General features: G+C 41.0%; 56 protein-coding genes and 5 pseudogenes (2 of these 61 only partly in view). 37 read left to right on the top strand and 24 right to left on the bottom strand.

Annotation, left to right across the window (positions count from 1 at the left end; translation table 11 throughout):
- On the bottom strand, positions 1-228 hold the beginning of the coding sequence (gene ampD, locus RB215_RS01940; RefSeq protein ID WP_309216754.1) for a 1,6-anhydro-N-acetylmuramyl-L-alanine amidase AmpD. Its footprint begins 327 nt before the window's first position; 228 of the gene's 555 nt are visible here — the first part of the coding sequence; the start codon lies at positions 226-228; its stop codon lies beyond the left edge, outside the window.
- A gap of 319 nt (positions 229-547) precedes the next feature.
- On the opposite strand from ampD, the gene nadC reads away from it, so the two are divergent.
- From nadC to yacG, 7 genes are all read left to right on the top strand, one after another.
- Entirely contained in the window at positions 548-1393 is an 846-nt protein-coding gene (gene nadC, locus RB215_RS01935) for a carboxylating nicotinate-nucleotide diphosphorylase (protein WP_309216753.1), read from the top strand.
- A 537-nt stretch (positions 1394-1930) separates the two neighbouring features.
- The gene (locus RB215_RS01930; protein WP_309216752.1) at positions 1931-2377 is read left to right on the top strand and encodes a pilin; all 447 of its coding nucleotides are present in this window, start codon (positions 1931-1933) and stop codon (positions 2375-2377) included.
- An 83-nt stretch (positions 2378-2460) separates the two neighbouring features.
- A complete protein-coding gene (locus RB215_RS01925; RefSeq protein ID WP_309216750.1) occupies positions 2461-3690 on the top strand; it encodes a type II secretion system F family protein in 1230 nt (409 codons plus the stop codon).
- A gap of 36 nt (positions 3691-3726) precedes the next feature.
- Positions 3727-4611, top strand: a complete 885-nt coding sequence (locus RB215_RS01920) for an A24 family peptidase (RefSeq protein WP_309216749.1) — start codon at positions 3727-3729, stop codon at positions 4609-4611.
- 1 nt (position 4612) lies between these two features.
- Positions 4613-5245: a dephospho-CoA kinase gene (gene coaE / locus RB215_RS01915; RefSeq protein WP_309216748.1), complete on the top strand. Its 633-nt coding sequence runs from the start codon at positions 4613-4615 to the stop codon at positions 5243-5245.
- 120 nt (positions 5246-5365) lie between these two features.
- Complete coding sequence (gene pilB, locus RB215_RS01910; protein WP_309216747.1) at positions 5366-7039, top strand: type IV-A pilus assembly ATPase PilB; 1674 nt, start codon at positions 5366-5368, stop codon at positions 7037-7039.
- 155 nt (positions 7040-7194) lie between these two features.
- Complete coding sequence (gene yacG, locus RB215_RS01905; RefSeq protein ID WP_011327088.1) at positions 7195-7425, top strand: DNA gyrase inhibitor YacG; 231 nt, start codon at positions 7195-7197, stop codon at positions 7423-7425.
- 236 nt (positions 7426-7661) lie between these two features.
- Here the strand turns inward: yacG and RB215_RS01900 are convergent, their stop codons facing one another.
- A complete protein-coding gene (locus RB215_RS01900; protein ID WP_011327087.1) occupies positions 7662-8147 on the bottom strand; it encodes a Spy/CpxP family protein refolding chaperone in 486 nt (161 codons plus the stop codon).
- A gap of 164 nt (positions 8148-8311) precedes the next feature.
- Between RB215_RS01900 and RB215_RS01895 the strand changes: the two genes are divergently transcribed.
- Genes RB215_RS01895 through RB215_RS01885 form a run of 3 tightly spaced genes read left to right on the top strand, consistent with a single transcriptional unit; the run spans position 8312 to position 11330 of the window.
- Entirely contained in the window at positions 8312-9001 is a 690-nt protein-coding gene (locus tag RB215_RS01895; protein WP_179807187.1) for a response regulator transcription factor, read from the top strand.
- Positions 8979-10394, top strand: coding sequence for an ATP-binding protein (locus tag RB215_RS01890; RefSeq protein WP_309216745.1), 1416 nt, complete (start codon positions 8979-8981; stop codon positions 10392-10394). Before RB215_RS01895 ends, RB215_RS01890 begins: the two co-directional genes overlap by 23 nt.
- A 3-nt stretch (positions 10395-10397) precedes the next feature.
- Positions 10398-11330, top strand: coding sequence for an alpha/beta fold hydrolase (locus RB215_RS01885; protein WP_309216744.1), 933 nt, complete (start codon positions 10398-10400; stop codon positions 11328-11330).
- Between the two features lie 230 nt (positions 11331-11560).
- Here the strand turns inward: RB215_RS01885 and RB215_RS01880 are convergent, their stop codons facing one another.
- Positions 11561-12427 carry a cation diffusion facilitator family transporter gene (locus tag RB215_RS01880; RefSeq protein WP_080516823.1) on the bottom strand — a complete coding sequence of 289 codons (867 nt, stop codon included), beginning with the start codon at positions 12425-12427 and terminating at the stop codon, positions 11561-11563.
- Positions 12428-12588: 161 nt separating this feature from the next.
- On the opposite strand from RB215_RS01880, the gene trmL reads away from it, so the two are divergent.
- The gene (gene trmL / locus RB215_RS01875; RefSeq protein WP_011327082.1) at positions 12589-13053 is read left to right on the top strand and encodes a tRNA (uridine(34)/cytosine(34)/5-carboxymethylaminomethyluridine(34)-2'-O)-methyltransferase TrmL; all 465 of its coding nucleotides are present in this window, start codon (positions 12589-12591) and stop codon (positions 13051-13053) included.
- Positions 13054-13242: 189 nt separating this feature from the next.
- Here trmL and gpsA read toward each other — a convergent pair whose 3' ends face one another.
- From gpsA to RB215_RS01855, 4 genes are read right to left on the bottom strand one after another with little or no spacing between them, the layout of a single operon-like run.
- Positions 13243-14250, bottom strand: coding sequence for an NAD(P)H-dependent glycerol-3-phosphate dehydrogenase (gpsA, locus tag RB215_RS01870; RefSeq protein WP_058372461.1), 1008 nt, complete (start codon positions 14248-14250; stop codon positions 13243-13245).
- Between the two features lie 3 nt (positions 14251-14253).
- Positions 14254-14742 carry a protein-export chaperone SecB gene (gene secB, locus RB215_RS01865; RefSeq protein ID WP_011327080.1) on the bottom strand — a complete coding sequence of 163 codons (489 nt, stop codon included), beginning with the start codon at positions 14740-14742 and terminating at the stop codon, positions 14254-14256.
- Positions 14743-14781: 39 nt separating this feature from the next.
- The gene (gene grxC, locus RB215_RS01860) at positions 14782-15051 is read right to left on the bottom strand and encodes a glutaredoxin 3 (protein WP_011327079.1); all 270 of its coding nucleotides are present in this window, start codon (positions 15049-15051) and stop codon (positions 14782-14784) included.
- Between the two features lie 31 nt (positions 15052-15082).
- Positions 15083-15514, bottom strand: a complete 432-nt coding sequence (locus RB215_RS01855) for a rhodanese-like domain-containing protein (RefSeq protein WP_011327078.1) — start codon at positions 15512-15514, stop codon at positions 15083-15085.
- 629 nt (positions 15515-16143) lie between these two features.
- Between RB215_RS01855 and gpmM the strand changes: the two genes are divergently transcribed.
- The 4 genes from gpmM to RB215_RS01835 all read left to right on the top strand — a co-directional run bounded on the left by gpmM (position 16144) and on the right by RB215_RS01835 (position 20981).
- A complete protein-coding gene (gene gpmM / locus RB215_RS01850; RefSeq protein WP_309216741.1) occupies positions 16144-17688 on the top strand; it encodes a 2,3-bisphosphoglycerate-independent phosphoglycerate mutase in 1545 nt (514 codons plus the stop codon).
- Between the two features lie 3 nt (positions 17689-17691).
- Entirely contained in the window at positions 17692-18834 is a 1143-nt protein-coding gene (locus RB215_RS01845) for a peptidoglycan DD-metalloendopeptidase family protein (protein WP_309216740.1), read from the top strand.
- A gap of 68 nt (positions 18835-18902) precedes the next feature.
- Positions 18903-20168: a S41 family peptidase gene (locus tag RB215_RS01840; RefSeq protein WP_309216738.1), complete on the top strand. Its 1266-nt coding sequence runs from the start codon at positions 18903-18905 to the stop codon at positions 20166-20168.
- 72 nt (positions 20169-20240) lie between these two features.
- Complete coding sequence (locus RB215_RS01835) at positions 20241-20981, top strand: divergent polysaccharide deacetylase family protein (RefSeq protein WP_011327074.1); 741 nt, start codon at positions 20241-20243, stop codon at positions 20979-20981.
- A gap of 199 nt (positions 20982-21180) precedes the next feature.
- Here the strand turns inward: RB215_RS01835 and RB215_RS01830 are convergent, their stop codons facing one another.
- Positions 21181-21939 (bottom strand): class I SAM-dependent methyltransferase, encoded by a 759-nt coding sequence (locus tag RB215_RS01830; protein ID WP_197182940.1) that lies wholly within the window; start codon positions 21937-21939, stop codon positions 21181-21183.
- A 208-nt stretch (positions 21940-22147) separates the two neighbouring features.
- Positions 22148-24199, bottom strand: coding sequence for an oligopeptidase A (gene prlC, locus RB215_RS01825; protein ID WP_011327072.1), 2052 nt, complete (start codon positions 24197-24199; stop codon positions 22148-22150).
- A 205-nt stretch (positions 24200-24404) separates the two neighbouring features.
- Between prlC and gorA the strand changes: the two genes are divergently transcribed.
- Together gorA and RB215_RS01815 are read left to right on the top strand one after the other, a co-directional pair.
- Positions 24405-25766, top strand: coding sequence for a glutathione-disulfide reductase (gorA, locus tag RB215_RS01820; protein WP_193039027.1), 1362 nt, complete (start codon positions 24405-24407; stop codon positions 25764-25766).
- 280 nt (positions 25767-26046) lie between these two features.
- Positions 26047-26571 carry a hypothetical protein gene (locus tag RB215_RS01815; RefSeq protein WP_225741007.1) on the top strand — a complete coding sequence of 175 codons (525 nt, stop codon included), beginning with the start codon at positions 26047-26049 and terminating at the stop codon, positions 26569-26571.
- A gap of 36 nt (positions 26572-26607) precedes the next feature.
- On the opposite strand, the gene RB215_RS01810 is transcribed toward RB215_RS01815, so the two are convergent.
- Positions 26608-27822: an RNA-guided endonuclease TnpB family protein gene (locus tag RB215_RS01810; RefSeq protein WP_024605726.1), complete on the bottom strand. Its 1215-nt coding sequence runs from the start codon at positions 27820-27822 to the stop codon at positions 26608-26610.
- 24 nt (positions 27823-27846) lie between these two features.
- Here RB215_RS01810 and tnpA (RB215_RS01805) point away from each other — a divergent pair, with 24 nt between their 5' ends.
- Both tnpA (RB215_RS01805) and RB215_RS01800 read left to right on the top strand, forming a co-directional pair.
- Positions 27847-28260 (top strand): IS200/IS605 family transposase, encoded by a 414-nt coding sequence (tnpA, locus tag RB215_RS01805; RefSeq protein WP_309216735.1) that lies wholly within the window; start codon positions 27847-27849, stop codon positions 28258-28260.
- A 309-nt stretch (positions 28261-28569) separates the two neighbouring features.
- Positions 28570-29397 (top strand): mechanosensitive ion channel family protein, encoded by an 828-nt coding sequence (locus RB215_RS01800; protein ID WP_089367659.1) that lies wholly within the window; start codon positions 28570-28572, stop codon positions 29395-29397.
- Between the two features lie 175 nt (positions 29398-29572).
- Here the strand turns inward: RB215_RS01800 and RB215_RS01795 are convergent.
- The 5 genes and pseudogenes from RB215_RS01795 to ftsY form a co-directional block, all read right to left on the bottom strand.
- Positions 29573-30040, bottom strand: a pseudogene (locus RB215_RS01795) (methyl-accepting chemotaxis protein); the annotation flags it as partial.
- An 84-nt stretch (positions 30041-30124) separates the two neighbouring features.
- A complete protein-coding gene (gene rpoH / locus RB215_RS01790) occupies positions 30125-30988 on the bottom strand; it encodes an RNA polymerase sigma factor RpoH (protein WP_011327068.1) in 864 nt (287 codons plus the stop codon).
- Positions 30989-31212: 224 nt separating this feature from the next.
- The gene (ftsX, locus tag RB215_RS01785) at positions 31213-32199 is read right to left on the bottom strand and encodes a permease-like cell division protein FtsX (protein ID WP_011327067.1); all 987 of its coding nucleotides are present in this window, start codon (positions 32197-32199) and stop codon (positions 31213-31215) included.
- On the bottom strand, positions 32196-32873 hold the full coding sequence (ftsE, locus tag RB215_RS01780; protein WP_058372450.1) for a cell division ATP-binding protein FtsE: 678 nt from the start codon (positions 32871-32873) through the stop codon (positions 32196-32198). Before ftsE ends, ftsX begins: the two co-directional genes overlap by 4 nt.
- A 234-nt stretch (positions 32874-33107) precedes the next feature.
- The gene (ftsY, locus tag RB215_RS01775) at positions 33108-35141 is read right to left on the bottom strand and encodes a signal recognition particle-docking protein FtsY (protein WP_309216733.1); all 2034 of its coding nucleotides are present in this window, start codon (positions 35139-35141) and stop codon (positions 33108-33110) included.
- A gap of 207 nt (positions 35142-35348) precedes the next feature.
- Here ftsY and rsmD point away from each other — a divergent pair, with 207 nt between their 5' ends.
- The 16 genes from rsmD (at position 35349) to RB215_RS01700 (ending at position 50121) form a co-directional block, all read left to right on the top strand.
- Positions 35349-35954, top strand: a complete 606-nt coding sequence (gene rsmD / locus RB215_RS01770) for a 16S rRNA (guanine(966)-N(2))-methyltransferase RsmD (RefSeq protein ID WP_011327064.1) — start codon at positions 35349-35351, stop codon at positions 35952-35954.
- Positions 35955-36099: 145 nt separating this feature from the next.
- Positions 36100-36315, top strand: coding sequence for a 30S ribosomal protein S21 (gene rpsU / locus RB215_RS01765; RefSeq protein WP_002957797.1), 216 nt, complete (start codon positions 36100-36102; stop codon positions 36313-36315).
- A 19-nt stretch (positions 36316-36334) separates the two neighbouring features.
- Positions 36335-36781 (top strand): GatB/YqeY domain-containing protein, encoded by a 447-nt coding sequence (locus tag RB215_RS01760; RefSeq protein ID WP_041454325.1) that lies wholly within the window; start codon positions 36335-36337, stop codon positions 36779-36781.
- A 225-nt stretch (positions 36782-37006) separates the two neighbouring features.
- Positions 37007-38758: a DNA primase gene (gene dnaG / locus RB215_RS01755; RefSeq protein ID WP_011327062.1), complete on the top strand. Its 1752-nt coding sequence runs from the start codon at positions 37007-37009 to the stop codon at positions 38756-38758.
- Positions 38759-38883: 125 nt separating this feature from the next.
- Positions 38884-40731, top strand: coding sequence for an RNA polymerase sigma factor RpoD (gene rpoD, locus RB215_RS01750; protein WP_011327061.1), 1848 nt, complete (start codon positions 38884-38886; stop codon positions 40729-40731).
- An 81-nt stretch (positions 40732-40812) separates the two neighbouring features.
- Positions 40813-41694, top strand: coding sequence for a 50S ribosomal protein L11 methyltransferase (gene prmA, locus RB215_RS01745; RefSeq protein WP_182676975.1), 882 nt, complete (start codon positions 40813-40815; stop codon positions 41692-41694).
- Positions 41695-41974: 280 nt separating this feature from the next.
- A complete protein-coding gene (dusB, locus tag RB215_RS01740; protein ID WP_172459251.1) occupies positions 41975-42946 on the top strand; it encodes a tRNA dihydrouridine synthase DusB in 972 nt (323 codons plus the stop codon).
- A gap of 19 nt (positions 42947-42965) precedes the next feature.
- Positions 42966-43256, top strand: a complete 291-nt coding sequence (gene fis / locus RB215_RS01735) for a DNA-binding transcriptional regulator Fis (RefSeq protein ID WP_011327058.1) — start codon at positions 42966-42968, stop codon at positions 43254-43256.
- A gap of 473 nt (positions 43257-43729) precedes the next feature.
- Positions 43730-45316 carry a bifunctional phosphoribosylaminoimidazolecarboxamide formyltransferase/IMP cyclohydrolase gene (gene purH / locus RB215_RS01730; RefSeq protein WP_086996647.1) on the top strand — a complete coding sequence of 529 codons (1587 nt, stop codon included), beginning with the start codon at positions 43730-43732 and terminating at the stop codon, positions 45314-45316.
- Between the two features lie 103 nt (positions 45317-45419).
- A complete protein-coding gene (locus tag RB215_RS01725; RefSeq protein ID WP_309217150.1) occupies positions 45420-46244 on the top strand; it encodes a methyltransferase in 825 nt (274 codons plus the stop codon).
- A 16-nt stretch (positions 46245-46260) separates the two neighbouring features.
- Entirely contained in the window at positions 46261-47550 is a 1290-nt protein-coding gene (gene purD, locus RB215_RS01720; RefSeq protein WP_011327055.1) for a phosphoribosylamine--glycine ligase, read from the top strand.
- Positions 47551-47833: 283 nt separating this feature from the next.
- Positions 47834-48046 carry a helix-turn-helix domain-containing protein gene (locus tag RB215_RS17815; protein ID WP_375144245.1) on the top strand — a complete coding sequence of 71 codons (213 nt, stop codon included), beginning with the start codon at positions 47834-47836 and terminating at the stop codon, positions 48044-48046.
- Entirely contained in the window at positions 47995-48369 is a 375-nt protein-coding gene (locus RB215_RS01715; RefSeq protein WP_309216730.1) for a transposase, read from the top strand. Before RB215_RS17815 ends, RB215_RS01715 begins: the two co-directional genes overlap by 52 nt.
- Positions 48370-48397: 28 nt before the next feature.
- Positions 48398-49060 (top strand): RNA-guided endonuclease InsQ/TnpB family protein, encoded by a 663-nt coding sequence (locus tag RB215_RS01710; protein WP_375144244.1) that lies wholly within the window; start codon positions 48398-48400, stop codon positions 49058-49060.
- 55 nt (positions 49061-49115) lie between these two features.
- Positions 49116-49289: a hypothetical protein gene (locus RB215_RS01705; protein ID WP_162010629.1), complete on the top strand. Its 174-nt coding sequence runs from the start codon at positions 49116-49118 to the stop codon at positions 49287-49289.
- Positions 49290-49311: 22 nt separating this feature from the next.
- The gene (locus tag RB215_RS01700; RefSeq protein ID WP_179807990.1) at positions 49312-50121 is read left to right on the top strand and encodes a DUF2797 domain-containing protein; all 810 of its coding nucleotides are present in this window, start codon (positions 49312-49314) and stop codon (positions 50119-50121) included.
- Here the strand turns inward: RB215_RS01700 and RB215_RS01695 are convergent.
- Positions 50118-50519: pseudogene (locus RB215_RS01695) on the bottom strand (EAL domain-containing protein); the annotation flags it as partial. The gene RB215_RS01700 and the pseudogene RB215_RS01695 overlap by 4 nt on opposite strands.
- A gap of 122 nt (positions 50520-50641) precedes the next feature.
- Positions 50642-51808, bottom strand: coding sequence for a transposase (locus tag RB215_RS01690; protein WP_309216727.1), 1167 nt, complete (start codon positions 51806-51808; stop codon positions 50642-50644).
- 105 nt (positions 51809-51913) lie between these two features.
- Between RB215_RS01690 and tnpA (RB215_RS17810) the strand changes: the two are divergent.
- Both tnpA (RB215_RS17810) and RB215_RS01685 read left to right on the top strand, forming a co-directional pair.
- Positions 51914-52252: pseudogene (gene tnpA / locus RB215_RS17810) on the top strand (IS200/IS605 family transposase).
- Positions 52253-52363: 111 nt separating this feature from the next.
- Positions 52364-52654 carry a DUF4144 family protein gene (locus tag RB215_RS01685; protein ID WP_011327050.1) on the top strand — a complete coding sequence of 97 codons (291 nt, stop codon included), beginning with the start codon at positions 52364-52366 and terminating at the stop codon, positions 52652-52654.
- On the opposite strand, the gene RB215_RS01680 is transcribed toward RB215_RS01685, so the two are convergent.
- The 7 genes and pseudogenes from RB215_RS01680 to RB215_RS01650 all read right to left on the bottom strand — a co-directional run.
- Positions 52637-53557 (bottom strand): histone deacetylase family protein, encoded by a 921-nt coding sequence (locus RB215_RS01680; RefSeq protein WP_086995899.1) that lies wholly within the window; start codon positions 53555-53557, stop codon positions 52637-52639. The two genes, RB215_RS01685 and RB215_RS01680, sit on opposite strands and share 18 nt — an antisense overlap.
- A 116-nt stretch (positions 53558-53673) precedes the next feature.
- Entirely contained in the window at positions 53674-55215 is a 1542-nt protein-coding gene (locus RB215_RS01675) for a serine hydrolase (protein WP_179807988.1), read from the bottom strand.
- Positions 55216-55236: 21 nt separating this feature from the next.
- The gene (locus tag RB215_RS01670) at positions 55237-55731 is read right to left on the bottom strand and encodes a gamma-glutamylcyclotransferase family protein (protein WP_011327047.1); all 495 of its coding nucleotides are present in this window, start codon (positions 55729-55731) and stop codon (positions 55237-55239) included.
- A gap of 67 nt (positions 55732-55798) precedes the next feature.
- A pseudogene (locus RB215_RS01665) lies at positions 55799-55984 on the bottom strand (LysE family transporter); the annotation flags it as partial.
- 109 nt (positions 55985-56093) lie between these two features.
- On the bottom strand, positions 56094-57197 hold the full coding sequence (locus RB215_RS01660) for an RNA-guided endonuclease TnpB family protein (RefSeq protein ID WP_309216726.1): 1104 nt from the start codon (positions 57195-57197) through the stop codon (positions 56094-56096).
- 109 nt (positions 57198-57306) lie between these two features.
- Positions 57307-57462 (bottom strand): annotated as a pseudogene (locus RB215_RS01655) (LysE family transporter); the annotation flags it as partial.
- A 13-nt stretch (positions 57463-57475) separates the two neighbouring features.
- Positions 57476-57671, bottom strand: the 3' portion of a protein-coding gene (locus tag RB215_RS01650; RefSeq protein ID WP_309216725.1) for a hypothetical protein. 578 nt of this gene lie beyond the right edge of the window; the window shows 196 of its 774 coding nt (coding positions 579-774); its start codon lies off the right edge, out of view; its stop codon occupies positions 57476-57478.

Raw genomic sequence — 57671 nt, 5'->3', positions numbered from 1 at the left:
ATGTGCCGACACCCGCACACCGTGTAAATCGCTAAAGCTGCTATGCGCTTCACAATTAAGCGTACCCATAAATAAATCATCAACATAGGGCGTGCCAAACTGCCCCGCCGGCAAGGATATATTGTGAATTACCAATAAAGAAACATCAGTATCACTCGGGCGCTCATCAAAATGCGAACAAGCACGCTGCACAGCACTATTGACCACCCCATTTAAATCTATGTTCATAATTTAAATCAAAAGATCGACATAACATCGATGCTAAAGGATTTAATTTAAAAATGATAGACGCAGCAATAAAAGCTTACCAACCAGCGAATTTGTAGCCGGGAGTTTACCTCGCGCAGTTTTTTAATTTTAATCAGCGTGGCATAGAGCCACGCCTACATATAACCTAAACACCGAGCTTGGCTAATTTATACCTAAAACCTGATACCTAACACCTAAAGCCTGCTCTTTCCCTAAAACCTGCCTTTCTCACAAAGCTGGTTATTACATTTCAAACATAGTAAAATTTGCTTAATTTATTTACTGTTATGAGCTTTTTATGCCTATTCCACACACTTTAGTTAGTCAACTAGTTACACTTGCACTTGGTGAAGATTTAAATTACCAAAGTGCTGAAAATGGTGACATTACCGCGCAACTTATTCCTGCAAACGAGCAAGCAAGCGCTAAAGTAATTACCCGCGAAGACTGCATATTTTGTGGTAAAGACCTAATTATTGAAGTATTTAAACAAGTAGATCCAAACGTTGTAGTAAATGTACTCGTAAACGATGGCGATGCTGTGACTGCTAACAGCACTTTATTTACAGCAACAGGCTCGGCTCGCGCTATTTTAACTGCCGAGCGTACAGCACTTAACTTTGTACAAACACTTTCGGGCACGGCTACTACCACTGCTCATTATGTAAAAGAACTTGCGGGTACAAAAACCCAACTACTCGATACCCGTAAAACCATACCTGGTTTACGCATTTTACAAAAATACGCCGTTAAATGTGGCGGCGGTGCAAACCATCGTATTGGTTTATACGACGCGTTTTTAATAAAAGAAAATCACATAGCAGCGTGTGGCGGTATAAACAAAGCCGTGGCTCAAGCTAAACAAAACCAACCAAACAAACCAATAGAAGTAGAAGTTGAATCACTTGTTGATCTAAAACAAGCGCTTGATGCGGGTGCCAATATTATAATGCTCGACAACTTTAACGTAGAGCAAATTAAGCAAGCTGTAGTAGTTACTAATAAACGTGCAAAACTTGAAGTTTCTGGCAATATGACCCTACAAACGCTTAAAACCTACTCACAAGCTGGGGTAGACTTTATCTCAAGCGGAGCGTTAACAAAAAACTTACAATCGATCGATTTATCAATGCGATTTGATTAATAATTACGTTAATTTTAAATTAAAGCTGCGCTAATTCATTGACAATAGCTTGTTTAAAGCATTTAATAACCCGAAAGGATTGCTTTTTAACATTTTGTTAAATAAAATGCTTTTTTAAAATATAAGCCATGTACTAAAAAGTAAAAAACAGTGGTAAACTCACGCTGTTGTACTATAAATGAATGTAACATTAATATAAAAGCACTAATTAGCTGCTTTAATACTAATGCGTTCAGTAAGCAGGCATAAAAAGCTAAGTGCGTATTAGCTATCAATATAAGTAACTAAAAATTAATTGCGGCTATAGCTAAATATAAAAGTAATTAAATAACGTATTAAAGTACTAAACGTAAGTAACTTTAATAACTAAATCCACAGCGTACTTTTGTTTATACAAACCAAAATACGCTGTACAGTAAAGTTTATTCTTTAAATAAATAGTTTAAGTAAACAGGTTAAATAAGCAAATTAAGCTAAGCACTAATGCTACTTAAATAACACTTATTTACCACAACATTATCCTTTAGGAGAGGAAACATGAAAACAATGACACAACAGAACCAAAAGGGTTTCACCCTAATTGAATTAATGATCGTAGTAGCAATCATAGGTATTTTGGCAGCAGTAGCACTGCCAGCTTATCAGGACTATACAGCTAGAGCGCAAGCTTCAGAGGCAGTATCATTAACAGCAGCTGCTAAAACAGGTATTGCTGAGTATTATCAATCAGAAGGTGCATACCCTGTTAAAGACGGTACCCCTGATGTAACGGCATTTGGAGTTACTGGGACTTATAGCGTAGTTACTGTAACAACTGCAACGGGTGTTATACTTGCTAAGATGAATAAAACAGGTGTATCTAAAGACTTACAAGAGAAAACATTTACTTTTACACCTTCAGTTGAGAACGGTGCATTTAAGTGGACTTGTACTCACGACTTAACAAACTTAGCAATAGCTCCAAAAGGCTGTGCTAAGGGCTAGTAAACCTTCAATGTGCCTAAATTTATATCTTGTTTAGGCGCTACCATTCCTTATAGAGCTTGATTTTTTAATGAGTGACAACTATGTCTACTAAACAGGAAAAAAAAAGTTTAGACACTTTCCAGTGGATAGGTGTTAGCACTAGGGGAAAGCGCTTAGAAGGTGAACTTACTGGTTCTAGTATCGCACTAGTAAAAGCCCAGTTACGAAAACAAGGCATTACCCCTTCCAAAGTAAAGCGAAAAGCTAAGCCTCTTTTTGGTATAGCTAGCACTCAAAAAATAACCCCGAAAGATATTGCTTTAGTGACTCGGCAAATTGCTACCATGCTGATGGCGGGCGTTCCATTAATTCAATCTATTGAAATGATTGGCACGGGATCATCTAATAAAAGTGTTAGCAAGCTAATGGAAACCATTGCCGATGAAGTTAAAGCCGGGCAACCGCTATCACAAGCTCTGCGTCGCCATCCGCGTTATTTTGATGATTTATATTGCGATTTAGTGGCATCGGGTGAGCAATCTGGTGCTTTAGATAAAATATTCGACCGCGTTGCTATTTATAAAGAGAAGTCTGAAGCGCTTAAATCAAAAATTAAAAAAGCGATGTTTTACCCTATTGCGGTATTAGTTATCGCACTTATTGTTACCTCTATATTACTAATATTTGTAGTGCCGCAATTTCAGGATATTTTTGCCGGTTTTGGCGCTGAGCTCCCAGCCTTTACTTTGTTTGTAATTGCTATATCGGAATTTATGCAGGAATATTGGTGGATGATGCTAATAGTAATTGTTGCATTTGGCTGGGCATTTAAAGAGGCCAAGCTAAAAAGTTTAAAACTCCGTGATGCTACCGACCGAGCAGTATTAAAGCTACCTGTTATAGGCATGATTTTAAATAAAGCCGCCGTTGCCCGTTATGCTCGTACGCTCTCGACCACCTTTGCGGCTGGTGTGCCGCTAGTTGATGCGCTGGACTCTGCTGCAGGCGCCTCGGGTAATGCGGTTTATCGTTATGCTATTTTAGATATTAAAGCCGAGGTTAGCTCGGGCAACCAAATGAACTGGGCTATGCGTAACTCCAAAATATTCCCCGATATGGTAATACAAATGGTGGCTATTGGTGAGGAGTCGGGTTCGCTCGATGGCATGCTAGGTAAAGTAGCAACTATTTATGAGCAAGAAGTTGATGATGCGGTAGATGGGCTCTCAAGCTTGCTAGAACCGATGATTATGGCAGTACTTGGCGTATTGGTTGGTGGTTTAATTGTTGCCATGTACTTGCCTATATTCCAACTTGGCTCTGTTATTTAGTTTTTTAAACTTGTTATTTAATTATTTGGTCGTTATATGCAAAGTATTATAGAAGTAATGCAAAGCCAACTGTGGTTTTACTTAACCACAGTTGGCTTAATTAGTTTATGCATTGGTAGCTTTCTAAATGTAGTTATTTACCGCTTACCACTAATGATGCAACGCGAATGGCAAGGCGAATGTCGGCTACTTTTAGAAAGCGAACTTAAAAATAATAAAGCAAACACCAACGATCCTTTTAATTTAGTAAAGCCCAACTCTACCTGCCCCAAATGTAAAACTGCAATAAAAGCGTGGCAAAACATTCCTGTTATTAGCTGGTTATTTTTAAAAGGTAAATGCGCAAGTTGTAGTAACCCCATATCGGCTCGCTACCCTATTGTAGAGGCAATAACTGCACTATTAAGCTTAGTTGTTGCGTATAAGCTGGGCGCTACCGAGCAGGCTTTACTTTATATAGTAATTACTTGGGCTTTAGTGGCACTTACCTTTGTTGATATTGACCATATGTTACTGCCCGACCAAATTACCCTACCGCTTGTATGGCTGGCACTTATTGCTGCAGTGCTTGGCTATACCGTTACCCCAACTGATGCCATTATTGGTGCTGCTTGCGGCTATTTAAGCTTGTGGAGCGTATTCTGGTTATTTAAATTACTTACCGGTAAAGAAGGCATGGGCTATGGCGATTTTAAATTACTTGCCGTGTTTGGTGCTTTGCTTGGCTGGCAATCGTTATTAACCATTATTTTGCTTTCGAGCGTAGTGGGCGCAATTATTGGTATTGCGCTATTAACTATTCAGGGTAAAGACAAAGCCACCCCCATTCCGTTTGGCCCCTACCTTGCTATTGCAGGCTGGATCACCATGTTATGGGGCGAGCAATTGCAAACTAGTTACTTTAATGTAATTGGTTACTAATATGAGCGAACATACTGTTAAAGTAACGAACATAAATAATTGGGTACTGGGTTTAACTGGTGGTATAGGCTGTGGTAAAACGGCTGTAAGCAACATGCTTGAAGCGCTGGATATTTGCGTTGTTGATGCCGACATTATTGCTCGCCAAGTGGTTGAGCCTGGCAGCGAAGGGCTAAAGGCAATTATTGCACACTTTGGTGCTGATATACTCTTAGCCGACGGAAACTTAAACCGCAGTGCTTTACGCGAGCTTGTATTTAGCAATAATGAGCATAAAAACTGGTTAAATGCGCTGTTACATCCACTTATTCGCCAGCAAATTATTACTGATTTAAATAATGCCACCAGCCCTTATGTGGTACTTGTTGCCCCGCTACTTTTTGAAAACGGCTTAGATAAATACTGTAACCACACTTTACTTATAGACGTGCCAAAAAACGTGCAAATAGAGCGCACGGTTAAGCGTGATAACATAAGCTTAGAGCAAGTTAATAGTATTATTGCCGCGCAAATGTCGCGTGAACAAAAACAACAACAAGCAGATGATATTTTAAATAACGATCGCAGCTTAGCTTTGGTTAAACACGACTTAATGGCTTTACATAAAGGCTATTTAAAACTGGCGTTAAAATAGCCATACATTATAAAAACAGCTATTTTAATTGCTAAAATCAGCCTAGATTGTGATGGGCAATGTAATCCCTGCTTTTTTCTGATAAATTGCTAACTATTGAAGGATTTAACCAGGTGCGCAATGAATATTAACTCACCGTTATTAAGAAAATTTATTACCCTTGGCCGTGTTGATGCCGATATAGTAAAAACTAAACAGCAAGAGTTTGCCTCTACTGCTGAGCTTATTGCTAAATGCGGAAAAATTGACAGTAAAGATTTAGCGGCACAATGCATTGATTTATTTAGGGTGCCTTTTTTTGATTTAAAAGACTTTAATACTGCACTTATTTCTCCTGAGTTAGTAAAAGAAAAACTGATCCGTAAGCATCATATTTTGCCTTTAGTACAAAAAGGCAGAAAAGTGTATATTGCCGCCTCTGATCCTACCGATTACGGCGCATTTGAAAACTTTGAATTTAGTACTGGTTTGTCTTGCGAAGTGGTAGTTGTTGACTACATTCAACTCGATAAAAAAATAGAACAATTGCTTGATGCCACTGGCAGCTTAAATTTAAGTGATGACGAGTTTAAAGAATTTGCCGAACTAGACGCCGATATACAAAAAGACACCTCTAAAGACGATGATAAAGACGATGCACCAATCATTGTTTACATTAATAAAATATTAATGGATGCGATTAAAAAAGGTGCGTCTGATTTACACTTTGAACCCTACGAGCACAAGTACCGAATTCGCTTTAGAATTGACGGCATTTTGCACGAAGTAGCCAGCCCGCCAAACACTTTAGCAACTAAGCTTTCGGCGCGAATTAAAGTAATGTCGCGCCTTGATATTGCCGAAAAACGTAAACCACAAGATGGCCGCATAAAGCTAAAAATAACCGAACGTAAAAGTATCGATTTCCGGGTAAGCACCATGCCTACCTTATGGGGCGAAAAAATTGTAATGCGTATTCTTGATTCATCTAGCGCCATGCTTGGCATTGATGTATTAGGTTACGAACCTGAGCAAAAAAAGCTGTATATGGATGCGCTTGAGCAACCACAAGGGATGATATTAGTAACTGGGCCTACTGGCTCGGGTAAAACGGTATCGCTATATACGGGTTTAAATATATTAAACCAGCCAGAGCGTAATATTAGTACCGCCGAAGATCCGGTAGAAATTAACCTCGAAGGGGTTAACCAAGTACAAATTAATATTAAAGCCGATATGACCTTTGCCAACGCACTACGCGCATTTTTACGCCAAGATCCCGATGTAGTAATGGTAGGTGAAATACGTGACTTAGAAACCGCCGAAATATCAATTAAAGCGGCGCAAACAGGTCACTTAGTGCTTTCGACTCTGCATACTAACTCAGCGCCCGAAACCATTACCCGCTTATTAAACATGGGCGTACCTGCATATAACGTAGCAAGTTCAATTAGTTTAATTATAGCTCAGCGGCTAGCGCGCCGCTTATGCCCTAAATGTAAAACACCTGAAAATTTACCTAGCGAAGAACTACTGCGCCAAGGTTTTAGCCAGCAGCAAATTAGTGAAATGACCTTGTATGCTCCTAAAGGTTGCGAAAACTGTACCGATGGCTATAAAGGCCGTGTAGGTATTTACGAAGTAATGAAAATTACCCCAGAAATAGCACAAATTATAATGCGCGGTGGTAACTCACTAGAAATAGCTGAAGTGTCCCTTAAAGCCGGATTTAATAACCTGCGTTTATCGGGTATTCGTAAAGCCGCCGACGGCATGACCTCCTTAGCTGAGATTAATCGGGTAACGAGTTTTTAATATCAGGTATCAGGTATCAGGTATCAGGTATCAGGTATCAGGTATCAGAAAAATGATACGACTCTATAAAAGCCAATACAATACTAAAAGCATTTAAACTGACTTAGAGTTTGGCTATTAGACAGCACCATTTAAAACAAGATTGAGAGATTACTATGCCAACTATTGTTAACTGCCCAACCTGTAAAAGTAAGGTTGAATGGTCAGAGCAAAGCCCACACCGCCCGTTTTGTTCAAAACGTTGTCAGCTTATTGATTTAGGCGAATGGTCGTTTGAAAATAATAGAATTTCAGCTCCTATCACTTCAGCTGAAGATTTTAGCCAAGACATGATTGAAGACATAGAAGCCATGATGGCAAAAAATGAAGATGACTTTTTTAAGTAGTAAGTAGGTTTTGCCTAGAGTTTGTAGGCGAGAGTTTACCTCGCGCAATCGTTTTTAAATTTTAACCAGCGCGGCATAAAGCCCCGCCTACGGGTAATTTAAACACCGTGCTTGGCTTTGTCTCTATCTAAAACCTGACACCTTGTTTTACTTAAACAACATACAAAGCAAAACACCGAGCTCAAATTGAACTCGGTGTTTTATTTTATCTAGCCAAAAACTTATCCAACTAAAAGCTATTTTGAATGTTTTTTCTTACCCATGCGCTTTTGCATTTTTGCAAACTTTTCTTGCTGCTCTGCATTTAGAACTTGCCACACTTGGTGCTGAGTTTTTAATTTAATTAAACCCATTTCCTCACCTTTTTCGTGGCGTTGAGCTAGTAGCTCTTTTGCTGCATTTTCGTCAAACGTTGCTGCCGATAATAAGCTTTCCATTTTAGCTTTGTGAGCGGTGCGCTGTGCTTTGCGCGATTCTTTGTCGGTGCCTTTAAGTGCTTGCATTTGCGTTTTTTGTGCTGCAAATATAGCTTCTAATTTAGTTTGCTGCTCTTGTGTTAAATCAAGTTTATCAGCGCCGCGTTCCGATAGTAAAAAGTGCGCTTGTGAGTGGCGACCTTGCTTATGCATATCGCCTTTGGCCATAACACTGGTTGCACCGAAAGTAGCGGTTGCTAAGCCACAAATAAGTACTAGTTTTGAAAGTGTATTTACTTTAGTCATAATCATTACCTTTACTATTGGATTGGTTGTTTTAATCTGTTGAGGTAACTATACCCGCTGCAATGCAAAGTAACGCAAAGCAGTGTAAAGGTTATGTAAAGATTCACTTTTGTACTATTAAGCAGGTAAAATCAGCACATACGGCACAACCCAAGGGTTTGAAAATGAAACTATTAATGATTGATGACGACACAGGTTTGTGTGAGCTATTAAGCGAGTATTTAACCGCGCAAGGATTTAACGTGCAAAGCGTACACGACGGCGAGCAGGGCTTAAAACTAGCGCAAGCGAACGACTACGCACTAATACTACTTGATGTAATGCTGCCTACCCTTGATGGTTTTGAAGTACTTAAACAACTTAGGCAAACCAAGCTTACGCCGGTAATTATGCTTACCGCCAAAGGCGAAGATTTTGATCGTATTTTTGGCCTTGAACTTGGCGCAGACGATTACATACCTAAACCTTTTAATCACCGTGAGTTACTTGCCCGAGTTAAAGCAATTACGCGTCGTATTGAACATATAACCACCATGAATGCCACTAGCAATAATAAATTAGTGGTTAACGGTATTACTATTAATTTGGCTGCTCGTGAAGCCTTAATTAAACAAACAACCTTAACCCTTACTGGCACCGAATACGAAATACTCGCATTACTTGCCAAACGCGCTGGTGAAGTAGTTAGTAAAGAGCAAATAAGTGAAGATGTACTTGGCAGGCGCTTAGCCTCGTTTGATCGCTCTATTGACATGCACGTTAGCAACATTCGTAAAAAAATAGCTGAGCACTTACCTAACGAGCTAATTAAAACCATTAGAGGGACGGGCTATGTCTTTATTCAAGGCGAATAAATTGGCAAGTTTTAGCTGGCTTAAACATCCTCGGCACTATTTGTTTTTTAAAATCTTTACTTGGTTTTGGTTAACTATTATTGGCACAGGTGCGGCACTTATATTTTTAAGTAGTGTTACAACTATTAACTCTGTTAGTTATAACCCTTTGCATGGCCCAATGGAAAAAAACTTAGCTTATACCGCTAAAAACATTGAGCGTTCTACCATAAAGCACAAGCGTTCGCTTAACGATACGCTAAAGCACCCTCGACGTACTAATGGTAAGCTTTTGTATTTAAATGCAGAGCAGCTAGAAGATTCGCTAACAAATAAAAGCATACCCGCCGATGTTGATTTAAGCTTGCTTAACTTTACTAAGAGCATGCCGCCGCAAGTTATTTATACCGAAAAATACCAAGCAATTGGGCCAATAAAAATTAGAGTACCTGAAGGTGATTTTTATTTATATGAAATAGATATTTACAACCATACGCCGCTATATTTGCGGTTAAAGTTAATGCCGGGTTGGATAAAAATATCAATTGCTATAATTGCCTCACTTATTTTAAGTTTTTTATTTAGCCGTAACTTAATTGCCCCTATTAATAGCTTAAAAAAAGCCGCTATAAAACTCTCTGCCGGCGATTTAACAGCCCGGGCTGCTATATCCGTTAATCGTAAAGATGAGCTGGGTATATTAGGTCGCGACTTTAACCGTATGGCTGACCAATTAGCGCAATTAATTAGCGCGCAAAAACGCTTACTGGCCGATATATCGCACGAGCTACGTTCGCCACTTACTCGCTTAAAAATGGCGACAGGCCTTGCGCAAATGCAGGCAAGCGAAGCCAGCCAATCGTATTTACTACGCATAGAAAAAGAAGCCAACCAGCTTGATAAAATGATTGCCGATGTATTGCAAGTGTCGCGCTTAGAGGCAAATAGCCAAGCGTTATCGCTACACAAACAGTCACTGCAAGATATTGTTGATCATGTACTTAACGATGCCACCTTTGAAGCAAAACAGCACAACAAGCAACTGCAAGTAAGCGGCTCGGCGGCGGTAACACTAAATTGCGATGAAGCGCTAATTGCCAGCGCACTGGAAAACTTACTGCGCAACGCGATTAAATATGCACAGCACACTATTAGCCTTACCCTAAAGCACGGTGATGCCATTTATATTGAAATATGTGATGATGGCCCAGGTGTACCAAATAACCAGCTTAGTAAGCTATGTGAGCCGTTTTTTAGGCAGTCAGATGCGCGTGACCGAGTGAGTGGTGGCACGGGGTTAGGCTTAGCGATTGCCAAAAATGCGATTATTGCTCATGGCGGCAGCTTGGTTTTATCAAATAAACCACAAGGTGGCCTGTGCGCCATGGTAACTTTGCCAATAATAAAAGAGTAGAGAATGTTTTACAGTAGTGAAAACGAGCTTGTTGATAATCAACCCAGTATTAATGATTTTTATAACAACACCCTAGTTAAAGCCTATTTAAATACCCCTGCCGGGCAGTTATTTTACGCCTATGCAAAACCTGAGAATGCGCATACCGCGATTGTTATTAGCTCAGGGCGTATTGAAGGGCTTGATAAATACAAAGAGCTATTGTGGGAGCTGTACACTAATAATTTTGCCGTGTTTATTGTTGATCATCAAGGGCAAGGCCGCTCTTACCGACAGTTAGCTAATAAGCATAAAGGCTATGTAAAATGTTTTACTGATTATCGCCACGACCTGCATTTATTTAATCAACAAATTGTTGATAACCACTGGCAAGGCAAAAAAATACTGCTTGGCCACTCAATGGGCGGCGCAATTGCCTTTGACTATTTAGCTCATTTTGAAAATAGTTTTAGTGGGTTGTTTTTATCGGCACCTATGTTTGACATTCACACTAAAAACACTCCAAAACCGTTGGCAAAACTAATTGCTAACGCAGCTGTTTTTTTCGGTTTTTCACAAAGTTATGCCCTAGGGCAAAACGATTACAGCCCAGAAGAGTTTGCTTTAAACTCATTAACTAGCAGCCAAGTGCGTTATAAAAACTTTAGGCAAACTTATCAAGACCCACTACTGCAACTTGGTGGCGTAACCTATGGTTGGCTACAAGCCGCATTTACCTTTATTGCATCGGTTGATAAGTTAAGCATTAATATTCCGCTGTTTATTGCCAGCGCAGAGCGCGACGAAGTAGTAGATAACGCCGCGCAATATAAATTAGCAAACCGACATAACCAGGCAATAATAAAGAGCTTTGCCGGTGCTAAGCACGAACTATTATTTGAACGTGATGAAATACGCCAGCCACTGCTAACAAGTTTGTACCAGTTTTGCGAATAGATGTGGAAGAGCAGGTTTGAGGTATTAGGTTTCAGATTATAGGTAGAAAAAACCAAGCTCGGTGTTTGGGTTAAACCGTAGGCGGGGCTTTATGCCGCGCTTGTTAAGTTTTAAACCTTGCGCGAGGTAAACTCACGCCTACGGTAAAGGTTTAGATTTTATGTTTAAGGTATTAGGTATCAGGTTAAATCCGGTGTTTGCTTGGTTTTAACCTGAGATACCAGCTTTGCTTACGCTTCAGTTACTGCGGCTCCCTCAGTGTCACTCAGTTCCACGGAAGACAAAGGGTCTAGGTGAATTAGAATATCAACTTCTGACTCAAATTCTTTAGTGATCATTGCCTCTACTTCATCGGCTACGTTGTGCGCGCGAATTAAGCTTAGGTGATCATCTAGCTCTAAATGTAATTGAATAAACTTAACTTTCCCACCTTGTCGAGTACGCACACCGTGTACACCGCGCACATCGATATGGCTTTTCGATACATCTAAAATACGTTGTTTTTCTTCGTCTGGCAGCTCTTTGTCCATTAAGTGATCTGCGCTATCTCGGGCTATATCCCAACTGTTATAAAGTAGGTAACCGGCAACGCCAACTGCAAAAATAGGGTCCGCGTACAACACACCATAATACGAGAGTAAAATAGCCAGTAGTACCGCAGCATTTAAAATCAAGTCACCTTTGTAATGTACTGAGTCGGCCTTTATTGCAATAGATTCGGTATGTTTAACTACTTTATTTTGTACAAATACAATCACTAATGTACAGGCAATGGCAAAAATACTTACCCATACACCTAACAATGAATGAGTGAGCTCTAAAGGATTAAACAAGCGCTCTATACTATGAAACGCTAATAAACAGCCAGAACCTGCAATAAATGCGGCCTGCCCTAGCCCAGCGAGCGCTTCGGCTTTACCGTGACCAAAACGGTGGTCGTCATCGGCGGGGCGCAGCGCATAACCTAATACTAAAAAACTCATAGCTGTGGCGGTAATATCCATGAGTGAATCGGTTAATGAGCCCAGCATTGACGCTGAACCCGAGGCAAGCCATGCCCAGGTTTTAGCTGCAATCATTAAGCTCACCATGACCATAGTGACTAAACTAGAGGTTTTTACCCAAAATTCGTAACTGCGATTATGCACGTATTTATCCGTTAATAAGTGTATTGAATAAAGTGAGTATATCAGTTTTTTACACGCTTTCTGTGTATACTGCAAATCGTTAAATTACTGACTATTTTATAAGGCTCGTTATGCTGGATATTGTTTTATACCAACCTGAAATCCCACCGAATACGGGTAATATTATTCGCTTATGTGCAAATACGGGCTATTCGCTACATTTAATTGAGCCACTTGGCTTTGCATGGGATGACAAACGAATAAAACGTGCCGGCCTTGATTATCATGAATTTAGCCATGTACAGCGCCATGCTTCGTTTGAAGCTTACCTAGAAGCATGCAAGCCTAAAAAAATATACGCTTGCACCACTAAAGGTAGCCAATTTCATCATCAGGCACAATACGAGGCCGGCGACTGTTTAGTATTTGGCCCTGAAACGCGCGGCCTTCCGGATGAGCTAATTCAATCGCTTCCAAACGAGCAACGGGTACGCATTCCGATGCAAGCCAATAGCCGCAGTATGAACTTATCTAACGCGGTTTCGGTGTTTGTGTATGAATCATGGCGCCAGCTTGGGTTTCCGGGCGCGAAGTAAGAAGTAAATAGTTTTAGGCGCAAGGTTTTAGGTAAGTGAATAAACCAAGCGCCTAACTTGTAGGGGGGAGCTTACCTCGCGCAGGTTTAAAGATTAACCTGCGCGACATAAAGCCCGCCTGCGGTTTAACCAAAACACTGAGCTTGGCTAATGTCTACCTAAAACCTAGCTTTAATGAAAGCTGCCCTTTTATTCTGAGCGCTGCTCTCGGCCTAATAAAGCCATAGCCGCTTCTTTCATGTCTTTATTTTCGTACAGTACTTTATAGATTTGCTCGGTGATTGGCATTTCTACACCGCTGCGCTGCGCTAATAAATACACTTCTTTAGTGTTTCTAAAGCCTTCGACCACTTGGCCTATAGACTCTATTGCAGCCTCTACGCTTTCGCCTTTACCTAACGCCAAACCAAAACGACGATTACGTGACTGGTTATCTGTGCAGGTTAAAATTAAATCGCCAAGGCCTGCCATCCCCATAAAGGTTTCGGGTTTTGCGCCCAAAGCACAGCCTAAGCGTGTTAGTTCAGCAAGGCCGCGAGTAATTAGTGCCGTGCGTGCATTAGCGCCAAAACCTACGCCGTCGGAAATGCCTGCACCAATAGCAATCACGTTTTTAACCGCACCACCTAGCTGTATGCCAATAAAATCATCATTGTTGTACACTCTAAATGAGCGACCGCAATGCAGTAAATCAGCTAACTGCTTGGCAAATTCTGTAGAGGTGGATGAAACCGAAATAGCAGTAGGCGATCCCATGGCCATTTCTTTAGCAAATGTTGGCCCCGAAAGCACCGCTAATGGAATTGCATCACCAAGCTCTTGCACTGCAACTTCTTGTAATAAGCGCCCGGTATTTGGCTCTAGCCCTTTCGTTGCCCACGCAACTTTTGCGCCTTGCTGTAAAGCTGGTTTAATTTGCTTTAAAGTGTCGCCAAATGCATGGCTAGGCACAACCACTAACACTATTTCATTACTTGCAGCAGCACGTTGCAAGTCGGCTTCAAGAGTTAAAGTGTCGGGAAAAGGAATATCAGGTAAGTAACGTTGATTTTTTCGCTCAGCTGCAAGCGTGGCAACGTCGTCGCTATTGCGACCCCAAAGTGTCACTTGGTGACCATTTCGGGCTAAGCAAATAGCAAGGGCGGTGCCATAAGACCCCGCCCCCAATACAGTAACAGCTGAAGTTGCTGTACTCATAATTTATGCGTCTACTGATGCCTGCTCAGCTTGCGCTGTGCGTTGTTGCATGTATTGTGCAAATAATGCGTCAAAGTTAACTGGCGCAAGGTTAAGCTGTGGAAAAGTACCACGGTTAACAAGGTTAGAAACTGCTTCACGCGCATATGGAAACAATACGTTAGGGCAAAATGCACCAAGCATATGAGCAAGTTGTGTTTCTTCAACGTCAGCAATAGTAAAAATACCTGCTTGTTGAATTTCACATAAAAAGGCCGTTTCTTCGCCAATAGATGCAGTCACTGTTAGTGCTAAAACCACTTCAAATACACCTTCGTCTAACTTATTAGAGCGAGTGTCTAGGTCTAACTTAACTTCTGGTGTCCATTCTTTTTGAAAAATAGCTGGAGAGTTTGGCGTTTCAAACGACACGTCTTTTGTGTAAATACGTTGAATAGTAAATTGTGCACCAGTTTCTTGTTGTGCTGCTGCGTTTTGCGTTTCTTCGTTCATTGTAATCCTTAACCTGTTCGTTATTATAATTAGTTAAATTTAAGCGTTTAGTGTGGCATTTAGCTTTTTATCAAGCTGGCCTTGTGCTTCTATTGCCATCATGTCGTCGCAGCCACCTATATGCTCATCATTAATAAAGATTTGCGGTACCGTGCTTGCGCCGCCTGCTTTGGCGATCATTTCATCGCGCAGCTCAGGCTGTACACCAATATCAAAGTTTGTGTATTGCACACCTTTACTGTCTAAAAGTGCACGAGCACGTTGACAAAAAGGGCAATACGCTTTGGTGTATAAAACAACATTACTCATAATATATCCTCTATCGGACTGCTAATATTTATTAGCGACCGGTTGTAGTTGGTAAGCTCGCAGATTGCCACGCGCCCATACCACCAGATAACACACTTACCTGCTCAAAACCCGCTTTATGCATAGCGGTTGCAGTTCCTGAAGCGGTCATACCTGTAGTACATACCAATATAATGGGTTTACTCTTATACTTTTCAAGGTTTGAAAAGTCAGATTTTTTCGCATTTTCAGGGCTTAAATGCTGAGCACCGGCAATATGTCCGGTGTTAAACTCTTTTTGCGCACGCATATCAATAACTTGACCGTCTTCACGGTTGATAAGCAGCGTTAACTGCTGAGGGTTTATTTGACGCACTGCTGAGAGTTTACTTTTGATCCAACCACTAACAATAAGAAACACAATACCCACCCAAGCTGCACTTAAAATTGGGTGATTGGTGATAAATTCAATATATTGATCCATTCGACATCCACTATAAAATTACATCCTAAAACGTGATGTTTTAGCTATTTTTTTCGTTCAATACCAATTGCATTAACCCTATAAGCAAGTATAACAAGAGGTAAGCTACTCACAAACAACATAAAATTTAAACAGGAGTACTCTACTTCTGTAAAAATTTTAAACACAATATATACCTAATTTACCTTACTCACATACACAGCGCTTTAATAAAGTTGGTATTATACCAATTGCATTAAATTAATGAGCTATTATAGCGTCAATAAATGATTCAATAACAAGTAAAAAATGATGATATATAGTTGTTCTATATAAATTATTTTTAACGTAGTTAGTGAGCTATTTAACCAGCTAGAATGTGCATGTTTTTAATAAAATTGGTATTAGCTGCGCAAGTATACCCAAATCAGCTAAAAATGCGAGTTAAGGCAAAGCATAATACGCTTTTACGAGGTGTTTTTAGTAAGAACAAAGTAACAGCTTGTTGTTAATTTTTAGCAAGATATTAAAAAGTTTTAATATCTTATTTTGATTGCTGATCCTAGCTATAAAACACGGTATGCTTAGCATCAGCATGTTAGCGGTAATGTTAGCGTGTTTTATCGCAACGTTAACCTTGAGGAGTGACTATGTCAGAGCATAAAAAACCACTGGTATTAATGATTTTAGATGGCTGGGGATACCGCGAAGATGAGCAAAGTAATGCGATTCTGGCTGCAAACACCCCTGTATTAGATGAATTATGGGCCACCCGCCCGCGCACATTAATTTCAGCTTCGGGTTTTGATGTAGGCCTTCCTGATGGTCAAATGGGTAACTCTGAAGTTGGCCACGTTAATTTAGGCGCAGGACGCGTTGTTTATCAAGACTTTACTCGTATAACAAAAGCGATAAACGATGGCGAGTTTGACTCCACTCCTGCACTAGTTGATAACATAGATAAAGCCGTAAGTGCAGATAAAGCCGTGCACATTATGGGGTTATTAAGCCCAGGCGGCGTACACAGCCACGAAGATCATATTGTGGCAAGTATTGAACTTGCTGCAAAACGCGGTGCAAAAGAGGTGTACTTTCATGGCTTTTTAGATGGCCGCGACACACCTCCACGCAGTGCTAAAGCTTCTATTGAGCGCATTGAAGCGGTATTTGCAAAGCTACAATGTGGCCGCTTAGCATCGCTAATTGGCCGTTATTACGCAATGGACAGAGACAACCGCTGGAACCGCGTAGAAAAAGCCTATAACTTACTTACGTTAGCACAAGGCGACTTTAGCTACCCGACTGGCGTAAGCGCACTTGAAGCTGCTTATGAGCGCGACGAAAACGATGAGTTTGTAGCCGCAAGCACCATTACTCCTGCAGGCGCAGAGCCTGTACAAATTAACGATGGCGACACGGTTATATTTGCTAACTTTAGAGCCGATCGCGCCCGTGAAATTACACGTGCATTTGTTGAGCCTAACTTTGACGGTTTTGCCAAACAAAAATCGCCTGCACTTAGCGCATTTGTAATGATGACCGAATACGCTGCAGATATAGACGCCCCAGTTGCATTTGGCCCTACGCCACTGGTAAACGTACTTGGCGAATGGTTTGAAAAACACGGTAAAACTCAACTACGTATTTCAGAAACCGAAAAATATGCTCACGTTACGTTTTTCTTTAGTGGTGGCCGCGAAGACGAATTTAACGGTGAAACCCGCGAACTTATTCCTTCACCACAAGTTGCAACCTACGATTTGCAGCCCGAAATGAACTCAGAAATGCTTACCGACAAACTCGTTGCGGCAATTAAAAGCGGCAAATACGACGCTATTATTTGTAACTACCCTAACGGCGATATGGTGGGTCACTCTGGTGTATTTGCAGCGGCAGTTAAAGCCTGCGAAGCAGTTGATCACTGTATTGGCCGCGTAGTAGCAGCACTTAACAAATATGGCGGTGAAGCGCTTATTACTGCCGACCATGGTAATGCTGAGCAAATGGCCAACCTTAAAACAGGCCAAGCCCATACTGCACATACTAGCGAGCCGGTGCCATTTATTTATGTGGGCCGCGACGCAACACCATCTGAGGGTAAGGCGCTTAGTGATGTAGCGCCTACTATGCTGCACTTAATGGGCATGGAGCAGCCAACTGAAATGACAGGCAAACCTATCATGACGTTGAAATAATCTATGCAAAAATGTATTAATAGCGTTACTAAGCTAATTTTAATACTGACTTTTTTAGCGACTGCAACTGCAGTCGCTAATGAAGATCGTACCAAAAAAGATCTCAGCGAAGTACAAACGGCACTTAAACAAAGCCAATCTGAATACAACGCGCAACGCAAAAAAGTTGCCACGCTACAAAAAAACCTACAACAGCACGAACTCGAAATAGCTAAAAACGCCAAAGCCCTAAATATGGCTGAGCAGTCGGTTAAAAAAACCGAACAACAGCAACAGCTGCAACAGCAAAAAGCCGATCAACTCGAACAACAACATGCACAGTTTCAACACGCATTAGCTGCGCAACTTAAAAGTGCTTATATGGCCGGTGGCGACGATGATTATGCAAAAATGCTGCTCAACCAAGAAGACACGGCTAAATTTGAGCGCACCCTAAGCTATTATAATTATTTAAATAAAGCCCGTATTGAACAACTCGAAGAGCTAAAAGCGCTGCAGTTACAAATAGCGAAAAACCAGGCTGAACTGGCTAAAACAAAGCAAAAACTAGTAAACCTGCATGATGAACAAAAAAGACGCCAAACTGCATTAGTTAACGCCCAAAGTGAACGCCAAGCCAATTTAAAAAATTTACAGGCACAGCTAAATAACACTAAAAGCTCAATTAACTATTTAAAAGAAAACCAACAAACGCTGATCACAACTATTGAAGAGCTAGAGAAAGAAAAAAATAAAAAAGTTGAATTACTCGGCCTCAATAATAGCAAAGGCAAACTTAACTGGCCAAGCCGAGGTAAGTTAGAGCACACTTTTGGACAACGAAAACACGGTGGTATTGACTGGAAAGGCGTATTAATTGGCGCAAAAGAAGGCAGCAATATTAACAGTGTTCATAATGGCCAAGTGGTATTTGCCGATTGGTTAAAAGGCTACGGCTGGGTAATTGTAGTTGACCATGGTGAGGGCTTTATGAGCCTTTACGGCCATGCACAAACCTTATTGAAAGATGTTGGCGACATGGTAAGAGAAGGCGAAACGGTAGCGCTAGTTGGCCAAAGCGGCGGGCAAGCAAGTTCTGGTCTATACTTTGAAATGCGCCATAAAGGGCGTGCAGTAAATCCTGAAAAATGGTGCAAACGCATTTAGCAAATACCAATCTTATTTAAAACATACCATTGGTATAAATTAACCGCTGCGCCGCATTGGAGCAGCCGATGGACAAAAAAAGCACCGTAGCAAAATGGTTTAAAAATACAGGCTTTACGCTTAGCTTAAGCCTGTATTTACTTGCCCTATTTGTTTTTATTAGCTTTTCAGCTAATGTGTTTTCTAGTTCGATTAAAGAATTAAAAAACCAACAAATAACCGAAATCCTATTTAATATTCATACCTACTACGTTGAAGATCTTGCACTCCAAAACACCACACATACTAGCTATAACAACCAACAATTTGCGCATTTATATGCCCAGCTCGATCCCTATTCTAAATACCTTGATGAACACGAATTAAATACTTTATTTGATAACACTAATGGCCGCTATACCGGTTTAGGTATTGAGGTTAAACAAATAAATAACAGTGTAACCATTGTAAATGTAGTGAATAACTCACCTGCTAAAAGTGCTGGGGTTATGGCCGGTGACATTATCATTAGCGTTAATAATCAAACAACACAAAACAGCTCCGTAGAGCATGTTGCTCAACTAATAACAGCAAGCAAACTTAGTAATATTAGCTTAACCATAAAGCGTGATAACCAACCGCAACCACTTAATTTTAATGTGAGTCGCCGTAAAATAAAGCTTGAAAGCGTTACTAGCCAGCGCTTAGATTTAGGCAGCGGTTATTTAGCTATAAATAGTTTTTCTAACCACACTTTACATGAAGTGGCTTTGCAAATAGCAGCCATGCAAAATCACTTTGGGGACCCACTTAAAGGCCTAGTTATTGATTTACGTGATAACCCCGGCGGTACACTTAGAAGCGCTGTTGCGGTATCGGATCTGTTTTTACAAAACGGTACTATTGTTACAACCAAAGGGCGCTATAACGAGGCAAATAAAGCTTTTTATGCCAAACACGGAGACATTTTAAAAGGCGCCCCTATTGTCGTGCTAATTAACGAAAACTCGGCATCAGCAGCCGAAATTTTAGCGGCTGCATTAAAAGATAATAACCGCGCCAAGGTTGTTGGCAGCCAATCTTTTGGTAAAGGCTCAGTGCAATCGCTTATTCCACTTGGTGATGGCAGCACTGCATTAAAGCTCACTACAGCTAAGTACTTTACCCCTTTGGGGAAATCAATCGAAGGTGTTGGTATTACGCCCGACGTGGCGATTAATCAAACAAGCCTTTCACAAAGTGATAAAGCCGTTATAATCGAAAACCAGCAAGCTAAAAGCAAACAAATACAACTAGCCAGCAAGGTAACTGATTTACAATTAGCTAAAGCTAAACAATTACTTAACCTGCAATAATTTTAGCCTTACTGATGTTGAATTAATAAGCTCTAAAAATAATAAAAACTATAAATTTAAAAAGCGATAATGATGAAAGTAATTATAGGGCTGATATTGATGCTTGGTTTTGCGTCACTCAATGCTAAAGCCAAGCAAATAGCGATAGTAATAGACGACATAGGCTATCACCAGAGAGATTTAGAACTGTTAACTTTGCCTGGCCAAGTGTCGTATTCAATTTTGCCTCACACGCCTTATGCACAAGCTTTTGCCACTTTAGCCAGTAAAACAAATAAAGAGTTATTACTGCATATTCCCATGCAAGCACTTAACGGCAAGGAGCTTGGCCCTGGCGCACTTACGTTAAATATGAATAAAGAGCAGATACAGCAAATACTTGGCACTGCTTTGGCCAGTTTACCGCAAGTTAAAGGGGTTAATAATCACATGGGATCGGCGCTCACCCAGCAAAGCCAAGCTATGAGGTGGATAATGGAAGTGCTTAAAAAGCGACATTTATACTTTTTAGATAGCCGCACCACTGAATTAAGCCAGGCACAAAATGCCGCTAACTTTTTAGGCGTTGAAAATATTGGCCGTCATATTTTTTTAGATAACATAACCACACCAGAACAATTACAACTGCGCCTAGATGAGCTAAAACAACACGCTACTGAGCATAAGTTTGCCATTGCAATTGCCCACCCCTACCCTGAAACAATCGCATTTTTACGCCACGTTTTACCACAGCTCAGCAAACAAGGTTTTGAATTAGTACCCGTATCTAAGCTGGTAGAGCGTAAATATATACAACTGGCAGAGAAGTACTAAAGAGTAAATTGCAGCGGTTAGTAAAAGCCAGCTCTTTAATAAGCGCGGCATAAAGCCCTGCCTACGCACAACTTAAACACTGACCGTGGCTAATTTCGACCTAGTCCTAATGTAGCTAATCCCAGGATATATCCACATTATGTCAAACTATGGTTTCAGCTAAAAAAAGTACATACTTAACAATGAATTAGAATGAAATTCACTTGTTCATCGCAGCTTTTACATATACGTCGAAGCGGTTTTTTTTCGTTTTAATTTGCATGCTTGGGGTTTTGTCGTTTAAAAACGGGGCATAGTCGGGGCGCTTTACTACCACGCGTTTACTGGCAAGTGGGTAGGCAAATTCGAGTAAATCGTCGGCGTCGGTGTCGGCGCCTACTAAGTCTTGAAATACGCGCATTTCTTTTTTAACTAAGGCTGATTTTTCGCGATGCGGAAACATAGGATCTAAGTAAACTACATCTGGCATGCTTTCGCATTGAGCAAGTAAGGTATGGCTTGAGCCAAATATGAGGCTCATGTTTTGCTGCATCCACGGACCAATTTCAATGTCGTTGTATGCGCGCTGTAGGCCATCGTATAAAAGTGCTGCAACTACGGGGTGGCGTTCGTGCAATATAACTTTACAACCAAGCGACGCTAATACAAAACCATCACGCCCTAGCCCTGCTGTAGCGTCGAGGACTATAGGAGTCGCTCCTTTATTTAAGCCTACTGCTTTAGCAATTGCTTGGCCTTTACCGCCGCCAAACTTTCGTCTGTGCGCTGCAGCGCCCGTAACAAAGTCAACGCTTATTGCGCCTAGTTTAGGCTCATCGGTTTTATATAAGCTCAGGCCTGTATCGTCGTAATGCAGGCTAAAACCACTGCTTTGATCTGCCCAATGGGCTAAGCCAAAACGTGTTTCTAACTCATTTAAATAAGGACGGCATTCTTTAAAGGCACACTTAATAACCACTCTACACTCCGACGATAAAATACTTTTTCAGTATATCAAGCGCCTTAGTTTAAAGCATTAAATTAGCAATGAAAGGAAAACAATAGTCTTGAATTTGAGAGTAATTAAAGTTCAGATACTGTAAAAAATAAAGCGGTCAGTTTCATAATGAAAACTGACCGCTATATATTGGTGAGTAACTCAAAGTATATAGAGTTAACTTTATACTTTAGGCAGCAATACCGCTGTGGCGAAGAAGTGCGTCAACATTTGGCTCGCGGCCACGGAAGTTTTTAAATAATTCCATTGGCTCTTCGCTGCCGCCTTTTTCTAGGATGTGCTGCATAAATGCTCGCCCTGTTTCTGGGTTAAAAATGCCCTCTTCTTCAAATTTAGAATAAGCATCGGCAGAGAGTACTTCTGCCCATTTATACGAGTAATAACCTGCGCTATAACCACCGGCAAAAATATGGCTAAAGCCATGCTGAAAGCGGTTAAATTCTGGCGCTTTAATCACCGAGGTGCGGCTACGTACGTCGTTAAGCACAGCTTGAATATTACATGGCTCACCGGCTACGTAGTCGTTATGTATTTTAAAGTCGAATAACGAAAACTCTAACTGACGCAGCATTTGCATGCCCGAGTTATAGTTTTTAGCCGCTAGTAACTTATCTAGTAGCTCTTTTGGTAGTGGCTCGCCGGTTTCGTAATGCCCTGAAATAAAGCTAAGTGCTTGCTCTTCGTAGCACCAGTTTTCTAAAAACTGACTTGGTAGCTCTACCGCATCCCATGCAACGCCGTTAATGCCTGCAACAGGCGCTGCATCTACCTGAGTTAGCATATGATGAATACCATGGCCAAATTCATGGAATAATGTAGTTACTTCGTTATGAGTAAACAAGGCCGGTTTATCGCCTATTGCCTTGTTAAAGTTACAAACTAAATACGCCACTGGTGTTTGCAATTCGCCGCTAGCGCGTACTTTGCGCCCCATACAGTCGTCCATCCATGCGCCACCACGTTTATGATCGCGAGCATATAAGTCGAGATAAAAACGGCCACGTAACGTATTACTGCTGTCGTATATTTCAAAAAAGCGTACATCTTTGTGGTAGCTGTCAAAATCACTGACTTCTTTTACGCTAATGCCAAATAAACGGTTAACTGTTTCAAACAAACCACTTAATACTTTATTAGCTGGAAAATACGGGCGGAGTACTTCGTCTGAAATGGCGTATTTGTCTTGCTTAAGCTTTTCGCCGTAATAACCAAAATCCCACGCTGCTAGTTCGGTAATACCGTGTTTTTGCTCCGCGTAGGCTTGTAGCTCTGCAAGTTCTTGCTCTGCTTGTGGTTTTGATTTAGCCGCTAGGTCTTCTAAAAATGAGAATACTTGTGCAGGCGTCTCAGCCATTTTAGTGGCAAGTGACTTTTCAGCGTAGCTATTAAAGCCAAGCAGCTGTGCTAGTTCATGACGTAGCGCTAGCTCTTCGCTCATAATTGCTGAGTTATCAAATTCACCCGCATTAGGACCTTGATCAGACGCACGTGTAGAAAACGCTGTGTATGTTTCTTCGCGTAATTCGCGATTATCGGCGTAGGTCATAATAGGTAAGTACGATGGAAAATCGAGCGTAAATACCCAGCCGTCTAATTCTTTACTTTTTGCGGTATCGGCAGCTAAAGCCAACGCCGACTCTGGTAAACCAGCCAGTTCACTTTCATCGGTAATGTGTTTATGCCAAGCCAATGTGGCATCCATAACATTGTTGCCAAATTTAGAGGCCAGCTCTGATAAACGCGCGCTAATTTCGCCATAACGTTTTTGCTGCGCGGGCTCTAGTGCAATACCCGATAATTTAAAATCGCGTAGTGCATTAGTAATCGACTTTTGCTGAGCGGTAGTGAGGGTTTTAAATTCATCACTGTTATATAACGCGTTGTAAGCTGCAAACAAACCTTGATGCTGCCCTACAAAAGTTGAGTACTCAGAAATAAGTGGTAAACATTGCTCGTATTGCTCACGTAGTTCGTCGTTATTCATTACCGAATTTAAATGCGATACCGGCGAAAACATCCGTGATAATTTATCATCAGCTTCTTCTAGTGGCAGTACTAAATCGTTCCAAGTGTATGATTTTTTAGCAAGCACATCTTCAATGGCTTGGCGGCACTGCTCAATCCCGTGCTTTAGTGCTGGCACTACGTGCTCTGGCTTTATTTTTGAAAATGGCGGTAGGCCTTCAAGCCCAATTAATGGGTTAGTGTTTGCATTGGTCATATTTTTCTCAAATTTGTGCATTATAAGCATTAAAGTTGGGGCAAAGTGACTAAATACAAGAGCATTTAAGCTTATGCTGATCGCAATAAGATCTTTTTCGTTTATACAGGGTGTATGGTAATTTTACCTATGCTGATTAAGTGATTTGCCTTGAGCATATGCTATCATCGGCACAATACAGTTAAATAAACTTTGAGGATTAAACATGGCTCAGCATTTTGATTATATTGCAATTGGCGGTGGTAGCGGCGGTATTGCGTCGGCGAACCGTGCGGCAATGCGTGGCGCTAAAGTAGCACTTATTGAAGCAAAACATATGGGTGGCACATGTGTAAACGTAGGGTGTGTGCCTAAAAAAGTAATGTGGCATGGTGCTCAAGTTGCTGAAGCAATTAATTTATATGCGCCTGATTACGGCTTTAATGTTGAAGTAAAAGGTTTTGATTGGGGCAAATTAGTAGAAAGCCGCGAAGCCTACATTGGCCGAATCCATAAAGGTTACGATAATGGCCTTGCAAACAACGGCGTTACCGTAATTAAAGGTTTTGCTAAATTTGTAGATAATAAAACAGTTGAAGTAGATGGTGAGTATTATACTGCTGATCATATTTTAATTGCTGTTGGCGGTCGTCCAAGCATTCCAAACATTGAAGGTGCTGAGCACGGCATTGACTCTAATGGCTTTTTTGAGCTTAAAGAGCAACCTAAACGCGTTGCTGTTATTGGCGCAGGTTACATTGCTGTAGAGCTTGCAGGCGTACTACATAGCTTGGGCACTGACACGCATTTATTTGTGCGTAAACACGCACCACTGCGTAACTTTGACCCATATATAATCGATACGCTAGTTGAAGTAATGGCAAAAGAAGGCCCTACGCTGCATACCGAATCTGTACCACATAAATTGGTTAAAGAAGACGACGGCTCAGTAACCTTGCATTTAGATAATGGTAAAAGCCATAACGTAGACCAAGTAATTTGGGCTATTGGCCGCGAGCCAACCACAAATGCAATTAATATTGCTGCAGCAGGCGTAGAAGTTAACAGCAAAGGTTTTGTTAAAGTAGACGAGTACCAAAATACCACAGCTGAAAACGTATACGCTGTGGGCGACATTATCGAAAACGGCATTGAGCTTACCCCAGTAGCAGTTAAAGCTGGGCGTACTTTATCTGAGCGCTTATTTAATAAAGAACTGCCAGATGATTTAAAAATGGATTACAGCTTAGTTCCTACAGTAGTATTTAGTCACCCACCCATTGGTACTATTGGCTTAACAGAGCAAGAAGCTATATCGCAATACGGTGCAGAAAACGTAAAAGTATACCAATCAGCTTTTGCCGCTATGTATACCGCGGTTACGCAACATCGCCAGCCTTGTAAAATGAAGCTAGTGTGCGCAGGTCCAGATGAAAAAGTGGTCGGCTTGCATGGTATAGGTTTTGCTGTAGACGAAATGATTCAAGGTTTTGCTGTCGCCATGAAAATGGGCGCAACTAAAGCTGACTTTGATGCTGTGGTTGCTATACACCCGACTGGCTCAGAAGAGTTTGTAACGATGCGCTAAGTATCGACTTTAAACTGCAAAAGGCCTTTACTATTTATTTAGTAAGGGCTTTTTTTATGCTCAATATATTTACACTTGCAACACACAACAAACCAACCAAACCATTACAAGAAAAACATCAAGAACAGGGCTAGTTATTCCGATTCATCCCACCGACGCCGCTTCGCGTCGATCAATGGGTTTTCTCGGAAGGATTCGATAAAAAGTTTCCATAATATTTTGGCTTTCTGTCCTTTTTGTAATTAAAATCTCGCGCATGGTCTCCTATGTGGATTTTTTCATGTTTTTACTACGATCTTTTATTTACTTATTATGCTTAGCTGGTGTTGCCTCATTAATTCAGCTTGAAGGCTTTGAATTACAGCAAAATGCACTTTATAGTGAAGAAACACTCACTGAGCACATGCAAGATATTTTAACTTTTTTAAGTGCTATTTTGTTTTTTTATGCCTCGCGTATTAGCTCGAAACTTAAGGTAGCTTCGGTATTACTTGCAGCTCTAACAGCAATGATGTTTGTAAGAGAATTTGATACATACCTTGATATGTATGTTTTTGATGGCGCCTGGCAAACTATCGTTTATTCAATACTTGCTTGTATATTTGTTTACCTAATAAGAAAAAGAGGGACTATTTTTAGCTCCATCCAAGCCTATACTCAAACACCAAGTTATGGCATTTGCTTATCTGGCTTGGTTACGTTGTTAGCTTTTTCTCGCATTATGGGCAGAGGTGAATTTTGGCACTCTATAATGGGTGAGAGCTACGTGCGTATAGTTAAAAACATTATGAACAACTCCCACTAAACGCTGCGCGTTTTGAAGGAGTTTCAAAAAGAAAGCCTAAGCTACCTTTTTAGGCTGGTTCCCAGCCTGAATACCTAACGCCCAGTTTAAGTTAACTTGCGCACTGGCTACATCGCGGGGCTTCTCACAACCACATTCGCATGAGTGCCAGCGGTCTGCTAAGGATTTCTTCTTCTTAGCTCCGCAGTCTGGGCAGGTTTGACTTGGCTTAACTTGCTTTGTTGGTACTTCAACAAATTCGCTACTAGCTTCTTCCGCTTTGTATCGCAGTAAATTAAGAGTCATGGCTGGCGCGGTGTTCAGAATTTCCCGATTCAGACCAGCCTTTTGTTTCACCATTTTTCCGTTTTTCTCGACAGTACCTTTGGCACTACGAGTCATGTTCTTAACGGTGAGTTTTTCGGTGGCGATCAATGCCGCCACTTCAACTAATTTTGCAGTTTCTTTATGAGTAAAATCGAGTCTTTGACGGGCGATTTTCTGGTGGAGTTTGGCAATTTGATGCTTTAATTTTCGCTGGGTGCGAGTGCCTTTTTTCGCTAACGCGAGGTCACGTTGTAAAGAGGTTAATCGCTCTTTGCTGTTTCTGAGGTAACGGGGGTTTTCGACTTGCTCAAAATTACCATCCTGATCGATAGTCGAAAAGTAATGAGAAACACCCCAATCCAAGCCAACAGCTTTAGTGCCACAGTTTCTCTCAATGGTGTCATACTCCATTGAAACTGAAATGAACCACTCACCATTCTTTCGGATGATTTCGGCAGTTTTCGGCTTGCCTCCTGTGTTTCTAGCTTTACCTCGGATCTTAACGATACCAACATCAGCCAAATAAACAGCACCATGCTTTTTTTCTTTCAGGTTGAGCTTCCAACCATCACCATGAGCCTTGTAGCCCCAACCTTTAAAGCGTTGAAATGGTTTAAAACGTGGGAATCCAGCTTTCTTATCACCTTTTTTGAGCCGTCTAAAAAAACCGTCAAAAGCCAGTGCAACACGTTTTAATGTGACTTGCTCACTCTGAGCATTAGCATTGAAAATGCCATGCGCTTTACGATTATTACGCCACAGAGTGTTGATTTTGCACTGTTCGTGAAAGTTAAGACTGTAATTAGAATCACGATATGTTTCGATGCGATCACGTAAAGCCCAGTTGTACAACTGGTGATGGTGGACAAACAAATCCATCAGCGATTCTTCTTGAGAAACTGATGATTTCATTTTATATGTAACTTTACGGATTGCTTTTTTCATAACAACTAATTATATTTAGTTATTATGAAAAAACAAGCCCTAAATACGCTGTATCACAGCGTTTATAATATTCACTATCATTTAGTTCTTGTAACTAAATATCGTCATCGCTGTATCACGCCAGAGGTTGCCGCGTACTTAGAATCTCAGTACAAAAGGTTGTTAAAATCTTGGGATTGTGAGCTTTTGGAGTGCAATGGTGAGCCAGATCACCTTCACCTTTTAATTTCTGCTAATCCCAAGATGCAACCAAGTAAAATGGTGAACAGTTTAAAAACTGCTACATCAAGACTTGTGCGAAAGGAGTTTTCCGAACACTTGGGTGAGTTTTACTGGAAGCCAGTTTTTTACAGCAGAAGTTATTGTCTGGTTAGTTGCGGAGGTTCACCACTTGAAATCGTGAAGCAATATTTAGCTCAGCAGGAAGGATTTGATTAAAGCCACCACTTCGTGGTGGTGCGCCTTTCACCACCACCTAAATTAACTCGCTTTGGCTCATTAGATTTAGATGGAGCACTTGGCGCTATTGGGTAGAAGAAGGGATAGAAACACTTGGTTATACTTTAATTTTAATTTCAGCTATTGAGCTTGTACTTTTGTGTCGTAAACAGCTTAATAAACAGCATCACCATGTTGGCAATGGAGTAACTGACTAACCCAACTTAATTTTTTTGAGGTTAAGTTTGCTAATTGGTTTCATAAATCAATATACTAAGCTTGTTTGCAATTACTCGTATTTTGGAATTTATGATCAAAGATATACTACTACACCCAGTTCTTATCTCAGTGGTGGTGCTCACTATCGCATTTAGTTTAAAAGTACTTGTTGATAAGTTGGCGCGATATAGAGCAGAAAAAAAAGAAAAAGATACTCGCTACATTGCACACAATATTAAGCACTTTATTAACTTTACTATGGTTTTGTTACTGCTGTTTATATGGTCGACTGAGATTCAAAACTTTGCACTGTCTATAGCCGCTTTTGCCGTTGCTATTGTGCTTGCCACTAGAGAGTTTATTCAATGTGTAATTGGCTTTTTTTACTTAGTAACAACCCGCCCATTTAGAATTGGCGACTGGGTACAAGTTGGTGAATATTATGGCGAAGTAGCAGAGACCAACTGGATTAAAACCACCTTACATGAAATTGATATGCGAACTTATCAATTCTCTAGAAAAACAATATTTATTCCTAATAACAAATTAATTACCAGCCCAATAAAAAACTTAAACTTTGTTAAACGCTTTGCTACTCATCATTTTAATATTGTGCGTAAAGACAGCTTTAATCCGTACCCTATTTACGAAACTCTTCGCAATAAAGCCAAGCATTACTGCGAAGAGTTTGAAGAAGTGGCGAGCCGGTATAACTCTATTATCGAAAGAAAATTAGATGCAAAAATTTCAGGCCCAGAACCCGAAATTCACTTTGGTACTACTGAGTTAGGAGAATTTAGAGCAAGCTTCACCCTATTTTGCCCAACCGATAAAGCACTTGAAATAGAACATAAGTTAACTGAATGCTTTATGGAGCTGTGGTATAGCGAAGCAACTAAAAATAATATTAAGGGTTAAAGGTCTACTACTAAATTAATAGAAGTCGAACTTATTAAAGTGACTTTTTATCGAGGAAAACCCAGAGTTCAGAGCGAAGCTATGTCGCTGGGTAGCTCACTTAGGCGAAAGAGAAGAAATATGACTATCACTCTACTGCCTACTAATAAGGCTGCAGTAGAGTAATTATTCACGCTTATAAAATAAAAGTAGCCACCTTATCACTCAAATCAGCAGCGCGATCTTTAAGTACTTTTGCTTGGCTTAAATGGGTCAAAGCCGACTCAGTGATCTCATCAGTAACATCTTTTATAGCAACCGTATTTTGCGTTATTTCATTTGTTACTTGTGTTTGTTCTTCGGCTGCTATGGCTATTTGTCCTGCCATATCAGAAATTATATTAACCGCTTGAGTAATTTCTTCGAGGGCTTTCGCTGCAGCATTAACGTCATCAACACTATTATTAGCTAACCTTTTACTACTATCCATTAAACTAACAGCCTGCTTAGTCGTGTTTTGTAAAGTTTCGATAGTAGTATAAATTTCAGCAGTAGACTCTTGAGTGCGGCGAGATAGAACGCGTACTTCATCGGCAACAACGGCAAAGCCGCGACCGTGCTCACCGGCACGAGCAGCTTCAATAGCCGCATTGAGTGCTAATAAAATTTTAAGTAAATATCGTGAAACAAACAAAAAAACCCCGCATTTTATATGCGGGGCTTTTTTTTGTTAGCTAAATGGTTAGGTTTACACCATTGCAGCTTGTAGCTTTTTCATCGCTGTTTTTTCTAACTGGCGAACACGCTCAGCCGATACACTGTATTTTTCAGCAAGTTCTTGTAGCGTTGCTTTATCGTCGGTTAACCAACGTGCGCTTACAATGTCTTGCGAGCGTTCATCTAGCGTTTTAAGAGCGCTAAACAAACGAGTATGTGATTGTTCTTGCCATTGTTGCTGCTCAATATCGTCAGCTAAGTCAGCAGTGCCATCAGTTAAATACTGTACTGGTGAATAGGTGCTGCTTGGTGCGCTGTCGTCGTCATCACCTGTAAGGTCAAAGCCCATGTCTTGGCCGCTCATGCGCGATTCCATTTCACGTACTTCTTTTTCACTCACACCTAGCTCGCTAGCTACTGTGCTAACTTCTGCTTGGTTAAACCAACCTAAACGTTTTTTATTTTTACGAAGGTTAAAAAACAATTTACGCTGTGCTTTAGTGGTAGCAACTTTTACGATGCGCCAGTTTTTAAGTACAAACTCATGAATTTCTGCTTTAATCCAATGCACTGCAAACGATACTAAACGCACACCCACTTCTGGGTTGAAACGCTTTACCGCTTTCATCAGGCCAATATTACCTTCTTGGATTAAATCTGCTTGTGGCAAGCCATAACCCGAGTAGCCTTTTGCAATATGCGCTACAAAGCGTAAGTGCGACATAATGAGTTGCTTTGCAGCACTAAGATCACCTTCTTCCTGAAGACGTGTTGCCAGCTCTTGTTCTTGCTCTACTTTAAGCATAGGAATAGTGCTTACCGCTTGAAGGTAACCGTCCATGCTTGCGCTTTGCTGTCCAACTGTAAGTGCCATTGCGTATAAATCTTTACTCATTTTTCACCTCGGTGATAAACATTTGAAACCATCTTAGCACTCTTTGCCTAAGAGTGCTAACCCCAATTTAAAACTTTTCTTAAGTATAAATCAAGTGGTTTTTTGTATTTTTTAAGTCTACGCTAAGCGACTGAATAAGTGATGAATTAAGCCTGCTATAGCTTTAAAGCACTTTTATAAAAACTGCTTTAAAAAGAATAATATAAAAATGTGACCATTTTATGTCAGACTTTATCTGGCTCAATTTCTTTTATATAACGATTAACCGATAAGTACGAACCAATAAACCCTAAGCTAGTAGCAAGCAGTACCAGCGAGCCAAATTCTTTTAAGGTTAAACCAATTAAAGAAAAACTAGTTTGGTAAACGCTTGCCACACTACTAACGGCAGTTGATAGCCACCACATCATTAGCGCCACACATATAAATGCAAATAACCCGCCTATAACGCCATACCATATTCCGGTCCATAAAAAGGGGGCGTGAATAAAAGTATTAGTAGCGCCTACCAGCTTCATTACTTGTATTTCTTCTTTTTTATCCATAATAGACAAACGAATAGTGTTACCTATTATTAGCGTTACCGAGGTAAGCAATAGCAGCGCAATGGTAATAACACTTTCTTTTAATAGGCTTAGCAATGCATTTAGGCGCTCAAGCCAAGCTATGTCGAGCTTGCCAAAATCAACTTCTCGCTCACTTTCAAGCTTAGTTAAAAGTACTTTTGCGGCATTAGGTTGTCTGTGTCGCGATGTTGGTATAACGAGCACAACATCGGGTAACGGATTGCTATTTAAATAGCTTAACGCCTGACCAAATCCAGATACTTGCTTAAACTCTTGTAGAGCTTGCTGCTTAGAAATAAAGGTCACGCTTTCCACTTCTGGGTAGAGTGCTAAGCGCTTTACTAAGGTTTGGGTTTCTTGCTCGTTCATGCTTTCTTTTACGAACAAAGAAATTTCGCTGGCCTCTTCAAAGCCACTGCTTACCTGTTGCACATTTTTAACCACTAAGTATAAGCTAGCTGGCAAGGTTAAGCTCAAACCCAGTACTGCAATAGTCATTAACGACGCTAGAGGTGTACGCCACATTTCACCTAAGCTATGTACGCCTTGGCGAAAAATATTAATAATAAAAAAATAACCGCCAGCAAATACTGATTTTTTTTGTTTATCGTTACTATTTTGACGACTTTTAAAAAGTAAACTCATAATGCGCCCTCGGCTAACGGATCTTGAATCATACGACCATCTTTTAGGGTTAAGCTGCGATACTTCATCCGGGCCACTAATCCTAGATCGTGGGTAGCAATAAGTACGGTTGTCCCATGGTTATTAAACTCTTCAAAAAGACGTAATATTTCCATTGAAAGCTCAGGATCTAGGTTACCCGTAGGTTCATCTGCTAATAATATTGGCGGGGAGTTAACAATTGCGCGGGCAATACCCACACGCTGCTGCTCGCCACCAGAGAGCATAGATGGGTGGCATTTAATTTTATCAATCAAGCCAACCTTATCAAGCGCGCCATGCACACGCTTTGCAATTTGCTTATGGTGTGTGCCTTCAATGATCAAGGGCAGTGCTACGTTATCAAATATAGTGTAGCGCTCTAATAAGCGGTGGTTTTGAAATATAATGCCGATGTCGCGACGGGCATAAGGAATTTGCCGTGAGTTTACTTTGTTTAAATCGATACCGTTAATAAACACACTTCCAGCAGAAGGGCGTTCCATTAAGCTAATTAGCTTTAACAGCGTACTTTTACCCGCGCCACTGTGGCCGGTTAAAAACGCGAGTTCACCAGGTTTAATATGAAAATTAACTTTTTCAAGAGCGCGATGCCCGCCTGGATAGGTTTTACTTACTTGCTGAAAATTTATCATTTTTTATTATGCCAACACTATTAAATATCAATAAAGCTGGTATTCCTCGCAATTAAAAAGGGAGCAAGCTCCCTCTTTTGGTAAATAAAAGTTCCACCTTTTAAAGGTGTGTTATAAACCACACCTACAGAACCGGAAAATCAAAGTACAAACATGACCATTTGGGTGAAGCTTTCACTTTATGAACGTCGCGCTGATCACTTTTCAACGCTTGTACTAATAGCTTGCTAAGCTTTAAGCGTCGTCTTCATCTTGGCTAAATAGCGCATCAATAAAGTCATCGCTTTTAAAGGCACGTAAATCATCAATACTTTCACCCACACCAATATAGCGAATTGGAATGTTAAACTTATCTGCTACCGCAAAAATAACACCGCCTTTTGCCGTGCCATCTAGTTTTGAAAGAGTAATACCGGTTAAACCAACGCATTGATTAAACAAGTTTACCTGGCTAATCGCATTTTGCCCTGTGCCTGCATCAATAGTTAACATTACTTCGTGCGGCGCATCAGGATCAATTTTTTTCATTACTCGCGCTATTTTTTCAAGCTCTTGCATTAAGTTGTCTTTATTTTGCAAGCGCCCTGCTGTATCTGCGATTAATACGTCAACGTTACGCGCTTTTGCCGCTTGAAAAGCATCAAAAATAACAGACGCACTGTCAGCACCAGTATGCTGTGCAATAACAGGAATACTATTACGTTCGCCCCATACTTGTAGTTGCTCAACCGCTGCGGCTCTAAATGTATCACCCGCAGCAAGCATGACCGACTTGCCTTCGCTTTGAAATTGCTTAGCCAATTTACCAATGGTCGTCGTTTTACCTACACCGTTAACACCTACCATTAATATAACAAATGGTTTTTTATCGGCTGGAATAACCAACGGCTGCTCTGCAGTTTTAAGCATTACGGCCATTTCTTGTTTCATTAGCTCATAAAGTGCGTCACCGTCTTTTAATTGCTTACGGTTTGCCGCATCAGTTAGGCGGTCTATTAACTTCATTGTGGTATCAACGCCTAAATCGGCGGTGAGTAATTGCGTTTCTAGTTCTTCAAATAAATCATCGTCTATTTTTTTACCGCTAAATATGGAAGCAAAACCAGAACCAATATTAACGCGAGTTTTTAATAAACCTTTTTTAAGGCGAGAGAAAAAACCTTCTTTTTTAGGTTTCTCTACTTTTTGAGCTGCTTCGCTTGCAAGTTCATCTGCAATACGCTGCTGCTCTAAGCGCTCAGCCTCTACTTGTTCAGCTGCAACACGCGCTTGTTCTAAACGCTCAGCTTCTGCTTGCTCTGCTGCAATACGTACTTGCTCTAAACGTTCAGCTTCTGCTTGCTCTGCTGCAATTCGTGCTTGCTCTAAACGCTCAGCTTCTGCTTGCTCTGCTGCAATTCGTGCTTGCTCTAAACGCTCAGCTTCTGCTTGTTCAGCTGCAATACGCTGTTGTTCTAATCGCTCAGCTTCTGCTTGCTCTGCTGCAATGCGTGCTTGCTCTAAACGCTCAGCTTCTGCTTGCTCTGCTGCAATACGTGTTTGCTCTAAACGCTCAGCTTCAGCTTTTTCCGCTGCTGCTTTTTCTTGCTCAAGGCGCATCTGCGCTTCTTGCTCTGCTAAACGCTGCTGTTGCTCTAACTGTAATGCATGAGCATCTGCTTGCTGTTTTGCGAGTAACTCAGCATTGGCTTTTTCAATCGCTAGCTTTTCAGCTTGCTCGACTGCAAGCTTTTGCTGCTCTAAATTCTCAGCTTCAGCTTGCTCTGCTACAATACGTGCTTGCTCTAAACGCTCAGCCTCTGCTTGTTCTGCTGCTTTTTCTTGCTCAAGGCGCATCTGCGCTTCTTGCTCTGCTAAACGCTGCTGTTGCTCTAACTGTAATGCATGAGCATCTGCTTGCTGTTTTACGATTAACTCAGCATTGGCTTTTTCAATCGCTAGCTTTTCAGCTTGCTCTCTCTGTGCTTGCTCGGCTGCAAGTTTTTGCTGCTCTAATCGCTCAGCTTCTGCTTGCTCTGCTGCAATACGTGTTTGCTCTAAACGCTCAGCCTCGGCTTGTTCAGCTGCTGCTTTTTCTTGATCAAGGCGCATCTGCGCTTCTTGCTCTGCTAAACGCTGCTGTTGCTCTAAATGCTCTGCTTCAGCTTTTTCTGCTGCTAAGCGCGCTTGCTGTTGGTTATCGGCCTCTTGGGCACTTTGTTCCGCTTGTTGTTTTTTATCTGACTTACCAAAACCTAACCAAGACAGTAATTTACTTTTTTTTGCCATACTTGCTAATAACCACTTATAAAATTCTGATAAACTAACGATAATAATAGTATGTGCGTTAACTGCTATTTTAAACTGTTTAAAGGCACAATCTATTGTCTAGGATGCTTATACTACCACTTTTAATGCAGTTGAAAAATAATACGCTATGATATGATTGCAATATTATCTGAGCTAGATAGCAGATACCAATTTTTAGTGAGCTAAATGAGAAAAAAAACAACGCAAAATAAAGTAACTAGCAAATCCAGCGATGGCTTTATTAGAGTGATCAGTGGCCAATTTAGAGGCCGAAAGCTGCCCGTCAAAGACGTACAAGGGCTGCGCCCAACAACTGATCGTATAAAAGAAACTGTGTTTAATTGGTTAATGCAAGATACCCGAGAGGCAAATGTGCTCGACTGTTTTGCCGGTTCTGGCGGTTTAGGTTTTGAGGCACTATCGCGATTTGCTAAAAGCGCTACTTTTGTTGAACTTGACGCTGCCGCAGCAAAGCAAATTGAGCTAAACATTAGTACTTTAAAGCTGCAAAACGCACACGTAAAACATACCAATACACTGGCATTTTTAGAGCAAATTAATAGTAATGAGCCATTTAATCTAGTTTTTGTTGACCCGCCATTTCGTAAAAACTTGGCACAATCGAGCGCTGATTTACTAGAAAACAACCAATGGCTAAGCAGTGACGCTTTAATTTACATTGAGGTGGAAAGCGAGTTAAGCACCTTTACTGCACCAATCAACTGGTTGTTAATTAAAGAAAAAAAGGCTGGGCAAGTTTTTTGTCGTTTGTATCAACGCCAAGTAAATTAACACTGTTTTAGATGCCAGCTTTCTGTTAATATTATCCTTTACATGTGGTGTTGCTTCGGATTACAATACCGCACCATTTTTGAACCACTTGATCAATGTTTGATCAACTTGAGCAACGCTCATAATTTAGGTAGGTGAATTTTTAATGCCAGTAATTAAAGTAAGAGAGAACGAACCGTTTGACGTAGCACTTCGTCGCTTCAAGCGTTCATGTGAAAAAGCAGGAATCCTTTCAGAAGTTCGTCGTCGCGAGCACTATGAAAAACCAACAGCTGAGCGTAAGCGTAAAAAAGCTGCTGCAGTAAAACGTCACATGAAAAAACTTTCTCGTGATAACGCACGTCGCGTTAAATTATACTAATATATTAGGTCTTGTATAAATGAGCCTTTTAATAACGCTAAAAGATGCGCAAAAAGATGCGATGAGAGCCAAAGACAAATTACGTCTTAACCCTATTCGCATGGTACTTGCTGAAGTCATGAAACGTGAAAAAGACGAGCAAATAACACTAGACGACGCAGGTATTACCTCCGTTATAGTGAAGCTTGTTAAACAACGTCGTGACTCTTACACTCAGTACAAAGATGCTGGGCGTGATGATTTAGCTGATATTGAAGCCAATGAAATAGTAGCACTTGAAACTTTCTTACCTCAAAAATTGAGTGAAGAAGAAATAATTGCTCTCATTGATGCGGCTATTGCTGACACTAACGCAGCAGGTATGCAAGACATGGGTAAAGTAATGGGTATAATCAAAAGCAAAGCTGAAGGTCGCGCCGATATGGGCAAAATCTCTGGTTTAATTAAGCAACGATTAACAGCCTAGTACTCCCACATACATTAAGTATGATTGAAGTAAACCGAGCCTAGAGCTCGGTTTCTTTGTTTTTGTATCCGATTTGTGTTCAAATCTACAAACGTGCTATTTGCACCCGCCCTATTTAATAGCAATTAATATATGCGTATAAAATCGCTTGGTTTTATTTGTAGGGTTATAAATTTAATCTCGCTTTCATTGTTATTCTAATTATCTCAGGACGTTATTTTACTAATGGCTGGAAAGATCCCACGTAATTTTATTGATGACTTGCTTGCCAGAACCGATATTGTCGACCTGATAGACTCAAAAGTCGGTCTTAAAAAAGCCGGTAAAGACTACCAAGCTTGCTGCCCTTTTCATAACGAAAAATCGCCTTCGTTCACCGTCTCCCAAGATAAACAGTTTTATCACTGCTTTGGCTGTGGCGTTAACGGTAATGCTATTTCGTTTGTTATGGAATACGAAAAACTTGAGTTTGTTGATGCTATTGAAGAGCTTGCAAGTTTACTTAATTTAGAAGTTCCCCGTGAGCAAGGTAGCGGCTCGGCACCTGAGCGTACTGCAGCGCAAAAACGCTCTGATTACGATTTAATGCTCCATACTGCAAGGTTTTATCAACACCAGTTAAAGCACCATAGTAATTCTGCCGCTGTTATTGAATACGTTAAAGGCCGGGGCTTAAGCGGCGAAATAGTTAAAAAGTTCATGATAGGTTATGCACCAAGTGAATGGGATGGTTTGTGCCTACAACTTGGCCGTAACAAAGAACAAAAAGAGCAATTGGTAGAGCTAAAACTCGCCTCAGAAAAAACACCTGGCAGACAGTTTGACTTTTTTCGCGATCGATTAATGTTCCCTATTCGCGATAAACGTGGCCGCGTAGTTGCCTTTGGTGGGCGCGTAATGCAAGCCGATCAAGGCCCTAAATATTTAAACTCGCCAGAGACACGTATTTTTCATAAAGGCTTTGAACTCTATGGTTTATATGAAGCTAAACAAGCACACAAAAAGCTCGACCATGTACTGATTGTTGAAGGCTATATGGATGTGGTGGCGCTGGCAGAGCAAGGTATTGAATATGCCGTTGCAGCACTTGGGACAGCAACAACCAGTGAGCATATGCACACTCTATTTAGAACAACAGATAAAGTAATTTGTTGTTACGATGGTGACCGTGCAGGGCGTGATGCAGCTTGGCGTGCGCTCGAAAACGCACTGCCTTATTTAAATGATGGTAAAGCATTAAACTTTGTATTTTTACCCGACGGCGAAGACCCCGACTCCTTAGTACAAGCCGAGGGTAAAGATAAGTTTGAACAACGCTTAAATGCAGCCGATGATTTCACTAAAGTGTTATTCAATAAGCTCAGCCTAGAAATAGATTTAACGCTTGATTCGGGTAAAGCCAAGTTACTTAGTGCCGCATTACCATTAATTGAAAAAATTCCTAGTGAGTTTTATCAAGAAAATATTCTTGAGCAGCTCGGGCGATTAATTGGCCGTACTCGTGAGCAACTCAATAATCGCTTAAAAACACCTAAGCAACAGCATTCAATTGAGCGAAAATTTAAAATAACCCCCATGCGCCAAGCAATCGGTATTTTAATTCAACATCCGCAAATGGCTAAAAGCGTGCCCTATTTGCCCGATTTAGCACAAATGAATATTGCCGGCATTGGTTTGCTACTGCGCTTACAACATCAAGCGTTGCAAAAAGAAGATGTTACCACAGCGCAGTTGCTCGAATTCTTTAGAGGCACTGACGATTATGACCCGCTAACTAAGCTGGCAACGTGGCAACATCAAATAAATGAAGAGCGTTTAGAGACTGTTTTTCAAAATACTTTTAAATTTATTGAAGATCAGTGTTTAAATTATCGACTAGAGACCCTATTAATAAAGGATAAGACGCAAGGTCTAAATAGCGATGAAAGACTTGAATGTCATTTGTTAATGACAGCGTTAAAAGCGACTAACAGCTAGTCAAATTTGATTTAAACTGTTATACTACGCTATTCACTGCGTCACATTATTCTAGTTTAGCTTTAAGGCAAACTACATGATGGCGCCTGTTGTATCAACTTATCAGAGTGGAAGAAAAAATCTCTATGGATCCAACTCCTCAGTCACAATTAAAACTTCTGATTCTAAAAGGTAAAGAGCAAGGCTACTTAACTTTTGCAGAAGTAAATGATCACCTTCCACAAGATATTATAGACTCAGATCAAGTAGAAGATATCATTAGCATGATTAATGACATGGGTATCAAGGTTAGCGAAAACGCGCCAGATGCCGATGAACTAATGATGCAAGAAACAACGACAGACGAAGACGCAGCTGAAGCTGCCGCTGCAGCCCTTGCGACCGTAGAAAAAGAGATCGGCCGCACAACGGATCCGGTACGCATGTACATGCGTGAAATGGGTACTGTTGAACTTCTGACCCGTGAAGGCGAAATTGTAATCGCTAAGCGTATTGAAGAAGGCATTAACCAAGTACAAATTTCGGTTGCTGAATACCCTGAAGCAATTACTTACCTACTCGAGCAGTGGGATAAGTTTGAAGCAGAAGAAATGCGCCTTAGCGATATTATCGTTGGCTTTATTGATCCTAATGAAGACACAGCGCCAATTTCGGCAACTAATATTGGTTCAGAATTAAGTGCAAAACAACTTAATGACGACGATAAAGACGATGACGACAGCGACGAAGATGATGAAGACGAAGAAGAAGTAGACACAGGACCAGATCCTGAAGAAGCACGTGTTCATTTTGAAAATTTACGTGATTTATATAATAAAGCACGTGAAACGTTTGAAGCTAAAGGTCGCTCGCACCCAGATTCTCTTGCCGCTATATTTGAAATTGGTGAGTTATTCAAAACCTTTAAATTAATACCTAAGCAATTTGATCGCATGGTTAATAACATGCGTGAAATGATGGACAGAGTTCGCGTTCAAGAACGTCTTATCATGAAACAAGCAGTACAAATTGCTAAGTTACCAAAGAAAACGTTTGTTAAGCACTTTGCTAATAACGAAACGGATGCTACTTGGGTTGATTTAGAAATTGCAGCTAACGAAAAGTACTCGGCAAAACTTGAAGAAGTTAAGCCTGAGATCATTCGTAGTCTGAATAAATTACGTGTTATTGAAAGTAGCACTGGCTTAAATATTGAGCGTATAAAAGACATAAACCGTCGTATGAGTATTGGTGAAGCTAAAGCTCGCCGTGCGAAAAAAGAGATGGTTGAAGCTAACTTACGTTTGGTAATTTCAATTGCTAAAAAATATACAAACCGTGGTTTACAGTTCTTGGATTTAATTCAAGAAGGTAATATTGGTTTGATGAAAGCCGTTGATAAGTTTGAATATCGCCGTGGTTATAAGTTTTCGACTTATGCTACGTGGTGGATACGCCAAGCAATTACGCGCTCTATTGCTGACCAAGCAAGAACGATCCGTATTCCGGTACATATGATTGAAACGATTAATAAACTTAACCGTATTTCACGTCAAATGTTACAAGAAATGGGCCGTGAGCCAAATCCAGAAGAATTAGCTGAACGCATGATGATGCCTGAAGACAAAGTTCGTAAGGTACTTAAAATTGCTAAAGAACCAATTTCGATGGAAACACCGATTGGTGATGATGAAGATTCGCATTTAGGTGACTTTATCGAAGATACAACCATTGATTCGCCAATTGATTCGGCAACTATGGAGTCGCTTCGTGGCGCAACTAACGACGTACTTGCTGGCCTAACAGCCCGTGAAGCTAAAGTACTGCGTATGCGTTTTGGTATTGATATGAATACCGACCACACCTTAGAAGAAGTAGGTAAGCAGTTTGACGTAACACGTGAACGTATTCGTCAAATAGAAGCAAAGGCGCTGCGTAAATTACGTCACCCTTCTCGCTCTGATTTACTGAAAAGCTTTTTAGACGCTAAATAATAAGCGGCTAATACATATTAAAACTAAAAAGGCCGCTCTTGCGGCCTTTTTTCTATTTACCCCCTTTATCTGGAAATAAACATGGCTTGGATCCAAATTCGTATTAACGCCAACGCTGATAACGCTGATTTAATTAGTGATCTACTAGTTGAAGCTGGTAGTTCATCGGTTACTTTTATTGACGCCAAAGACACGCCTATCTATGAGCCTAAAATAGGCACTGTGCAATTTTGGGCCGATACTACGGTAATAGGCTTATTTGATGCTAATCACGATATGGATAGCGTTGTAGCGCTGTTAAACGCAGATAAATCAGTTGCGCAAAATCTAACATATAAAATAGAACAACTTGAAGACAAAGATTGGGAACGTGAGTGGATGGATAACTTTCACCCAATCCAATTTGGCGAAAGACTTTGGATTTGCCCAAGCTGGCGCGATATTCCTGACCCAGATGCAGTAAACGTATTACTCGACCCAGGCCTTGCATTTGGTACCGGCACTCACGCGACTACCGCATTATGTTTAAAATGGCTAGAAAGCCAAGATTTAACCGGTAAAACCGTGGTTGATTTTGGTTGTGGCTCGGGCATTTTGGGCATTGCTGCTATTAAACTTGGCGCAGAGCGCATGATTGGTATAGATATAGATCCGCAAGCACTAGAAGCAAGCTTAGATAATGCTAACCGTAATGGTGTTGCCGACAAATTAGAAGTATACCTGCCAGAAAACCAACCTGAATTTAGTGCCGATATAGTCGTTGCTAATATTTTAGCGCAACCGTTACGTGAACTACATAGTGTTATTTTAGGGTTATTAAAACCCGGTGGCAAAATAGCTATGTCGGGAATTTTAACCGAGCAAGCGCAATCGGTTGCCGATGTTTATGCCCCCTTTATTGAGCTGGACGACATTGCTATTGAAGGTGATTGGACCCGTGTAAGTGGCACTAAAAAAGCATAAGCACTGCCCAACGCTATTTAGAGCTTTTACTTAAAACAAGTATCTGAAGCCTGTATTTAACAGGCTTTACCATTTATTTACAAAATAAAATTTATCTCTATTTTATACTAAAAATAAAAGCTGCTTAAATTTCAAACAAATAAACCGCTTTGTCATACGGTTATCAAATGTCAATACGAAAAGGGCAAAAAAAAGTTACTTTTGTTCAATTTATAGCCTTTGATTTTTGCTAAAAAAACCGTAAACTTAGCGCCCCTTGAAAAGAGGCCTATTGAATATAGTGCGTATCGGTAAATACCAACTTGAGAATAACGTAATTGTCGCGCCTATGGCCGGTATTACAGATAGACCATTTAGACAACTTTGTCGCCGCTTAGGTGCGGGGCTTGCTGTGTCTGAAATGTTATCATCGAATCCTGATGTTTGGAAAACCGAAAAATCGATGAACCGTATGGATCACAGCGGTGAGTCGGGAATACGCGCGGTGCAAATTGCAGGAGCTGATCCTGAACTTATGGCACAGGCCGCACAATTCAATGTTGCTAATGGTGCACAAATCATAGATATCAATATGGGGTGCCCAGCAAAAAAAGTGAACAAGAAACTCGCTGGCTCTGCTTTATTACAGTTTCCTGAACTTGTGGAAGAGATTATTGATGCAGTCGTTAATGCTGTTGATATACCTGTAACACTTAAAATCCGTACTGGATGGGATCTGGATAACCGTAATGGTGTAGAGATTGCGAGAATAGCTGAACGTTATGGCATAGCGTCACTTGCCGTACATGGGCGCACACGCGCATGTATGTACAAGGGTGAAGCTGAGTACGCCACGATTAGGGACATTAAACGTTCGGTGTCGATTCCTGTGGTTGCAAACGGTGATATTACATCACCAGAAAAAGCAAAGCAGGTATTAGATTATACGGGTGCAGATGCCATTATGATTGGCCGAGCCGCCCAAGGTCGCCCTTGGATATTTAGGGAGATAGACCACTATTTGCGAACCGGAGAGCATTTACAGCCACCTGCTATTGCAGAGGTGCGCAGTATTTTAATGGAGCATTTAACTAATCTCCATACGTTTTACGGTGAGCCAATGGGAGCGCGAATTGCTCGTAAGCATGTATCTTGGTATTTGCAAACCCATGACCGTGATGGTCAGTTTAGGCGAGTATTTAATACGATCGACAACCCACTTACACAAGTTGACGTATTAGAGCAATACTTTAAAACACTAGCAGCTAACTAAGAAAGAAAGAGATTAAATAATGTTCGAACAAAACGTGACTTCTCCATTTATCACTAACCCTCATGTTCAGGCACACGAGAAACCGCAGCCATTACGTGACGCAGTAAAGAAAGCTGTTCACCACTATTTAAAGCAGCTTAACGGTCAAGATGTGCAAGACGTTTACGACCTTGTTCTTTCAGAGCTAGAAGCGCCATTACTGGAAGAAGTAATGACGTATACACGTGGTAACCAAACACGTGCAGCAATTTTACTAGGTATCAACCGTGGTACTTTACGTAAAAAGCTTAAAAAATACGGCATGAACTAATACTTTTTGTATTGACTGGTAAGCATGCTTACTAAGCCAATACATAGGGTATAAATTAATAGCTATTTATGGCCGTTAATTTATATAAAAGCACCTTAGGGTGCTTTTTTTATGCCTGCTATTTAACCTGATTTCCAGCTAGTAAACCTATCTTTAGCAGCTATTTTCAACGCACTGAGTTAGTTATTTAATAAGCTAAAATGCTCATGTTTTAGTTGGTTGGTGTCACTAAGCGTTAGTATTATTCATGTAGATTGGCGTTACCTTTTAAGCATAATTTAGGTTAAGTACTCAATTATGCTAGTAATAAATGCATAACATAAGGTTTAACCTTAGTTAATCCATAAGGAGCTGCATTATTGCTACAAGTGCTAATTGCAAAATGCTCACCCTTAATAAGTCGTTTTTTGAGTTGTTATCAGTTAAAATGCCCGCTTCTAAGCTAGCTCATAAACTGAGGAAATCAAACTACAATGGATACACATCGTCCCATTCGTCGCGCACTATTAAGTGTGTCTGATAAAACCGGTATAGTTGAATTTGCCCGCGCATTAGAAGCGCAAGGTGTTGATATTTTATCAACTGGCGGTACCTGTAAACTACTTGCTGATAACGGCATAAAAGTCACTGAAGTATCAGATCACACAGGTCACCCAGAAATCATGGATGGCCGCGTAAAAACACTTCATCCAAAAATTCACGGCGGCATTTTAGCGCGTCGCGGACAAGATGAAAGCGTAATGGCAGAAAACAATATTTCTGCTATCGACATTGTTGTAGTTAACTTATACCCCTTTGCGAATACTGTCGCTCAAGAAAACTGCAGCCTTGAAGATGCTATTGAAAACATAGATATTGGCGGCCCGACTATGGTTCGCGCAGCGGCTAAAAATCATAAAGACGTTACTATTGTGGTAAACGCCAGCGACTACGACCGCGTGATCAGCGAAATGCAAAGCAATAAGGGTTCTACTACCTATAAAACCCGTTTTGACCTTGCTATAGCAGCCTACGAGCACACCGCTCAGTACGATGGCATGATTGCTAATTACTTCGGTAAAATGGTTCCTGATTACACAGAGGAAGCCGCCGAAGATACTAAGTTCCCACGCACTATCAATATGCAGTTCACTAAAAAGCAAGATATGCGCTACGGCGAAAACTCGCATCAAGACGCGGCTTTCTATGTTGAAAACGATATTGTTGAAGCTTCAGTAGCAACAGCAACTCAGCTGCAAGGTAAAGCGTTATCTTTCAACAACATTGCTGATACCGATGCTGCGCTTGAGTGTGTTAAAGAATTTGACGTACCAGCCTGTGTAATCGTAAAACATGCAAACCCATGTGGCGTGTCTATCGGTAGCAATATTCTTGAAGCATATGAACGTGCTTTTAAAACCGACCCTACGTCGGCATTTGGTGGCATTATTGCCTTTAACCAAGAGTTAGATGCAGCAACCGCGGAAGCAATTGTTGAGCGTCAATTTGTGGAAGTAATTATTGCTCCTAGCGTATCTGACGCTGCAGCCAAAATTGTTTCGGCTAAACAAAACGTACGTTTATTAGTATGTGGACAGTGGACAGGTAAAGCCGCAGGCCAAGATATTAAACGCGTTAATGGCGGTATTTTAGTGCAAGACCGCGACTTAGGCATGGTAACGCAAGGCGATTTAAAAGTTGTATCTAAGCGTCAACCTACTGAGCAAGAGCTTAAAGACTTATTATTTTGCTGGAAAGTAGCTAAATTTGTTAAATCTAACGCCATTGTATATGCCCGTGACGGTATGACAATCGGTGTAGGCGCGGGCCAAATGAGCCGCGTTTACTCGGCTAAAATTGCCGGTATTAAAGCAGCAGATGAAAACCTTGAAGTTAAAGGTTCAGTTATGGCATCGGATGCATTCTTCCCATTTCGTGATGGTATTGACGCAGCTGCAGCCGCTGGCATAACGGCAGTAATTCAGCCAGGTGGCTCAATGCGTGATGCAGAAGTGATTGCCGCAGCAGACGAAGCTGGCATGGCAATGGTACTTACTGGTATGCGCCACTTCCGCCACTAATCACTTATAGAGCTAAACACTGAAGTTTGAGTTTAGCTCTGTTTGTTTGCAATCAATTAACGTATTCTGATTGTTCATTAAACTAACAGTGAAGAATAAAATGATGAAATTTGCTTTAAAATCTATACTTGTCGCCACTATTGCGCTTAGCTCTGCAGCAAGCTTGGCTCATAACCACAGTGAAAACTCATTAGTTGCTAATGCACTTAATTATGAGCAGCGCGCTGCTAAAAACAGTGAGCGTGACAAGTTTCGTCATCCAGCACAAACGCTGGCATTTTTTGGCTTAAAGCCGAATATGAGCGTGGTAGAAATATCGCCCGGTGGTGGTTGGTACAGCGAAATTTTAGCGCCTGTACTCAAAGATAATGGCAAATTTTACGCCGCGCATTTTCCAAAAGATGCGACTGGCTTTTATCAGCGTTCTCGCTCTGAGTTTGAACAAAAAGTAACGCAAGACCCACGTTTTAGTAAAGTAATAGTAACTGAGTTTGCTCCTGTTACTCACACCGAACTTGCCCCTGCAAATAGCGCCGATATGATACTTACCTTTAGAAATGTGCATAACTGGTATATGGGTAAAAATAAAGACGGCGCACTTAGTGCGTTTAAATCTTTTTATACCGCACTCAAACCAGGTGGCACTTTAGGTGTAGTAGAGCATAGATTGCCTGAAGCACGCGCCGATGACGATCAAAAAAGCAGTGGTTACATGAAGCAAAGCTACGTAATTGAAATAGCTAAACAAGCTGGGTTTGAATTAGTTGCTAGTAGTGAAATAAATGCTAACCCAAAAGATACAGCCGATCACCCTAAAGGGGTATGGACGCTACCACCAAGCTTACGTTTAGGCGATCAAGATGCCGATAAATATAAAGCCATTGGTGAAAGTGACCGCATGACGCTGAAATTTAAAAAACCGCTTTAAATAGGAATTTTTCGCCATGAATGTTTTAGTCATTGGCAGCGGCGGCCGCGAACACGCTCTTGCGTTTAAAGCCGCTCAAAACACCAAAGTAAACACAGTATTTGTAGCCCCTGGTAATGCGGGCACAGCACTTGAGCCAAAACTTGAGAACGTTGCAATAAATGTTGACGACTTAGACGGTTTACTTCAGTTTGCACAACAAAATAATGTTGAGCTTACTATTGTAGGCCCTGAGATCCCGTTAGTATTAGGTGTGGTTGATAAGTTTCGTGAACACGGCCTAGCTATATTTGGCCCAACAGCGGGCGCAGCTCAGCTTGAAGGCTCAAAGTCGTTTACTAAAGACTTTTTAGCGCGTCACAATATCCCTAGTGGCGATTACCAAACCTTTGAACAGGTTGCCCCTGCCCTTGCTTATTTAAAAGAAAAAGGCGCGCCAATTGTAATCAAAGCAGATGGTTTAGCCGCAGGTAAAGGCGTTATTGTTGCGATGACTGAAGCCGAGGCTGAAGATGCTATTCGTGACATGCTTGCGGGTAATGCTTTTGGTGATGCTGGTAGCCGCGTAGTTATCGAAGAGTTTTTAGAAGGTGAAGAAGCGTCTTTCATTGTGATGGTAGATGGCAAAAACGTATTACCATTTGCCACTAGCCAAGATCATAAACGCGCTTACAATGGCGATGCTGGCCCTAACACTGGCGGTATGGGTGCTTATTCACCTGCGCCAGTAGTTACCGATGAAATTCATCAGCGTATTATGAACGAAGTGATTTACCCAACGGTAGAGGGCATGGCGAGCGAGGGTCATCCGTACACAGGCTTTTTATACGCTGGCTTAATGATAGATACCGATGGCACGCCAAAAGTAATTGAGTATAACTGTCGTTTTGGCGACCCGGAAACTCAACCTATGATGCTACGTTTGCAATCAGACTTAGTCGAGTTAATTGAAGCGGCTAATCGTGTTGAACTGGATAAAACCACCATTGAGTTTGATCCACGTGCAGCCGTTGGTGTAGTACTGGCCGCTAAAGGCTATCCTGGTGATTATCCTAAAGGCGATGTTATATCGGGTTTACAGGTTGACTACCCTGCTGGCGAAAAAGTATTTCATGCTGGTACTAAACAAAACGGTAATGACGTAGTAACTGCGGGCGGACGTGTATTATGTGCCACCGCACTGGGTAATACCGTAACCGAAGCGCAGCAACGCGCTTACGAGCTAATAAAGCAACTCAGCTGGGATGGCATGGAATATCGTACTGATATTGCATATCGTGCTATTGCGAGAGAGCAAAATAGTTAAATATAACCTATTGGTTAATATTACTATTAAATGTAAACATCAAAAGCGCAGCTTGTCTGCGCTTTTTTAGTGCTACACTATTTGAAAGGATCAAAAAAAGCACAGCATAATTTGGAATTTAAAACGTTACGTTATCATGCGCTAGCCGCAGCAATACTTATATTAATATTTTTTATCAACTTTTGCCGTAAAACACCGCTCCTTTAGGTCGGTGATATAAGGTAGTAGTCGCGAAGCGACTAAGTGGGTTGTTCCTTTTTGATTGACTGTATATAATAACAGTATGGTTATTCGCAAAGCTTATAAATTTCGTTTAAAAACAACACCCGATATTAACGCTAAAATGGTGCAATATGCGGGAAATTGTCGATTCTTGTGGAATAAAGCCTTAGCGATTAACTTATTAAGTTACAGAATAAACAAAAAATTTGCTACTACCAAGAGTTGGATTTCTTTTCCAAACTTTGGAAAAAAAGCGAGGAGTATGGCTTTTTAACACTATCGCCCGCACAAACTATCCAACAAACATTAAAACAGCTTGAACGCGCCTTTAAAGACGCATTCGATAAAAACCAACCACTCAAACGGATGCCTACTTTTAAGAAAAAAGGAGAGGTGAATAGCTTTAATTTTCCTCAAGGCTTTAAAATCGACAAGAATGGGAAACGTATTTTTTTACCTAAAATCGGTTGGGTTAATGTTAGAAAAAGCCAAGCTATTTTAGGAAAAGCTAAAAACGTCACTGTTTCACAAAAAGGAAAGCACTGGTTTGTTTCAATCCAAGTTGAACAAGAAGTAGCACCACCTAAGCCCCCATAAAACGCCATGATTGGGGGGAGATTTAGGCGTGAAACGCCTAATTACCCTTTCTGATGGCAGTTTTGTGGAGCCGATAGATACCAGTAAACAGACAATCAGGATCAAACGATTACAGAAGCAACTTGCTAGAAAAGTGAAATTTTCAAGTAACTGGAAAAAATTAAAAGCAAAGATCACAACATTTCATACGAAAGTTGCCAATATTCGTCATGACAAATTACATAAGATCTCAACACAGTTGAGCAAAAGCCACGCAATCATCGTGCTAGAAGATCTTAAAATTAGAAATATGACGAAAAACAGCAAAGGCAGCAGTGAGCAGCATGGAAAAATGGTGAAACAAAAATCTGGCTTAAACCGCGTCATTCTCAATCAAGGATGGGGAATGTTTAAAGAAATGCTGAAATATAAGCAGGATTGGCTCGGCGGTCAGGTTATTTTTGTTGATCCGAAACATACCAGTCAAACGTGTCCGGCGTGTGGTCATCAATCAAAAGATAACCGATTAACGCAGTCTAAGTTTGAATGTGCGAAGTGCGGTTATCAAGATAATGCGGATCATGTTGGCGCATTAAATATTTTAGCGCGAGGTCATCGCGTTCTAGCCTGTGGAGAGATTGACATTAGTCAGCTTGTTGAAGCAGGAACTTGCCTTATGAGTGATCACAAAGCCCCGATGGTTTTAAACTAATCGGAATCCCCCTCCTTTCCTGAACTTGTTCAGGCGCTTGGCGAGGTGGTGGAGGATGTCAACAATTACTATTGAAGGGGTAGAAACGCAAGAGGTTCACGACTTACTTAAAGGTATGAACGCCGATCACGCACAAGGATACCTTTACGCCAAACCACTCGCGTATGACGATTATTTACAGTACTTAAACAGCCAATATAATTTAAAAATGTTAGACTCCCCTTTTTAACATCTTTAGGGGCCAAGTAAAGATGCAAGGCACATTGCGTAAATTAAAATCGAGCTTAACCGAGCCGGTACAATATCACTTACCTGTGGGTGAGCACTTAGTCGACTTAAATGCATTTATAGGTAAAGAGCTAACGCTTACTTTTAGCGGCACAATTTTATGCTCTAGCTGTGGTAAAAAAACCAAAAAAAGCTATTCTCAAGGCCATTGCTTTGTATGCATGCGCAAACTTGCTAGTTGCGATATGTGTATTATGAAGCCAGAAACCTGCCATTACGATCAAGGTACTTGCCGCGAGCCAGAGTGGGGAGAAGAAAATTGCATGATCCCGCATTACGTCTACCTCGCTAATACCTCAGGACTAAAAGTGGGTATTACTCGCCACACGCAAATACCAACTCGCTGGGTTGATCAAGGCGCTACCCAAGCATTGCCTATTTTTAAAGTGCAAACACGGTTGCAATCAGGCTTAGTAGAAGTGGCATTGGCTGAATTTATTGCTGATAAAACTAATTGGCGCAATATGCTAAAAGGCCAAAACGAAGCGCTAGATTTAAAAGCTGCAGCCGCTGAGCTTATTCCACAAATTAGTGCAAAGCTAAATGAGCTAAGCGAGCTATTTGGCGCAACAGCTATTGAACAGCTAGATGAAGACGTAGTTGATTTAAACTTTCCGGTAAGCGAATACCCAACCAAAATCAGCTCGTTTAACTTTGATAAAGACCCGGTAGTAAGCGGTATTTTACAAGGCATTAAAGGTCAGTATTTAATTTTTGAAAAAGGCGTTATTAACATTCGAAAATTCACCTCTTACGAAGTAACCGTAGGCTAAGTGCCGGTTGGTTGAGTGCTCGCAGATAAGCAGTTCAACCGATAAAAATCAAACCATTGCCGCTGCGTTAACGGGTGGCAATAGTAATACCCCTGTATAACATTACACCCTAAGCTAATAAGGTAGTTTTTTTGAGCTAGCTGCTCAACTCCCTCTGCCACTACCATTAAGTTTAAATTGCTTGCCAGTGCAATAAGCGCTGCAACTATTTGGCTATTGCCGTATTCATCAGGGACTTTAGCAATAAAGCTCGCGTCTATTTTTAATGTATCAAAAGGCAGTTTCGTTAAATAACTCAATGCCGAGTACCCGGTACCAAAGTCGTCTAATGCTATATGCACGCCCAGCTTTTTTAGTTGCTGCAACTGCGTTTTAGCCTGTGTAAATGAGCTAGTGAACTACCCATCGACGCCGCCACTCCGTGTCGATCAATGGGCTTCTACAGCCTTGACTTAGAGACTAGGCTGCTTCTTTTTTCTCAGTTCCAACAGCAAACTTCGATAGCTCGAAGACTTTCGTTTTAATGGCTGATTTCTGCTGAGATGTGGGGGGGAACCCTTGCGACGATCCCAGCCGCAATCAAATCTAATTCACCTGTTTTTGCTATGCTTTTAGCCGCTGACAAGTCTCGGCTTTGGTAAGTTTCACAAGCCGTACATGTGAAATATCTGTCGTTCAATGTTAAAACATGATGTTGGCCGCATTCAGAACAAACCCCAGTGGATTTTTCAAACCTGCCAATCTCGTGATAGAGTTTACCTTCAAGCTCAGTTTTGTATTTTGAAAGCTGAGTAATTAAGCCCATCACATTGTCGGCAACCATGCTGCCATTGAACTTTTGCATCCCTTTTACGTTTAAATCTTCGAACACTAAAATGTCATTTTCATTGGTTATCTGGCGTGAAATTTTGTGTGCAAAGTCGAGCCTTTGCCGTGAGATTTTGCCGTGTAATTTGTTGATGCGTTGTTTGGTTTTTTGCCAGCGATTTGAACCTTTAGTTCGGCGTGCAAGCTGGCGTTGCAATTGATTTAACTTTGTTTTTGACTGCTTTAAAAACTTGGGGTTATCGACCACAAAACCATCTGAGCCAACAACAGTTTGCTTTGAGTTAATGTCAAAACCTGTGATTGTTTTTAAAACTTGTTTAGCTGTTTTGCACTCAACTTCCTGAGTGATGCTGCATCCCCATTTTCCGTGGTGATACTGGATAGTTACAGTCTTGATTTTACTTGCTAGTTTGCGATGCAAGATAATGGGTATCTTGCCTACCTTTGGGATACTGATAGCGCCATTTTCAATGCGGATACAGTTTGAGTTATTGACCGCTCGAAAACTATCGTTGTGAAGTTTTTTCTTTTTATATGAGATCTTGTGCTTTGGAAAGCGTTGCAAGCGACCTTTAGTAAAAACATTCTTGAGCGCTAATTCCAGGTCGCGGGCAACTTGTTGAGCTGCCGCAGAATCGAATGCTTTGATCCAATTAAACTCTTCGAACGTCTTGATATCTTTAAGTAGTGAGGCCATGTCTTTGTAAAACAAAAACGTTTTATCGTGCTCGTATCGACGCATGTTCTCAGACAACAATAAGTTCCAAATGCCACGCGCTGTCGCACCAAACTCAACGAGTTTAGCTTCTTGCTCTGGCGTAGGATTTAGCCTGTAGTTGTATCTAAGCGTCTTTTTCATATACTGTATAGACTACTGTATGGAAATGAGTTGTCAAGATGGAATATGAAACTAAATCTCACTGTAAATATTTAATAGCGCTACATTTAATACTTGAATTCAAGTGTGGTTAAATATAGAAAACAATTGTTAAAAGGTGATGTAGGTGATTTTGTAAAACAAAAAATCACTGAAATTGCAGAGCGCTCAGAATTTAATATCGAAGAGATCGGGGTGGACAAAGATCATATATACATATTGCTAACGATCTCTCCCAATATCAGCGTTGCGAGTTACGTTAGGAGAATTAAACAATCTACAACGCAAAGTCTATGGTCGAGATTTAAATGGTTTTAAAAGTAATTCTGGGTTAAAAAAACATTTTGGTCTGACGGATATTTTGTTTGCTCTGTTGGAAATGCGGCTGCTGATACAATTCGAAAATACATTCAAGAGCAGGGCTAACTATTCCGATGCATCCCATCGACGCCGCTTCGCGTCGATCAATAGGTTTTCTCGGAAAATTTCGATAAATCGAGCAAATATTCCCCCTTTGATGTAGGACAATAAATAAGCATGTCGTATCCAAAAATTATTATTTATAACAATGAAATTGAGTTAGCTGAGCAGCCTGATGAAGTAGATGATTTTGTATATGCGATGGATGAGCTGCAAAAAAGCAGAATTATTATTTTAGATAGTAAGTATAGCTATACAACACTAAGTGGCGAGCCAAAAACAGCCATTAGTGCCATTGAATTAGCAGATTTAGTGAAAGATTATTTGCTAAAAGAAGGTCAGTGTTGCCTAAGTAAAATTAAGCAGCTAACACCTGAGCAAGCATTTGCGTTACTCATAATCGACTAACGCTTTAACATGTGCAATTGCACTGCGACCCAATGCAGAAAGCGCATACCCCCCTTCTAAATACGACACTATACCGCGGCAATTATGCTGCTCGCTAAAGCGGGCTAATTGCTCGGTTAGCCAGCGGTAATCTTCCTCTACAAACTTTAAACTGGCCATATCATCTTCAAGGTGAGCATCAAATCCTGCGCTAATAAATAACATGTCAGGCTTAAAAGCATTTAGTTTAGGCAGCCATTGCTGCTCAAATACCGCTTTTAAATCGTTACCGTCGCTGGCAATTGGCAAAGGTGAATTAACTAACGTGGTGTTATTTTCAACCACTGTATTGGGATAAAATGGATGCTGAAATAAAGAGCAAAACAAGACGTTTTTATCATCTATAAATATATCTTGAGTGCCATTACCATGATGTACATCAAAATCAACAATAGCAATGCGCTTAACCCCTTTGCTTTGTGCATATTTAACCGCAATAGCAAGGTTGTTAAATACACAAAAACCGGATGAGGTAGTGCGATTTGCATGATGCCCCGGCGGGCGCACCGAGCAAAATGCAGCATCAAGGTTGCCCTCTAGTATTTCATCTACCGCTAAAATACCGGCTCCTACTGCACGCTCAATTGCTTTTAATGAATCGGGACATAACCAAGTATCACCGTCTAAATCGACAAGCCCTTGGGTAGGTATTTTACTTTCAACAGAGCTAACTAATGATTCGTCATGCGCAAGTAAGTAATGCTCTCGTTGCGCTTTAGGCGCTTGCTTTTGCTCAATAGCAATATCTAACCCGCTTGCTAGTAAGCGATCGTTAATGGCATCTAACCGCTCTGGGCACTCTGGGTGATCATCAATCATTTTATGTTTACGACAATGAGGGTGAGAAATAATTGCGGTACGCATAAATGCTCCTAACTGTATCATTAAACATAATATAACAAAGCCACCCGTGGGTGGCTTTGCGACTTTGGTGTATACCCTTTACGCTAGATATAGCAAATTAGGGATAGCAAAAACAGTTATTTTGCTGTTAATTTTAAATTTCTAAAGTCAAAACTAAAGTCGGTTACTTGCGTTGAAACTGCACGCATTTTAGCGTTACTCACTCTATTTTCTGTATTCATATTAAAATTAATAAACGCATCAGCCTCAAGTAGCTTTTCATCCCACTTAACAATAAAAGTATTGCCAGTGTAATGCTCAAGTGAGCCTTTTAAGCCCTTGGTATGCGTAAAATCAATATGTAATTTGCCATCAAGCTGCTCAATAATTACATCGCCGTACCAATTATCGTGCAATGTACCAGTGTAATTAATATTAGGTAGTTGCGGTTGATAATCAGCTGGCGCTGCAGGCTTTGCGTTAGCGTATGCTTTCTCTTTGCTTTCAAAATGCTTTTTAGCTAAGTCTTCAACCCAATCTTTATCTTCAAGCTCAAGCGCATCTTCAAGCACTTCGTGAGTTACTGCCGCTAGCGCACCAAATGCTTGCTGATTACTTAAAATAACAATACCGAGTTTTTTCTCAGGCAGTAATGTAACCTGCGACACCATGCCTAAAATACCGCCACCGTGACCAAGCTTTTTAAAGCCGTGGTAGTCCTCAATACTCCAGCCTAGCCCGTAACCTCTAAACTGCTGATGATACGCCTCAAACGCGCTTTTAGACGCCATAGCCGTTATATGTGGATGCCACATTTGCGCTTGTTGTTTTTCGCTAAATAACTGCTCGCCATTTGGCATTGTGCCACCAGCAAGTTGCGTACGTAGCCATTGGCTCATATCGCTGGCACTTGAGGCTATTGCCCCAGCGCCTCTAAAATCTTCTAGGTAGTTAACAAAAAATGGATGGAGTTGGTTATCCATCGGAATATGCCCCGTTGCCCAGTTTTTATTGCTACTTGGAATGCGCGAAAACCCCGCTCGCGAGTGAGTCATATTTAGCGGCTGTAACATGTTTTTTTCGATGTAATCGTTCCAACTCATCCCAGATACGCGTGCTACCACTTCCCCTGCGGTAACAAACATTAAGTTGTTATACGCATATTGGCTGCGAAAGCTGCTGGCCGGTTTTAAGTATTTTAAGCCTGCTAAAATATCATCAACCGACTTGTCGGTACTTGGCCAAATCATTAAGTCGCCTTGCCCAAGCCCCAACCCACTGCGATGACTCAGCAGATCGCGAATACGCATTTCGCGGGTTACGTATGCGTCATATAGTTGAAATTCTGGCAGGTGATCAATCACTTTATCGTCCCAGCTCAACTTGCCTTCATCAACCAACTTAGCCAGCGCCGCACTGGTAAATGCTTTGGTGTTAGATGCAATGCCAAACAAGGTGTCTTTATTAACCTTATTACCGGTGTTTATATGGGTTACACCAAAACCTTTAGCAAATATCACTTTGTCGTTTTCAACAATAGCAACTGCCATTCCTGGCACATCAAAACGTGCCATGGAGGTTTTAATTACCTGCTCTATTTTATTGGTATCTACCTGTGCCCAGGTACTAAACGTAGCCCCTGCTAATAAAGCAATTGTGGCAAACTTAATTAACTTCATTGTTATCCTTTTTTATTATGATTATTTTTGATGTACTGCAAATTCAATTTCAGCACGCTCTAGGTTACTGTCGCTTTTTTGCGCGCGGTTTAATATTGCATCACTGTATGCTTTTGGAACGCCAGCTTCAAGCGCGCCGCGATGAACGTGTTTAATATACCAGTCGTAGGGTAGCGCTTCACTGTCATGGGTATTGGCAATATAGCAATGAGCGTTAACGTCTTCGCCGCTTAAAAGCTTTACGGTTATATTTACGCAGTCGTAACCTGCACCTTCTATACCATCTAAAATGACTTTTTCGGCATCACTTATTTGATAAACAACCCCATAAACTAACGCATCCTCTGCATCACTTGGGCTAATACTGCACTTACCTGAGCCATCTTTAAAATACATATCAAAGGTTAGCTCATAACCTTGTAATACGGCTGTACCAATGCGCTTAGCATTAGGCAAGCGCGCCAGTAAACGGTGAGACGACATGTTAGAGCCAAACGAAAAATTATAAAGCGACATACCTACTCCTAAAATTAAATAATGTAACTTGGTTTTAAATTACAACACGAATAGCCAAAGCTATTAAAATAAAAAACAAGGTGGCTTTAGGGTTTAATGCATTGGTTAAAAAGCCGCGCCGAAAGGCAAACCAAACGGGCTCTGCTGGCACCGTTTTGTTGGCAATATTATCATTTAGATTTGCCCCCGGTTTGGCTGCTCGCAGTGCTTGCACTCCCAAATAAGCTAAATAGGCACCGGCCAAGTATTTAAGCCCCTTGACATCCTCCCCCACCTCGCTTCGCGCCCGACAAGTCGGGAAAGGAGGGGGATTCCTGTTTCATAGCGTATCGCTTTAAATTCAAAAGAATCTAAAGTCTTACTTACGCTCCACAGGCTAACACTGTCTGCCCGACAGCTTTAATATTCAGTGCCGCATTTATGTCGCGGTCTAGCTCGCTAGAGCATTGAGGACACGACCATTTACGGATATGTAACGGCAAGGAATCGACAACGTGACCGCAGCAATTACAGCGTTTAGAGCTTGGATACCACTTATCAATCTTAACTACAGTTCGACCGTACCACTCAGCTTTGTAGGTAAGTTGGCGCACGAACTCGCCCCAGTTGGCATCGCTAATTGCTTTAGCAAGTTTTCGATTCTTGACCATGTTTTTTACGCTCAGACTTTCACAGCTAATCACTTGATTATCGTTTATCAATTGGGAAGTCAGTTTGTGGGTGAAGTCGTGACGACAATCAGCAATCTTTGCTTGAACGCGAGCGACTTTCTTTCTGGCTTTGTGGAAGTTAGAAGAACCTTTCTTCTTCTTCGATAGCACACGTTGAGTCTTAGCTAGTTTACTAGCGTAACGCTTGGTGTGACGGGGATTTCCAGACTTGAAACCGTTGGAGGCAATAACAAGGTCAGTCAAACCTAAATCAATACCGACTGTATTTTTACTAATCGATAGTGGTTTTGGCTCGAAGCGACACAGACAAGATACAAAGTAGCGACCCGCACTGTCTTTGCTAATTGTAATGGTGGTTGGTTCGCTAGGCAGCTCTCGCGACCAACGAACATTTATAGGTTGCTTAGATTTAGCCATGAACAACTGACCATCAGTATATCTGAATGCTGCTTTGGTTAGTTGTGCGCTTTGTTTCGAGCGCTTCTTTTTGAAAGTTGGGTATTTAGCTCGACCCTCAAAGAAGTTCTTAAAAGCAGTTTGTTGGTTTCTGATTGCTTGCTGCAAAGGAACGCTAGAAACATCATTAAGCCAAGGGAACTCAGGGTTTTTCTTGAGTTCAGTTAGATAGCTTGATGCTTTGCTGTAGTTAATCTTGATTTGCTCATTGTAGTAAGCATCAGTACGCCAACGAAGAATAGAGTTGTAAACAAAACGCGTACAGCCAAACGTCTGTTCAAGTAAGGTTACTTGCTCAGGTGTTGGGTAGAACCGTTGTTTAACCGCTATCTCTTTCATGCCTTACAAGATACACAGTGTTTTTGTAAGATTCAAGCTCTATTGTTAGCGCGTTGCGCTAAAACCTTACATCCCCGACCTAAAGGACGGAGTTTTTCGGCTCAAATGATAAAATAGCCGCACCAACACCTGCACTAGTCCAAAGAGCATTGCGCCTACCTTGCTGCACACTTTGCTTTAATACCACAGCAAAATCGGGCCCTGGGCTTGCTACTGCAAAAAAGTGCGCTACGGCAATCAGTAAAAATTCGTCTAAGTAATTCACACAATATCTCTGCTTAGTTTGGCATATACGCTAATAACAGCGGGTTAGCTGAGTTATTGACTAATGCTTTAATTTCTTTTTGCGCTTTTTTAAATTGGCCGCGCAAATGCGGTTTTAAATGCTGCTTAGAGCGTTTATCATTTTTAAAGTAACTCACTAACGCATGCATAAATACCGTATGGGTTTCGTTCAACGACGCTTCGCGATTT

Source organism: Pseudoalteromonas sp. HL-AS2 (assembly GCF_031198805.1).
Lineage (GTDB): Bacteria > Pseudomonadota > Gammaproteobacteria > Enterobacterales > Alteromonadaceae > Pseudoalteromonas > Pseudoalteromonas nigrifaciens.
Note: the sequence above shows the minus strand (reverse complement) of the source record. Positions and strands in the feature narration are given on the sequence as shown.

Bases quoted from the DNA above. Each gene is read 5' to 3' on its own strand.
- nadC (WP_309216753.1), top strand. From the start codon at position 548: ATGCCTATTCCACACACTTTAGTTAGTCAACTAGTTACACTTGCACTT.
- RB215_RS01930 (WP_309216752.1), top strand. From the start codon at position 1,931: ATGAAAACAATGACACAACAGAACCAAAAGGGTTTCACCCTAATTGAA.
- RB215_RS01925 (WP_309216750.1), top strand. From the start codon at position 2,461: ATGTCTACTAAACAGGAAAAAAAAAGTTTAGACACTTTCCAGTGGATA.
- RB215_RS01920 (WP_309216749.1), top strand. From the start codon at position 3,727: ATGCAAAGTATTATAGAAGTAATGCAAAGCCAACTGTGGTTTTACTTA.
- coaE (WP_309216748.1), top strand. From the start codon at position 4,613: ATGAGCGAACATACTGTTAAAGTAACGAACATAAATAATTGGGTACTG.
- pilB (WP_309216747.1), top strand. From the start codon at position 5,366: ATGAATATTAACTCACCGTTATTAAGAAAATTTATTACCCTTGGCCGT.
- yacG (WP_011327088.1), top strand. From the start codon at position 7,195: ATGCCAACTATTGTTAACTGCCCAACCTGTAAAAGTAAGGTTGAATGG.
- RB215_RS01900 (WP_011327087.1), bottom strand. From the start codon at position 8,147: ATGACTAAAGTAAATACACTTTCAAAACTAGTACTTATTTGTGGCTTA.
- RB215_RS01895 (WP_179807187.1), top strand. From the start codon at position 8,312: ATGAAACTATTAATGATTGATGACGACACAGGTTTGTGTGAGCTATTA.
- RB215_RS01890 (WP_309216745.1), top strand. From the start codon at position 8,979: ATGTCTTTATTCAAGGCGAATAAATTGGCAAGTTTTAGCTGGCTTAAA.
- RB215_RS01885 (WP_309216744.1), top strand. From the start codon at position 10,398: ATGTTTTACAGTAGTGAAAACGAGCTTGTTGATAATCAACCCAGTATT.
- RB215_RS01880 (WP_080516823.1), bottom strand. From the start codon at position 12,427: ATGGTCATGGTGAGCTTAATGATTGCAGCTAAAACCTGGGCATGGCTT.
- trmL (WP_011327082.1), top strand. From the start codon at position 12,589: ATGCTGGATATTGTTTTATACCAACCTGAAATCCCACCGAATACGGGT.
- gpsA (WP_058372461.1), bottom strand. From the start codon at position 14,250: ATGAGTACAGCAACTTCAGCTGTTACTGTATTGGGGGCGGGGTCTTAT.
- secB (WP_011327080.1), bottom strand. From the start codon at position 14,742: ATGAACGAAGAAACGCAAAACGCAGCAGCACAACAAGAAACTGGTGCA.
- grxC (WP_011327079.1), bottom strand. From the start codon at position 15,051: ATGAGTAATGTTGTTTTATACACCAAAGCGTATTGCCCTTTTTGTCAA.
- RB215_RS01855 (WP_011327078.1), bottom strand. From the start codon at position 15,514: ATGGATCAATATATTGAATTTATCACCAATCACCCAATTTTAAGTGCA.
- gpmM (WP_309216741.1), top strand. From the start codon at position 16,144: ATGTCAGAGCATAAAAAACCACTGGTATTAATGATTTTAGATGGCTGG.
- RB215_RS01845 (WP_309216740.1), top strand. From the start codon at position 17,692: ATGCAAAAATGTATTAATAGCGTTACTAAGCTAATTTTAATACTGACT.
- RB215_RS01840 (WP_309216738.1), top strand. From the start codon at position 18,903: ATGGACAAAAAAAGCACCGTAGCAAAATGGTTTAAAAATACAGGCTTT.
- RB215_RS01835 (WP_011327074.1), top strand. From the start codon at position 20,241: ATGAAAGTAATTATAGGGCTGATATTGATGCTTGGTTTTGCGTCACTC.
- prlC (WP_011327072.1), bottom strand. From the start codon at position 24,199: ATGACCAATGCAAACACTAACCCATTAATTGGGCTTGAAGGCCTACCG.
- gorA (WP_193039027.1), top strand. From the start codon at position 24,405: ATGGCTCAGCATTTTGATTATATTGCAATTGGCGGTGGTAGCGGCGGT.
- RB215_RS01815 (WP_225741007.1), top strand. From the start codon at position 26,047: ATGTTTTTACTACGATCTTTTATTTACTTATTATGCTTAGCTGGTGTT.
- RB215_RS01810 (WP_024605726.1), bottom strand. From the start codon at position 27,822: ATGAAAAAAGCAATCCGTAAAGTTACATATAAAATGAAATCATCAGTT.
- tnpA (WP_309216735.1), top strand. From the start codon at position 27,847: ATGAAAAAACAAGCCCTAAATACGCTGTATCACAGCGTTTATAATATT.
- RB215_RS01800 (WP_089367659.1), top strand. From the start codon at position 28,570: ATGATCAAAGATATACTACTACACCCAGTTCTTATCTCAGTGGTGGTG.
- rpoH (WP_011327068.1), bottom strand. From the start codon at position 30,988: ATGAGTAAAGATTTATACGCAATGGCACTTACAGTTGGACAGCAAAGC.
- ftsX (WP_011327067.1), bottom strand. From the start codon at position 32,199: ATGAGTTTACTTTTTAAAAGTCGTCAAAATAGTAACGATAAACAAAAA.
- ftsE (WP_058372450.1), bottom strand. From the start codon at position 32,873: ATGATAAATTTTCAGCAAGTAAGTAAAACCTATCCAGGCGGGCATCGC.
- ftsY (WP_309216733.1), bottom strand. From the start codon at position 35,141: ATGGCAAAAAAAAGTAAATTACTGTCTTGGTTAGGTTTTGGTAAGTCA.
- rsmD (WP_011327064.1), top strand. From the start codon at position 35,349: ATGAGAAAAAAAACAACGCAAAATAAAGTAACTAGCAAATCCAGCGAT.
- rpsU (WP_002957797.1), top strand. From the start codon at position 36,100: ATGCCAGTAATTAAAGTAAGAGAGAACGAACCGTTTGACGTAGCACTT.
- RB215_RS01760 (WP_041454325.1), top strand. From the start codon at position 36,335: ATGAGCCTTTTAATAACGCTAAAAGATGCGCAAAAAGATGCGATGAGA.
- dnaG (WP_011327062.1), top strand. From the start codon at position 37,007: ATGGCTGGAAAGATCCCACGTAATTTTATTGATGACTTGCTTGCCAGA.
- rpoD (WP_011327061.1), top strand. From the start codon at position 38,884: ATGGATCCAACTCCTCAGTCACAATTAAAACTTCTGATTCTAAAAGGT.
- prmA (WP_182676975.1), top strand. From the start codon at position 40,813: ATGGCTTGGATCCAAATTCGTATTAACGCCAACGCTGATAACGCTGAT.
- fis (WP_011327058.1), top strand. From the start codon at position 42,966: ATGTTCGAACAAAACGTGACTTCTCCATTTATCACTAACCCTCATGTT.
- purH (WP_086996647.1), top strand. From the start codon at position 43,730: ATGGATACACATCGTCCCATTCGTCGCGCACTATTAAGTGTGTCTGAT.
- RB215_RS01725 (WP_309217150.1), top strand. From the start codon at position 45,420: ATGAAATTTGCTTTAAAATCTATACTTGTCGCCACTATTGCGCTTAGC.
- purD (WP_011327055.1), top strand. From the start codon at position 46,261: ATGAATGTTTTAGTCATTGGCAGCGGCGGCCGCGAACACGCTCTTGCG.
- RB215_RS17815 (WP_375144245.1), top strand. From the start codon at position 47,834: ATGGTTATTCGCAAAGCTTATAAATTTCGTTTAAAAACAACACCCGAT.
- RB215_RS01705 (WP_162010629.1), top strand. From the start codon at position 49,116: ATGTCAACAATTACTATTGAAGGGGTAGAAACGCAAGAGGTTCACGAC.
- RB215_RS01700 (WP_179807990.1), top strand. From the start codon at position 49,312: ATGCAAGGCACATTGCGTAAATTAAAATCGAGCTTAACCGAGCCGGTA.
- RB215_RS01690 (WP_309216727.1), bottom strand. From the start codon at position 51,808: ATGAAAAAGACGCTTAGATACAACTACAGGCTAAATCCTACGCCAGAG.
- RB215_RS01685 (WP_011327050.1), top strand. From the start codon at position 52,364: ATGTCGTATCCAAAAATTATTATTTATAACAATGAAATTGAGTTAGCT.
- RB215_RS01680 (WP_086995899.1), bottom strand. From the start codon at position 53,557: ATGCGTACCGCAATTATTTCTCACCCTCATTGTCGTAAACATAAAATG.
- RB215_RS01675 (WP_179807988.1), bottom strand. From the start codon at position 55,215: ATGAAGTTAATTAAGTTTGCCACAATTGCTTTATTAGCAGGGGCTACG.
- RB215_RS01670 (WP_011327047.1), bottom strand. From the start codon at position 55,731: ATGTCGCTTTATAATTTTTCGTTTGGCTCTAACATGTCGTCTCACCGT.
- RB215_RS01660 (WP_309216726.1), bottom strand. From the start codon at position 57,197: ATGAAAGAGATAGCGGTTAAACAACGGTTCTACCCAACACCTGAGCAA.